Source organism: Mesorhizobium sp. M4B.F.Ca.ET.058.02.1.1, from assembly GCF_003952505.1.
GTDB lineage: Bacteria > Pseudomonadota > Alphaproteobacteria > Rhizobiales > Rhizobiaceae > Mesorhizobium.
Map to the genome: position 1 here is coordinate 5,302,636 of NZ_CP034450.1, position 55,415 is coordinate 5,358,050.

The 55,415-nt window shown below is 65.1% G+C and carries 56 protein-coding genes and 1 riboswitch (2 of these 57 only partly in view); of the genes, 24 read left to right on the forward strand and 32 right to left on the reverse strand.

Translation table 11 applies throughout. From position 1 onward, the window contains the following. Window positions 1-375 carry the 3' portion of a lysoplasmalogenase family protein gene (locus EJ073_RS25755; RefSeq protein ID WP_126058066.1) on the forward strand. Its footprint begins 297 nt before the window's first position, so the window shows 375 of its 672 coding nt (coding positions 298-672); its start codon lies off the left edge, out of view; it ends in the stop codon at window positions 373-375. On the opposite strand, the gene EJ073_RS25760 is transcribed toward EJ073_RS25755, so the two are convergent. Continuing rightward, entirely contained in the window at window positions 372-800 is a 429-nt protein-coding gene (locus tag EJ073_RS25760; RefSeq protein ID WP_126058067.1) for a cupin domain-containing protein, read from the reverse strand. The two genes, EJ073_RS25755 and EJ073_RS25760, sit on opposite strands and share 4 nt — an antisense overlap. Before the next feature lie 22 nt (window positions 801-822). Beyond that, complete coding sequence (gene gloB / locus EJ073_RS25765; protein WP_126058068.1) at window positions 823-1,590, reverse strand: hydroxyacylglutathione hydrolase; 768 nt, start codon at window positions 1,588-1,590, stop codon at window positions 823-825. 199 nt (window positions 1,591-1,789) lie between these two features. Between gloB and EJ073_RS25770 the strand changes: the two genes are divergently transcribed. From EJ073_RS25770 to EJ073_RS25780, 3 genes are all read left to right on the forward strand, one after another. Continuing rightward, on the forward strand, window positions 1,790-2,566 hold the full coding sequence (locus EJ073_RS25770; RefSeq protein ID WP_126058069.1) for a methyltransferase domain-containing protein: 777 nt from the start codon (window positions 1,790-1,792) through the stop codon (window positions 2,564-2,566). A 115-nt stretch (window positions 2,567-2,681) separates the two neighbouring features. Beyond that, window positions 2,682-4,505: an ABC transporter ATP-binding protein/permease gene (locus EJ073_RS25775; protein WP_126058070.1), complete on the forward strand. Its 1,824-nt coding sequence runs from the start codon at window positions 2,682-2,684 to the stop codon at window positions 4,503-4,505. Between the two features lie 166 nt (window positions 4,506-4,671). Next, window positions 4,672-5,472, forward strand: a complete 801-nt coding sequence (locus tag EJ073_RS25780) for a DUF1194 domain-containing protein (RefSeq protein ID WP_126058071.1) — start codon at window positions 4,672-4,674, stop codon at window positions 5,470-5,472. 128 nt (window positions 5,473-5,600) lie between these two features. On the opposite strand, the gene EJ073_RS25785 is transcribed toward EJ073_RS25780, so the two are convergent. The 5 genes from EJ073_RS25785 to EJ073_RS25805 all read right to left on the reverse strand — a co-directional run bounded on the left by EJ073_RS25785 (window position 5,601) and on the right by EJ073_RS25805 (window position 10,445). Continuing rightward, on the reverse strand, window positions 5,601-6,536 hold the full coding sequence (locus tag EJ073_RS25785; protein WP_126058072.1) for a glycosyltransferase family 2 protein: 936 nt from the start codon (window positions 6,534-6,536) through the stop codon (window positions 5,601-5,603). A 177-nt stretch (window positions 6,537-6,713) separates the two neighbouring features. Further along, entirely contained in the window at window positions 6,714-7,706 is a 993-nt protein-coding gene (locus EJ073_RS25790) for a glycosyltransferase family 2 protein (protein WP_126058073.1), read from the reverse strand. 123 nt (window positions 7,707-7,829) lie between these two features. Further along, a complete protein-coding gene (locus EJ073_RS25795; protein ID WP_126058074.1) occupies window positions 7,830-8,657 on the reverse strand; it encodes a Stf0 family sulfotransferase in 828 nt (275 codons plus the stop codon). Beyond that, a complete protein-coding gene (gene metW / locus EJ073_RS25800) occupies window positions 8,603-9,217 on the reverse strand; it encodes a methionine biosynthesis protein MetW (RefSeq protein WP_126058075.1) in 615 nt (204 codons plus the stop codon). The genes EJ073_RS25795 and metW overlap by 55 nt, the downstream gene beginning before the upstream one ends. Before the next feature lie 58 nt (window positions 9,218-9,275). Beyond that, window positions 9,276-10,445: a homoserine O-acetyltransferase gene (locus tag EJ073_RS25805; protein ID WP_126058076.1), complete on the reverse strand. Its 1,170-nt coding sequence runs from the start codon at window positions 10,443-10,445 to the stop codon at window positions 9,276-9,278. Between the two features lie 117 nt (window positions 10,446-10,562). Next, a riboswitch (SAM riboswitch) is annotated at window positions 10,563-10,640 on the reverse strand. Between the two features lie 138 nt (window positions 10,641-10,778). On the opposite strand from EJ073_RS25805, the gene hisC reads away from it, so the two are divergent. Then, window positions 10,779-11,888, forward strand: coding sequence for a histidinol-phosphate transaminase (gene hisC, locus EJ073_RS25810; protein WP_126058077.1), 1,110 nt, complete (start codon window positions 10,779-10,781; stop codon window positions 11,886-11,888). 5 nt (window positions 11,889-11,893) lie between these two features. Continuing rightward, on the forward strand, window positions 11,894-12,832 hold the full coding sequence (locus tag EJ073_RS25815) for a prephenate/arogenate dehydrogenase family protein (RefSeq protein WP_189347623.1): 939 nt from the start codon (window positions 11,894-11,896) through the stop codon (window positions 12,830-12,832). A 27-nt stretch (window positions 12,833-12,859) separates the two neighbouring features. Here the strand turns inward: EJ073_RS25815 and EJ073_RS25820 are convergent, their stop codons facing one another. Together EJ073_RS25820 and EJ073_RS25825 are read right to left on the reverse strand one after the other, a co-directional pair. After that, entirely contained in the window at window positions 12,860-13,771 is a 912-nt protein-coding gene (locus tag EJ073_RS25820) for a sugar kinase (protein ID WP_126058079.1), read from the reverse strand. A gap of 88 nt (window positions 13,772-13,859) precedes the next feature. Continuing rightward, window positions 13,860-14,858, reverse strand: coding sequence for a DUF2125 domain-containing protein (locus tag EJ073_RS25825; protein WP_126058080.1), 999 nt, complete (start codon window positions 14,856-14,858; stop codon window positions 13,860-13,862). A gap of 115 nt (window positions 14,859-14,973) precedes the next feature. Between EJ073_RS25825 and EJ073_RS25830 the strand changes: the two genes are divergently transcribed. From EJ073_RS25830 to EJ073_RS25840, 3 genes are all read left to right on the forward strand, one after another. Next, a complete protein-coding gene (locus tag EJ073_RS25830; RefSeq protein WP_126058081.1) occupies window positions 14,974-15,510 on the forward strand; it encodes a gamma-glutamylcyclotransferase in 537 nt (178 codons plus the stop codon). A 121-nt stretch (window positions 15,511-15,631) separates the two neighbouring features. Next, the gene (locus tag EJ073_RS25835; RefSeq protein ID WP_126058082.1) at window positions 15,632-16,579 is read left to right on the forward strand and encodes an aldo/keto reductase; all 948 of its coding nucleotides are present in this window, start codon (window positions 15,632-15,634) and stop codon (window positions 16,577-16,579) included. Between the two features lie 106 nt (window positions 16,580-16,685). Further along, on the forward strand, window positions 16,686-17,303 hold the full coding sequence (locus EJ073_RS25840; protein WP_126058083.1) for a LysE family translocator: 618 nt from the start codon (window positions 16,686-16,688) through the stop codon (window positions 17,301-17,303). 26 nt (window positions 17,304-17,329) lie between these two features. Here EJ073_RS25840 and EJ073_RS25845 read toward each other — a convergent pair whose 3' ends face one another. Both EJ073_RS25845 and EJ073_RS25850 read right to left on the reverse strand, forming a co-directional pair. Then, window positions 17,330-18,130 (reverse strand): 1-acyl-sn-glycerol-3-phosphate acyltransferase, encoded by an 801-nt coding sequence (locus EJ073_RS25845; protein WP_126058084.1) that lies wholly within the window; start codon window positions 18,128-18,130, stop codon window positions 17,330-17,332. A 94-nt stretch (window positions 18,131-18,224) separates the two neighbouring features. Further along, window positions 18,225-19,130, reverse strand: coding sequence for a LysR family transcriptional regulator (locus EJ073_RS25850; RefSeq protein ID WP_126058085.1), 906 nt, complete (start codon window positions 19,128-19,130; stop codon window positions 18,225-18,227). Between the two features lie 105 nt (window positions 19,131-19,235). On the opposite strand from EJ073_RS25850, the gene EJ073_RS25855 reads away from it, so the two are divergent. Then, window positions 19,236-19,859 (forward strand): pyridoxamine 5'-phosphate oxidase family protein, encoded by a 624-nt coding sequence (locus tag EJ073_RS25855; RefSeq protein ID WP_126058086.1) that lies wholly within the window; start codon window positions 19,236-19,238, stop codon window positions 19,857-19,859. Here EJ073_RS25855 and EJ073_RS25860 read toward each other — a convergent pair. The 3 genes from EJ073_RS25860 to ftsE form a co-directional block, all read right to left on the reverse strand. Then, window positions 19,849-20,601, reverse strand: coding sequence for a YdcF family protein (locus EJ073_RS25860; RefSeq protein WP_126058087.1), 753 nt, complete (start codon window positions 20,599-20,601; stop codon window positions 19,849-19,851). The genes EJ073_RS25855 and EJ073_RS25860 overlap by 11 nt on opposite strands. A 137-nt stretch (window positions 20,602-20,738) precedes the next feature. After that, window positions 20,739-21,728 (reverse strand): ABC transporter permease, encoded by a 990-nt coding sequence (locus EJ073_RS25865; RefSeq protein WP_126058088.1) that lies wholly within the window; start codon window positions 21,726-21,728, stop codon window positions 20,739-20,741. Further along, the gene (gene ftsE / locus EJ073_RS25870) at window positions 21,721-22,380 is read right to left on the reverse strand and encodes a cell division ATP-binding protein FtsE (RefSeq protein WP_023757234.1); all 660 of its coding nucleotides are present in this window, start codon (window positions 22,378-22,380) and stop codon (window positions 21,721-21,723) included. The genes EJ073_RS25865 and ftsE overlap by 8 nt, the downstream gene beginning before the upstream one ends. Before the next feature lie 195 nt (window positions 22,381-22,575). On the opposite strand from ftsE, the gene EJ073_RS25875 reads away from it, so the two are divergent. From EJ073_RS25875 to EJ073_RS25885, 3 genes are all read left to right on the forward strand, one after another. After that, a complete protein-coding gene (locus EJ073_RS25875) occupies window positions 22,576-23,217 on the forward strand; it encodes a hypothetical protein (RefSeq protein ID WP_126058089.1) in 642 nt (213 codons plus the stop codon). Window positions 23,218-23,321: 104 nt separating this feature from the next. Next, window positions 23,322-23,864 carry a hypoxanthine phosphoribosyltransferase gene (hpt, locus tag EJ073_RS25880; protein ID WP_126058090.1) on the forward strand — a complete coding sequence of 181 codons (543 nt, stop codon included), beginning with the start codon at window positions 23,322-23,324 and terminating at the stop codon, window positions 23,862-23,864. A 94-nt stretch (window positions 23,865-23,958) separates the two neighbouring features. Beyond that, entirely contained in the window at window positions 23,959-24,330 is a 372-nt protein-coding gene (locus EJ073_RS25885; protein WP_126058091.1) for a response regulator, read from the forward strand. 73 nt (window positions 24,331-24,403) lie between these two features. Here the strand turns inward: EJ073_RS25885 and EJ073_RS25890 are convergent, their stop codons facing one another. Further along, the gene (locus EJ073_RS25890; protein WP_126058092.1) at window positions 24,404-25,354 is read right to left on the reverse strand and encodes a DMT family transporter; all 951 of its coding nucleotides are present in this window, start codon (window positions 25,352-25,354) and stop codon (window positions 24,404-24,406) included. A gap of 220 nt (window positions 25,355-25,574) precedes the next feature. On the opposite strand from EJ073_RS25890, the gene EJ073_RS25895 reads away from it, so the two are divergent. Continuing rightward, entirely contained in the window at window positions 25,575-26,453 is an 879-nt protein-coding gene (locus EJ073_RS25895; RefSeq protein ID WP_126058093.1) for a LysR substrate-binding domain-containing protein, read from the forward strand. Between the two features lie 42 nt (window positions 26,454-26,495). On the opposite strand, the gene EJ073_RS25900 is transcribed toward EJ073_RS25895, so the two are convergent. The 6 genes from EJ073_RS25900 to argH all read right to left on the reverse strand — a co-directional run bounded on the left by EJ073_RS25900 (window position 26,496) and on the right by argH (window position 33,622). Beyond that, a complete protein-coding gene (locus EJ073_RS25900; RefSeq protein WP_126058094.1) occupies window positions 26,496-26,870 on the reverse strand; it encodes a glyoxalase superfamily protein in 375 nt (124 codons plus the stop codon). Window positions 26,871-26,898: 28 nt separating this feature from the next. Then, a complete protein-coding gene (locus tag EJ073_RS25905; protein WP_126058095.1) occupies window positions 26,899-29,484 on the reverse strand; it encodes a TIGR02302 family protein in 2,586 nt (861 codons plus the stop codon). Window positions 29,485-29,597: 113 nt separating this feature from the next. Next, window positions 29,598-30,539 carry a threonine/serine dehydratase gene (locus EJ073_RS25910; protein ID WP_126058096.1) on the reverse strand — a complete coding sequence of 314 codons (942 nt, stop codon included), beginning with the start codon at window positions 30,537-30,539 and terminating at the stop codon, window positions 29,598-29,600. A gap of 67 nt (window positions 30,540-30,606) precedes the next feature. After that, a complete protein-coding gene (lysA, locus tag EJ073_RS25915; RefSeq protein ID WP_126058097.1) occupies window positions 30,607-31,875 on the reverse strand; it encodes a diaminopimelate decarboxylase in 1,269 nt (422 codons plus the stop codon). Window positions 31,876-31,926: 51 nt separating this feature from the next. Then, complete coding sequence (locus EJ073_RS25920) at window positions 31,927-32,133, reverse strand: lipoprotein (protein WP_126058098.1); 207 nt, start codon at window positions 32,131-32,133, stop codon at window positions 31,927-31,929. 88 nt (window positions 32,134-32,221) lie between these two features. After that, window positions 32,222-33,622 (reverse strand): argininosuccinate lyase, encoded by a 1,401-nt coding sequence (gene argH / locus EJ073_RS25925; RefSeq protein ID WP_126058099.1) that lies wholly within the window; start codon window positions 33,620-33,622, stop codon window positions 32,222-32,224. Window positions 33,623-33,658: 36 nt separating this feature from the next. Here argH and EJ073_RS25930 point away from each other — a divergent pair, with 36 nt between their 5' ends. Beyond that, entirely contained in the window at window positions 33,659-34,345 is a 687-nt protein-coding gene (locus EJ073_RS25930; RefSeq protein ID WP_126058100.1) for a TlpA disulfide reductase family protein, read from the forward strand. On the opposite strand, the gene EJ073_RS25935 is transcribed toward EJ073_RS25930, so the two are convergent. Further along, window positions 34,337-36,784, reverse strand: coding sequence for an EAL domain-containing protein (locus tag EJ073_RS25935; protein WP_126058101.1), 2,448 nt, complete (start codon window positions 36,782-36,784; stop codon window positions 34,337-34,339). The two genes, EJ073_RS25930 and EJ073_RS25935, sit on opposite strands and share 9 nt — an antisense overlap. A gap of 342 nt (window positions 36,785-37,126) precedes the next feature. Here EJ073_RS25935 and EJ073_RS25940 point away from each other — a divergent pair, with 342 nt between their 5' ends. From EJ073_RS25940 to EJ073_RS25960, 5 genes are all read left to right on the forward strand, one after another. Beyond that, a complete protein-coding gene (locus EJ073_RS25940) occupies window positions 37,127-38,479 on the forward strand; it encodes an extracellular solute-binding protein (protein ID WP_126058102.1) in 1,353 nt (450 codons plus the stop codon). 87 nt (window positions 38,480-38,566) lie between these two features. Beyond that, entirely contained in the window at window positions 38,567-39,451 is an 885-nt protein-coding gene (locus EJ073_RS25945) for an ABC transporter permease subunit (RefSeq protein WP_126058103.1), read from the forward strand. Window positions 39,452-39,458: 7 nt separating this feature from the next. After that, window positions 39,459-40,373 carry an ABC transporter permease subunit gene (locus tag EJ073_RS25950; protein ID WP_126058104.1) on the forward strand — a complete coding sequence of 305 codons (915 nt, stop codon included), beginning with the start codon at window positions 39,459-39,461 and terminating at the stop codon, window positions 40,371-40,373. A 10-nt stretch (window positions 40,374-40,383) separates the two neighbouring features. Beyond that, window positions 40,384-41,484: a sn-glycerol-3-phosphate ABC transporter ATP-binding protein UgpC gene (gene ugpC, locus EJ073_RS25955; protein ID WP_126058105.1), complete on the forward strand. Its 1,101-nt coding sequence runs from the start codon at window positions 40,384-40,386 to the stop codon at window positions 41,482-41,484. Window positions 41,485-41,551: 67 nt separating this feature from the next. Then, window positions 41,552-42,349: a phosphodiesterase gene (locus EJ073_RS25960; RefSeq protein ID WP_126058106.1), complete on the forward strand. Its 798-nt coding sequence runs from the start codon at window positions 41,552-41,554 to the stop codon at window positions 42,347-42,349. Window positions 42,350-42,412: 63 nt separating this feature from the next. On the opposite strand, the gene EJ073_RS25965 is transcribed toward EJ073_RS25960, so the two are convergent. From EJ073_RS25965 to EJ073_RS25975, 3 genes are all read right to left on the reverse strand, one after another. Next, complete coding sequence (locus EJ073_RS25965; RefSeq protein ID WP_126058107.1) at window positions 42,413-43,495, reverse strand: ABC transporter ATP-binding protein; 1,083 nt, start codon at window positions 43,493-43,495, stop codon at window positions 42,413-42,415. Then, window positions 43,492-45,069 carry an iron ABC transporter permease gene (locus EJ073_RS25970; RefSeq protein WP_189347608.1) on the reverse strand — a complete coding sequence of 526 codons (1,578 nt, stop codon included), beginning with the start codon at window positions 45,067-45,069 and terminating at the stop codon, window positions 43,492-43,494. The genes EJ073_RS25965 and EJ073_RS25970 overlap by 4 nt, the downstream gene beginning before the upstream one ends. A 175-nt stretch (window positions 45,070-45,244) precedes the next feature. Further along, complete coding sequence (locus tag EJ073_RS25975) at window positions 45,245-46,252, reverse strand: iron ABC transporter substrate-binding protein (RefSeq protein WP_126058109.1); 1,008 nt, start codon at window positions 46,250-46,252, stop codon at window positions 45,245-45,247. A gap of 203 nt (window positions 46,253-46,455) precedes the next feature. Here EJ073_RS25975 and EJ073_RS25980 point away from each other — a divergent pair, with 203 nt between their 5' ends. The 3 genes from EJ073_RS25980 (at window position 46,456) to EJ073_RS25990 (ending at window position 49,763) form a co-directional block, all read left to right on the forward strand. Then, complete coding sequence (locus EJ073_RS25980; protein ID WP_126058110.1) at window positions 46,456-46,992, forward strand: sigma-70 family RNA polymerase sigma factor; 537 nt, start codon at window positions 46,456-46,458, stop codon at window positions 46,990-46,992. Between the two features lies 1 nt (window position 46,993). Next, window positions 46,994-47,632, forward strand: a complete 639-nt coding sequence (locus tag EJ073_RS25985; RefSeq protein ID WP_126058111.1) for an NrsF family protein — start codon at window positions 46,994-46,996, stop codon at window positions 47,630-47,632. A 142-nt stretch (window positions 47,633-47,774) separates the two neighbouring features. After that, window positions 47,775-49,763 carry a PAS domain S-box protein gene (locus tag EJ073_RS25990; RefSeq protein ID WP_245455366.1) on the forward strand — a complete coding sequence of 663 codons (1,989 nt, stop codon included), beginning with the start codon at window positions 47,775-47,777 and terminating at the stop codon, window positions 49,761-49,763. Between the two features lie 9 nt (window positions 49,764-49,772). Here EJ073_RS25990 and EJ073_RS25995 read toward each other — a convergent pair whose 3' ends face one another. The 7 genes from EJ073_RS25995 to EJ073_RS26025 all read right to left on the reverse strand — a co-directional run bounded on the left by EJ073_RS25995 (window position 49,773) and on the right by EJ073_RS26025 (window position 55,130). Then, complete coding sequence (locus tag EJ073_RS25995; RefSeq protein ID WP_126058112.1) at window positions 49,773-50,651, reverse strand: 3-hydroxybutyryl-CoA dehydrogenase; 879 nt, start codon at window positions 50,649-50,651, stop codon at window positions 49,773-49,775. Window positions 50,652-50,768: 117 nt separating this feature from the next. After that, window positions 50,769-51,698 (reverse strand): electron transfer flavoprotein subunit alpha/FixB family protein, encoded by a 930-nt coding sequence (locus EJ073_RS26000; RefSeq protein WP_126058113.1) that lies wholly within the window; start codon window positions 51,696-51,698, stop codon window positions 50,769-50,771. A gap of 23 nt (window positions 51,699-51,721) precedes the next feature. Then, complete coding sequence (locus EJ073_RS26005; protein ID WP_126058114.1) at window positions 51,722-52,471, reverse strand: electron transfer flavoprotein subunit beta/FixA family protein; 750 nt, start codon at window positions 52,469-52,471, stop codon at window positions 51,722-51,724. A gap of 172 nt (window positions 52,472-52,643) precedes the next feature. Further along, window positions 52,644-53,453, reverse strand: a complete 810-nt coding sequence (locus tag EJ073_RS26010; RefSeq protein WP_126058115.1) for a rhomboid family intramembrane serine protease — start codon at window positions 53,451-53,453, stop codon at window positions 52,644-52,646. A 31-nt stretch (window positions 53,454-53,484) separates the two neighbouring features. Further along, window positions 53,485-54,066 carry a cob(I)yrinic acid a,c-diamide adenosyltransferase gene (locus EJ073_RS26015; RefSeq protein ID WP_126058116.1) on the reverse strand — a complete coding sequence of 194 codons (582 nt, stop codon included), beginning with the start codon at window positions 54,064-54,066 and terminating at the stop codon, window positions 53,485-53,487. A gap of 15 nt (window positions 54,067-54,081) precedes the next feature. Beyond that, the gene (locus tag EJ073_RS26020) at window positions 54,082-54,273 is read right to left on the reverse strand and encodes a twin transmembrane helix small protein (RefSeq protein WP_126058117.1); all 192 of its coding nucleotides are present in this window, start codon (window positions 54,271-54,273) and stop codon (window positions 54,082-54,084) included. A 23-nt stretch (window positions 54,274-54,296) separates the two neighbouring features. Further along, a complete protein-coding gene (locus EJ073_RS26025) occupies window positions 54,297-55,130 on the reverse strand; it encodes an SDR family oxidoreductase (RefSeq protein WP_126058118.1) in 834 nt (277 codons plus the stop codon). 83 nt (window positions 55,131-55,213) lie between these two features. Here EJ073_RS26025 and EJ073_RS26030 point away from each other — a divergent pair, with 83 nt between their 5' ends. Further along, window positions 55,214-55,415: the start of a YihY/virulence factor BrkB family protein gene (locus EJ073_RS26030; protein ID WP_126058119.1), read on the forward strand. Its footprint extends 650 nt past the window's final position; the window shows 202 of its 852 coding nt (coding positions 1-202); it begins with the start codon at window positions 55,214-55,216; its stop codon lies beyond the right edge, outside the window.

A 55,415-nucleotide genomic window follows, 5' to 3' on the forward strand; every position in this document is an offset into this window, starting at 1 on the left:
CCGCTGTTCCTGCAAAGCGGCGGCGGGCTGGATGTGCTTGGCTCCGAATCCTGGCGCGGCGCGATCGCGCTCGCCATGGCGGCATTCGCGATCGTCATGCTGGCGGCACTCTGGCGCCGTGTCGGCCCCGCCTTGCGCCTGCCGATCGCCGTCTATGTCGCGGCGATCCTCGCCATGGGGATTTCGGCGCTCACCACCAGCAATACGCTGGTGATCGGCGGCGCCATCCTGTTCATGGCGTCGGATGGGTTGCTCGCCGCCGAAAAATTCCTGCTCGCCGCCATCTCCCCGCACCGCGCCTGGATGCGTTACGCGGTCTGGGCGCTCTACTACGCCGCGCAGGCGGCGATCAGCTTGGGTTTTCTACTCGGCTAAGGCTGTTTCGGCTGCCAGCCCGGCTCGGCCATCTCGAAGGCGGCGAAGTCGAAGCCCGGCGCCACGGTGCAGCCGACCAGCGACCATTCGCCGAGGCTGCGCGCCGACTGCCACCAGCCGGCCGGCACCACGATCTGCGGCCGCTCGCCGGCGGCAAGGGCGATGCCCAGCACCTGCTCGATCACGCCGCCGCCTTCCTCATGCATCGACAGCGCCAGCGGCGCGCCGGCATGGAAGTGCCAGACCTCGGCCGCGTCCCTCACCCGGTGCCAGGCCGACAGTTGGCCCTCTTCCAGAAGGAAGTAGATGGCGGTCGAATGGCCGCGCGCGCCTCCGGCACCATCGCGAAAGGTCTCGGCATACCAGCCACCCTCCGGGTGCGGCTGCAAGCCGAGCGTGGCGATGATTTCGGCGGCACTGGTCATCGGCCGGAAGCTAGCACGAGGCTCAGAAATTGTCCTTGCGCTTGCGGATCTCGGCGAACACCTCGGCGTCGGCGGCCGTCTCCATGCCGAGATGCTTGCGGATCGCCGGGTCGTGCCAGCGCAGGAACGGATTGGTCGACAATTCCTCGCCGATCGTCGTCGGCAGCGTCGGCTTGTCGTCGGCGCGCAGTGCCTCGATCCGGGCGGCGCGTTCCTTCAGGGCCGAATTGGTCGGGTCGACGGTCAGCGCGAAGCGGGCGTTGGACAGCGTGTATTCATGGCCGCAATAGACGACCGTGTCGGCCGGCAGCGCCGCCAGCTTCTTCAGCGAAGCGTACATCACCGGCGGCTTGCACTCGAACAGCCGGCCGCAGCCCAGCGCAAACAGCGTGTCGGCGGTGAAGGCGACTTTCGAGGCCGGCAGATGGTAGGAGACATGGCCGGCGGTGTGGCCTGGCGTGGCGATGACGTCGATCCGTTCCTCGCCGAGGTGGACGACGGAGCCTTCGCCGACCGTCTCGTCGATGCCGGGGATTTTCTCCTTTTCCGCTTCCGGCCCGATGATGCGCAGCTTGAAGCGTTCCTTCAGCGCCAGATTGGCCTCGACATGGTCGACATGGTGGTGAGTGGTCAGGATCAGCGTCGGCGTCCAGCCGGTGCGCTGGATGGCGGCCAGAATCGGCGCCTCCTCGGGTGCGTCGATGATGGCGGTCTGGCCGCTCGTGGGGTCACGCACCAGCACGCCGAAATTGTCGCTGCGGCACATGAACTGTTCGATTTCGACCGGCATCGCGTCTCTCCACCAAAGCGCCGTGCGTCCAATTCGACGCACAAAGGACGCTCTAAGCTGTTTATCTGCTGCATCGCGCTTTCCGAAATCGAAACCGATTTCGGGCCGATGCAGTTGTCGCCGCAGACATAGGGCGCTTGGGCGCCGATGTCATCCGCCTTTGTTGAACTTGCAATGCTTCGAAGCTACCGTCCCGGCCATGCATTCCGATATCGTCGACCTCCGTTCCTTCTATTCGACCACGCTGGGGCGCCTGGCCGAGCGCTCGATCACCATGGCGCTGTCGTCGATCTGGGCGGCCGTGCCAAACGAGCGGCTGGTCGGGCTCGGCTACACCTTGCCGTGGCTGGAGCGGTTCGGCGCCGACGCCGAGCGCGTCTTTGCCTTCATGCCGGCGACGCAGGGGGCCGTGGTCTGGCCGACGACGGGGCCGACGGCGACCGCGCTGGTCTTCGACGAGGAATTGCCGCTGGTCGATTCCTGCATCGACCGCGTGCTGCTGGTGCACTCGCTCGAACATGTCGAAAACCCGCGCGAGACGCTGAACGAGATCTGGCGGGTGCTATCGCCTGCCGGTCGCGTCGTCATCGTCGTGCCCAACCGGCGCGGCGTCTGGGCGCGTTTCGAGCACACGCCGTTCGGCAATGGCCGGCCGTTCTCGCGCGGCCAGCTCACGGAATTGCTGCGCGAGGCGAACTTCACGCCGGCGGCGTGGTCGGACGCGCTGTTCTTCCCGCCGTCGCCGCGGCGTTTCATGATGCGGTTCCACAATGTGCTGGAGCGCGCCGGCCGGCGCTTCTGGCCGATCTTTTCCGGCGTCATCGTGGTCGAGGCGCAAAAGCGGCTCTACCAGGGCGTGCCGGTCGTGCAGCGCGCCTCGCGCCGTGTCTTCGTGCCTGTGCTGACGCCGCAAGGCGCCACCAGGCTCGGGCGGCTGGCCGCGAACAAGGTGCAAGCCCGGGTGACGCGTTCGTGATCGCGGCAGCGCCTTGCCTCATCCTATCTGTCGGGGGCGGGTTCGCGGCCTGAAGGACATGCCGGTCGCGCTCGCGCCGGTTTCAGTACCTTTTCCGAAAGCAGGGACATCTGACATGGCTGATCAAGCGGATGACAAGGCCGGTCCGGCGCCCGCCGCCGTGTCTGTCGAAGCCAGCAGCCTCGGCGACCAGTTGGCGACGATCCGGCAGGCGCTGAAATCCTCGCCGGTGCGCAGGCAGTTCGTCTGGGCCTGTCTCGGCATCGTCGCCGTCATCGTCGCGACTGCGATCGGCCAAGTGCTGCTCAACCGTTGGAACCAGCCCTTCTACGATGCGCTGGCGCGGCGTGACCTGCCGGGTTTCCTGCACCAACTCATGGTCTTCGCTGCCATCGCCGGCGGGCTTCTGGTGCTCAATGTCGGCCAGACCTGGCTCAATCAGACCATCCGCCTGAAGCTGCGCGAGGCGCTGACGCTCGACCTGATCGAGGAGTGGATGCGGCCGGCGCGCGCCTTCCGGCTGGCGCATGCCGGCGCCATCGGCGTCAATCCGGACCAGCGCATGCAGCAGGACGCCGGCCATCTCTCCGACCTGTCGACCGATCTCGGCGTCGGCCTCCTGCAGGCCTTCATCCTGCTGGCGTCCTTCATCGGTGTGCTGTGGACACTGTCGTCGGGCTTCGTCTTCCACATCGGCGGTTATTCGCTGGCGATCCCTGGCTACATGGTGTGGGCGGCGATCCTCTATGCCGGCATCGCCTCATGGCTGAGCTGGCTGGTCGGACGGCCGCTGATCCGCTTCAACAGCGACCGCTACACGCGCGAGGCCGAACTCAGGTCCTCAATGGTCCGCGTCAACGAGAACATCGATGCCATCGCGCTTGCGCATGGCGAGGCCGACGCCAGGCGGCAACTCGAGCTCGACCTCGGCACGGTGCTCGGCGCCATGCGGCGCATCTACAGCGCCCAGATCAATCTCTCCTGGGTCACCGACACCTATGGCTGGATCACCGTGGTGGCGCCGATCCTGGTTGCCGCGCCGGTCTATTTCGCCGGCGACATCAGCTTCGGCGGCCTGATGATGGCGGTCGGCGCCTTCAACCAGGTCCATTCCTCGCTGCGCTGGTTCATCAACAACATAGGCGGCATCGCCGATTGGCGAGCGACGCTGATGCGCGTCGCCGATTTCCGCATCGCGCTCGGCGAAACCGATGTCTTCCACGACACCGAAAAGCGCATCATTTTTGCCGAAAACCCCGGCGGGACGCTGACCTTCGAGAAGCTTGAGGTCGCCTCGCCTGACGGCTGCACGAAGCTTGCCGAGCCGCATGTCGAGATTCGCCCCGGCGAGCGCGTCATGATCACCGGCGACCCGCGCGCCGGCAAGACGCTGTTCTTCCGCGCCATTGCCGGGCTGTGGCCGTGGGGCAGCGGCCGCATCGGCATGCCGACCGGAGCGGCGCCGATCTTCGTTCCGCGCACCCCCTATTTCCCGCTCGGCACGCTGCGTGAGGTGCTGAACCACACCGACGACATCACGGTCGAGGATGCCGAGATCGCGGCGGTGCTGACGGAAGTCGGCCTCGAACGGCTTGCCTCCTCGCTCGACCGTTCGGCGCGCTGGGAGCACGAACTGGCCGATGACGAGCAGCGCCTGCTTGCCGTCGCCAGGCTCGCGCTCAGGCGGCCAAAATGGGTGATCATCGACGAGGCGATGGACACGTTCGACGGCGCGACGCTGCGACGCGTGCTGGCGATGCTGGAGAAGCGCCTGCCGGATGCCGCCATCCTCAACATCGGCCGCGGCCAGCACAACAACCAGTTCTTTCCGCGCTCGCTGACGATCGTGAAGGATACAGCCGGGTCGGCGCTGAAGCCCGCGCGGGTCAGGGCCGGCGCGATCGAGCCGCCGCCGCACGCTGCGCGCAAGAAGAAGTGAGCGATAGAGCGGCGGTCTATCTCTTTGTTTTCGCGCAATTCCGGACGGAAGGCTACGGCGAAGTCGCCGAGCCTGACCGTTTCACGCTTTTGCTGGAATTGCTCCAGCTTTATTTCGCCGTGATCGGCGCGGAAGATGATGCGCGTCAAACCGGACGCACGCGACCATGTTCGACGTGCTCAGCCTGCTTGCCTGTCTCGGCTGCGCTCAGGCAACGCCCTTGCCGATGCCAGCCGCGCCAGCCGCTGTGGATGTCGAACTGGTGCTTGCGGTCGACATCTCGACGTCGATGGACGAGCGCGAGTTCGCGCTGCAGCGCGCCGGCTATGTCGAGGCGCTCAGGCATCCGGACTTCATCAAGGCGGTGCGAGCTGGCACCAACGGCCGCATCGCGATCGCCTATTTCGAGTGGGCGGGCACCATCCGCGACGACGCGGTGCTTGCCTGGCAGATCATTGATGGCAGCGACAGCGCCGATGCCTTCGCTGACGGGATCGCGGCGCGGCCCTTCCGCAGCTTCCGTGGCACTTCAATCTCCGGCGCGCTCGCCTTCGGCACCGGGCTCTTCGGGCAAAGCGCCTTCAAGACGCAGCGGCGCGTCATCGACATTTCCGGCGACGGCCCCAACAACACCGGTCCGCCAGTCACCACGGAGCGCGACGCGGCTTTGGCCAAGGGCATCATCGTCAACGGCCTGCCGATCCTGATCAGCCCATCGCCAACCTTCAGCCATCTCGACCGCTACTATGCCGAATGCGTCACCGGCGGGCCGGGCTCCTTCGTGCTGCCGATCTACGCGGCTTCCGAGTTCTCGACCGCCATCCGGCGCAAGCTGATCCTCGAGGTGAGCGGCATCGCCGACACGGCGGCGGTCCGGATCGATGCCGAGCCACCCATCGACTGCCTGCGGGGCGAGCGCGACCGCCGTTTCTATTCCGATCCCTATTTCCCGGAACTCGATCGCTAGAGCGGTTCAGCGTTTCAAGGAATCGCGGAACCGCTCTAACTTTTTGTTTCTACGCGATTCAGGACGGAAAACCGTTACACACTTTTCCTGGAATTGCTCTAAGCCGACAGGTTCGGGGCACGACAAGATCAGGCGGGCCGCGCGCCGTATTTCTCGCGGAACTCGTCATAGAGGTCACGCCGGCGGCGGCGACCGTCGACATAGCCGCGCAACAGCTGCGGCAGCGAGTAGCCGAGCGACTTGGACGAGCGGTTGGCCAGATAACCGGCGAATGCCTGCGAAATCCTGCCCTTCATCGTATCGGCGATGATCTGGCGCGCGATCATATAGGGCGGGATCTCGGGATAGCGGTCAGCGATGTAAGGGTGCTTGTCGATGAGGTTCGCATAGGCCTCGACATAGCCGTCACGGCGGCCGGAAATCGAATTCTCCGAATTGTATTTCTTCCAGTCGATTTCCTCGGTGAGCAGCGCGCCGCCGCGGCGGGCGAAGCGCAGCAGCAATTCGCGATCCTGCATGCGCGCGATGTCGCTGTCGTAGCCGCCGATCGCCAGCAGCGATTCATGCCGGGCGGTTATCGCGGAACCGGCGATGAATATGGTCTGGGAGACCAGGGCCCGTTCCAACGTGTTGCGGGTCAGGAAAGCCTCGCGGTTGACGCATCTGGTGGCCCGGTTGCCCTTCACGGACACGAAAGAGCTGATGAGGACTTCCAGCGACGGATTCTCATCGAAGCGCGCCAGCGTGCGTTCCAGCCGGTCCGGCAGATAGACGTCGTCCGAATCGAGAAATGTGACAATGGGCGCCCGCGCGCGTTCGATACCGGCATTGCGGGCGGCGTTGGCGCCACGCCATTTCGCGCCGACATAGATCAGCCGGGGATCGCGGATTTCGGCAAGCGCCGCCGCCGTGCCGTCGGTGGAGCCGTCATCGACGACAATGTGCTCGAAACGGACAAGGCTCTGGGCCAGCACGCTTTCCACGGCGCGCACGACCTGGCTGCGCCGGTTGTGGGTTGGCGTGATCACTGTGATGAGGGGCGCCGGCTCGGGAGCTTTCGGCATGCAACTAGGCCCCGGATTCTGGGATATTCGGATGGATCTGAGGCCGCCTTCCATGCCCGCCCAGGATTGCGTTCGGTGGAACGCTACAAAAAAGAGGCCTCCGTGTCATCTCGACCGCCCGGCGCTCAGGGCCTGCAACCGGCAAATTCCGCGACACCGCGCCTCAACTGCAACACTTTAGCTGTGGCCGATATAGTCCGGCACGAGCTCGACCCTGTCGCCGACGATGCCCGCGGCAAAGCTGAGCTGTCCCCAGAAGACCAAGGTATAGAACGCCAGGCCGACGATGACGGCGAACGGGATTTGCCAAAGCGGCATGCCTGCGGGGTGCGCATGGCCCACGATGCGCCGCGCCGTGCGCCACGACATGGTGAACCAGCGGCTGAACGACTTGACGATCCGCTGGCCCCGGCTGGGCGACCGGAGCGCGACGAATTTCCTGTCGGCATCCCTGCCGGTCACCAATGCGCGCCAGAAAAAGAACCGCCAGCCCCGCGGGGAATAGTGGTAGACGCGAGCGTTGACGTTGCGCAGATCGTGGCCTTCGCGGCGCAGTTGGTGCATCAGCAAGGTGCAGGAGACCTTGAAGCCATTGTTTTCAGGAAACGGGTGGCTGGAAATCCAGTCGCGCCGGAAGGCAGTATTGTTGGCGTTGAGGGCCCGTTTCGAGGCGAACCTCTTGTCGCCCTGGGCCATCGGGAAGAACCACATCAGGGCAAAGGTTCTCGAAAAGAAGTCATCGCACAAAAGATACGTGTAGCCGTTGACACAGACGATGCCAGGGTCCTGAAACGGGCCGAGCAGGGTTGCAAGCCAGTCGCGTTCCGGTACGGTGTCTGAGTCCAGGAAGACGACCAGTTCGCCCTCGGTTGCCTTGATGCCATTGTTCTTGAGGTCGTAGTAGCGGCCGCCAGGGCAAGCCACGAAGCCTATCTCCGCCACTTCTTCCAATCGCGGCGCTTCGGCACGGAAGTTGCGCCGAAGCGTGTCCGCGTCCTCGGCTTGCCCGCCATGCGAGATGATCAGTTTCGGTCTCGCAAAGCCGATCGCGGAAACCGCGGCGATTTCGCGCGCCAGGGCGTTCAGCCCAACGCCGATCTCGGCCCAGTCGATCGACTTGGCGTTCTCCATTTCCACGACGATTGAATAGTCGGGGTATTCGTCAGCCATCGGGGGCGCTACCGGTTCATCGGAGTGTATGTCGCTATAACCCTGGTGGCCTGCTGTCAAACGACCGAGACGCTACCCACATCTGCGAGTTCGCCGCCTCGATCAAGTGGGTTTTCGTTGTTTCTAGTTCTTCAGGAAACCACGGAAGTGGCGCGGGCGATGCCAGAAGCTCGAAGGATCGGCGTACTCGGACAGAAAGCGCTCCCTCCATTCGTCATTGATTGTGTCGCGCTGGATTTCGAGACCTGACTCGATGTTGGTTCCCCAGGTAAGTTCGGTATCCGCCAAGCGTGCAATTTGCTTGAGGCTTGCTCGCGGATCTTGCTGAATTTGCTCGTAAGTCAGAGAAAGGTAGGGCAGTCCGTTTTTTGCGAACCAGCCATCCCAAGCCAGATTTTCCATCAGAATTCTTTCAAGCGAATCGACGATCGCGCCACCGTCATAGCGCGGCGGTGTGTCATTGATTTCCGTGGAGCGGAATCTGCGGGTTTGACGGGCGCGGGCCCAAGAAATCGCCTGGCCCAGCCGATCACGGCGCGTCAAGCGGACGTAACGCGGATTCGGAAGGCTCGCGGGCAGGTTCAATTTCTTGGCAACTTGAGCAAATTGGCTTGCGAAAAGCTTGATCGCGTAGATTCCTGAAGAGGATCGCCCGTCCGTCACCGCACGCAGAAGCTGCGCGCGGGGGGCGCGAGGATAATCCGGCAGCTCCAGCAAACGGCGACCGCCAAACCACTCAAGTGGACGCCCCAGTTCGGCGGAGGCCATCAACCCAGCGAGATGATTGCTACCGCTGCGCGGTGAGGTGCAGACAAGAATTCCCGCCTTTATCCCGGACAGAATGTCGGGCGGGATTTCAACCGTGGCCGCACGCCGACGAAAGAGACGCATCGCAATCATCGCTTCAGCAGAAACACTGCCTGCTGGCCGAAGAAATTCCAGAACCACCACGGCATGGAGAGGCCGATCCTCTGACCATTGCCGTCGAGGGCGGTTGCCTTTTCCACCGTGGCGCCAAGCTCCTCGCACAGATTGACGAAGTCACGGATGGTGCAGAAATGGATGTTGGGCGTGTCGTACCAGGAATAGGGCAGATCCTTGGTCACCGGCATCCGCCCCTTGACGAACAGCGACAGGCGCACCCGCCAGTGGCCGAAATTGGGGAAAGAGACGATGGCGCGGTTGCCGATTCTGAGCAACTCGTCGAGCACCAGCTTCGGATTGCGGGTCGCCTGCAGGGTCTGCGACAGGACGACGAAATCGAAGCCCTTGTCGGGATAGAATTCGAGATCCTTGTCGGCGTCGCCCTGGATGACCGAGAGGCCGCGCGCCACGCATTCGTTAACGCCGCGCTGCGACAGTTCCAGCCCACGGCCGTCGACCTGCTTGGTTTCCTGTAGTAATTCGAGCAGCAGCCCATCGCCGGAGCCGACATCGAGCACCCGTGACTGCGGCGGGATGAGATCGGCGACGACTTCAAGGTCGACGCGCTGGGCGCGGTTGACGCTCACAGGCTGGCCTCCCTTTTGGCGCATGATCCTGACTCGGAAAGTCTGCAACTTTCCGGGGTCATGCGCTCAGCCCCCTTGCCCGCGCGGCCGAGCCGATGAAGCCGTTGATGGCGGCGAACAGTTCCGGCTCATCGAGCAGGAAGGCGTCATGGCCGCGATCGGTCTCGATCTCGACGAAGGAGACGGAGGCGCCGGCAGCGTTCAGCGCATGCACGATCGAACGGCTTTCCTCGGTCGGGAACAGCCAATCGGAGGTGAAGGAGACCAGGCAGAAGCGCGTCTTGGTGCCGGCGAAGGCATCGGCCAGGCGACCACCGTGATCGGCGACGAGGTCGAAATAGTCCATCGCGCGGGTCAAATAGAGGTAGGTGTTGGCGTCGAAGCGGTCGACGAAGGTCATGCCCTGATGGCGCAGGTAGCTTTCGATCTGGAAGTCGGCGTCGAAACCGAAGGTCAGCGCCTCGCGATCCTGCAGGTTGCGGCCGAACTTGCGGTGCAGCGCCGCCTCCGAAAGGTAGGTGATATGGGCGGCCATGCGCGCCACCGCCAGCCCCTTCTCCGGACGCTTGCCGTATTCGAAATACTTGCCGCCATGCCATTCCGGATCGGCCATGACGGCTTGCCGGCCCACTTCGTGGAAGGCGATGTTCTGCGAGGAATGACGTGCCCCGGTGGCGATCGGCAGCGCCGAGAAGACGCGCTCGGGATAGCTCGCCGCCCATTCCAGCACCTGCATGCCGCCCATCGAGCCGCCAAGCACGCAAAACAGCTTCTCGATGCCGAAATGGTCGACCAGCATCAGCTGCGCCCGCACCATGTCGCGGATGGTGATGACCGGCAGGTCGAGGCCGTAGGGCTTGCCGGTGGCCGGATTGGTCGAAGCCGGGCCGGTCGAGCCGAGGCAGCCGCCCAGCACGTTGGAGCAGATGACGAAGAAGCGGTTGGTGTCGATGATCTTGCCGGGACCGATCAACACCTGCCACCAGCCCGGCTTGCCGGTCACCGGATTGGTGCTGGCGACATGCTGGTCGCCAGTCAGCGCGTGGCAGACCAGGATGGCGTTGGAGCGGGCGTCGTTCAGCGTGCCATAGGTCTGGTAGGCGATCTGAAACGGCGACAGCAGCGCGCCGGCATCGAGCTTGAGCGGCTTGTCGGCGCCGAAGCGCAACACCGGGCTCGACGGATTGTCGGCCTCGTTGCTGGTTTTTGCGGCGCGCAGAACGGCCATAACATCCTCTTACATTAGGCACCGTGGTTTCCGGAAACCGATTCCGGTTTCCGGACCAGGCGACTGTCCGGCCGGCGGCGGGCAACAAAAAACCGGCAATGCCTTCGCAAAGCCGGTTACAGGATGCAAACGGCCCTTTAGCGAATTGTTTAACGTGGCTGCAAGCCGACCGGCCAAATCACCACGGAACTGTCGCTGCTCTTCTAGGGCCAGCGCGGCTCGGCGTCAACGGTCGGGCTTTTCGCGCCCTTGCCGCCCTCTCGACATTCGCGGCCACGGCTTGTATTTCCGCTGCGGCCTTCGGTTGGAGGCATCCTCGACGGACTTTTGGACATGAACCAGACACCTGACAAGGCACGTCCGACGCCCCGCGCGGGCATCATGGACATCGAAGCCTATGTGCCCGGCAAGAGCACAGCGCCTGCCGGTGTCGCCAAGGTCCATAAACTGTCGTCGAACGAGAACCCGCTCGGCCCCTCGCCGAAGGCGATCGAGGCGGCGCGGGAGGTTGCCGCAAGGCTCGACGTCTATCCCGACGGCACCGCCAGGCGGCTGCGCGAGGCGATCGCCGAGGCGCACGGCCTCAACCCTGCGAACATCATCTGCTCCAACGGCTCCGACGAGATTCTCGGCCTGTTGGCGCAGACCTATCTTGCGTCCGGCGATGAAGCCATCATCACCGAGCACGCCTTCATGGTCTACAAGATCTACATCCAGTCGGCCGGCGCCACGCCGGTCACGGTGAAGGAGACCCATGAGCGCGCCGACATCGACGCGATCCTGGCAGCGGTGACGCCGCGGACCCGCATCATCTTCCTCGCCAATCCCAACAATCCGACCGGTACATACGTGCCGTTCCAGGAAGTGCGCCGGCTGCATGCCGGCCTGCCGAAGAACGTGCTCTTGGTGCTGGATGGGGCCTACGCCGAATATGTGCGCCGCAACGACTACGAGGCCGGCATCGAACTGGCGGGAAGCGCGGAGAACGTGGTGATGACCCGCACCTTCTCCAAAATCGGCCTTGGCGGCGCGCGCATCGGCTGGATGTATGGCCCCATGCACATCGTCGACGCGATCAACCGCGTGCGCGGCCCCTTCAACGTCAACGCAACGGCGATCGAGGCCGGCATCGCGGCGATCCGCGACCGCGCCCATGTCGAGCGCAGCGTGGCGCATAACGAAACCTGGCTCGCCTGGCTGAGCGACGAACTGACCAAGCTCGGGCTGCGCGTGACGCCGAGCGTCGGCAATTTCGTGCTGATCCACTTCCCCGAGGACGGCAAGCATTCGGCGGCGGCGGCGGACGACTATCTCACGGCGCGCGGCTACATATTGCGGCGGGTTTCCGGCTACGGCTTCCCCAACGCGCTGCGCATGAGCGTCGGCATCGAAGAAGCCAATCGCGGCGTGATTGCCGCCCTCACGACCTTCCTGAAAAGTTGAGCGCCATGGCACCTGTGATGTTCGAAAAGATCGCGCTGGTCGGCATCGGCCTGATCGGCTCGTCGCTGGCCCGCGTCATCCGCCGCGAGGGCCTGGCCCGCCATGTCGCCATCGCCACCCGCAGCCCCGCCACGCTGGCGCGGGCCGAGGAGCTCGGCCTCGGCGATTCCTACGCAACCGACGCCAGGCAAGCGGTGCGCGATGCCGATCTGGTTATCGTCTCGGTGCCGGTCGGCTCCTCCGGCGAAGTGGCGGAGGAGATCGCGCCGGCGCTGAAGAAGGGCGCCATCCTCACCGATGTCGGCTCGACCAAGGCTTCGGTCATCGCGCAGATGCAGCCTTATGTACCTGACGGCGTTCACTTCATTCCTGGCCATCCTCTGGCCGGCACCGAGAAGTCCGGACCGGACGCTGGCTTCGCCGACCTCTTCGACAACCGCTGGTGCATCTTCACGCCGGTGCCCGGCACCGATCCCGCGGCATTGGAAAGGCTTTCAGAGTTCTGGCGGCGCTGCGGCTCAAACATAGACACAATGGATCCGCAGCATCACGACATGACGCTGGCCATCGTCTCGCACCTGCCGCACATCATCGCCTACAACATCGTCGGGACCGCGGACGACCTGGAATCGGTGACCAAGACCGAAGTCATCAAGTACTCCGCCTCCGGTTTCCGCGACTTCACTCGCCTTGCCGCGTCCGACCCGACCATGTGGCGCGACGTCTGCCTGCACAACAAGGACGCTATCCTGGAAATGCTGGCGCGGTTTTCGGAGGACCTTGCTTCGCTGCAGCGGGCGATCCGCTGGGGCGACGGCGAGAAACTGTTCGACCTGTTCACGCGCACGCGCGCGGTCCGCCGCTCGATCATCGCGGCCGGCCAGGACATCGATGTGCCGGACTTCGGCCGCCAGGTCGTCGAGCATCCCGGCGCCAAGGGATAGGCGCGTCTAGAGCTTCTAATCGCCGGGTCAGTGGGCCGCCATCATGGCCAGCGTCTCTGCCCGGTCCGGGGCGCCGAGCCGGCCGCCGAAGCGCTGGCATTTGAGCGCCGCCGCAGCACTGGCAAAGCGCAAGGCCTGCTCGGGCGGCATAGCTTCCGCGAGGCCGACGGCAAAGGCGCCGTGAAACACATCGCCGGCCGCCAACGTATCGACCGCCTTGATCCTCGGCGCCGCGACATGGCGGACCGAGCCGGTGGAACGGTCGTGCCACCAGCTTCCCGCCGCGCCGCCGGTGACCGCGACAAAGGCGTCGGTACGGCTGGCAAGATCGGCGCAGGCGGTTTCCGGATCGAGCGCATGGCCGCAGACGATACGCGCCGCGGGTTCGGAAGCGACGATGTGCGTGGCCAGCGGCAACAACTGCTCCAGCACCTCCAGCGGCGCGGTATCGGCATCGAGGATCGCAGGCCGGCCATTGGCGCGCGCCGCGTTCAGGGCGAGCGCCGCGGCGCCCGGCCAGCGGACGTCGACCAGCACGGCGTCGAAGGCGGAGAGATCGGCGGGCAATTCAGCGGGGTCGGCCTGCGCCTTGCGGTCGTAGAACGGAACGATGATGCGCTCGCCATGCGCGTCAACGAGGATCGCGGCCAGCGCCGAGCGCGCGCCGGCCACACGTCGGACCAGGCTGCAATCGACGCCCTCGGCCTCGATCTCGGCAATCAGCTGGTCGCCGACGGCATCATCGCCCGCACTTGCCCAGAGCGAGACTTCGGCGCCGAGACGGCGGGCGGCGCAAGCGGCGCTGGTTGCCATGCCCGAGGCGATCTGGACGCCATCGGAAGCGATGAACTTGCCCTGATGCACGGGCAGCGTGTCGAGGCGAAGGATCGTGTCGAGGGTGAACGCGCCAACACTCAGGAGCTTGACCGGTTTATCCATCTGCTCGCAATCTCTTGTTGAGCATGATCTTGTCCGAAGACCTGTTTCCACCTTTTGCTGACGCGGGCCCTCGGTTCGGAACCATGCTCTAGTTGACCGGCTTGATCTTGCCGAGCGGGATGAAGCCGAGCGAGGCCTTGCCCTTGACGATCCTGAGCGGCATGGACGGTTCGTTACCGAGCATCGCCAGGCCGGCAAAGCCTTGCTCGATCTCGCTCTTGCGCTCGGGAATGGCGCCGCCAAGGATCGCCGCCACCGCCTTGGGATTCCTGAGCTTGATCGTCAGGTCGGCGTCGATCAGGCCGTCGGCATCGACCGATAGCGGCCCGGACACCGTTATCCGTGCTTCGCCAGACGACAGATCGAGCTTTGCGATGTCGACCGACTGGCCGCGCAGGCTCTTCGGCTGCGTCCTGATCAGCACGACACCGTTCTTCAGCGTCGCCTCGCCACTACCGTCGAGCGGCGGCAGCACGCGTCCGCCGATAGCATCGGCGTCGATCTCGAGATCGTTGAAACTGCCGGCATAGCCGATGTCCTGGCCATTCGGCTGCAATTGCCCGGCAGCCTTTCCGGCATAGAACAGTTCGACAGGATCACTGTTGTCAGCCGGATCGGTCTGGCCGGACAGGCCCTCGGCCTTCAGCGCGACGCGCCGGGGCAGCGGCCAGGAGAGCTTCGCATCCGCCCGCAGCTTGTCCCAGTCGATCCATAGCGGCGTCATCCCGGGCATGGAGGTCCTGAGCGGCCCGCGTAGATCAGCAACAGGCGACAGGGGCTGGTTGATCGCAGCCACGGCATTGAAGCTGCCGGTCGAGGCGGCGAGGTTCCTGGCATCGTCCTCATAGGCGAGCGTGTCGCAGGAAATGGCGAAACTGAGCGGATAGCCGCTGACGGTCAGGTTGGCGCAGCCGGCCTCGATGCCCTTGGCGTTGAGCGCGGCCACCGCCTTGTCGGCCTCGGCCCTGACGCGATCGGCGAGGTAGAACCAGCCGGCGCTGTAGATGGCGAACAGCACTGCAATGAAAGCGGCGAGCCAGAACAGCCGGCGGCGAAAGTTCGGCGGGCGCTGGTCAGTTGACGTCATGCTGGAGCTCTCATTGCCCCTGATATTGCGGGCGGACGGTTGTTACGCAACAAGCGGAAGACGGAAACACTGATTCCGGCGTGCGGTCGGGACTCACGCGATCAGGCTTGGCGATATGGGCGATTTTTGGGTTTTTGGCTATGGGTCGCTGATCTGGCGCCCTGGATTCGCGCATGTCGAGACGCGCCGCGCGCGCCTTTTCGGCTATCGGCGGTCGCTTTGTGTCTATTCCTTCGTGCACCGAGGCACGCGGCAGCGGCCGGGCCTGGTGCTCGGCCTCGACCGTGGCGGCTCCTGCATCGGGCTGGCGTTCCGCGTGCCCGGCGACCTGCGGGGCGAGGTTCTCGCCTATCTGCGCGAGCGCGAACTGGTGACCAGCGTTTATGTCGAACGCACGCTGGACATCCGGCTCGACGGGAACGGGACGGAGGCACGCAAGACGATCAAGGCGGTCGCCTACATCGTCGACCGCGCGCATGAGCAGTATGCCGGCGCGCTCGATGCGGCCCATGCGGCCGGCATCGTTGGCGGCGCAGCCGGCCAGTCCGGCAGGAACGAGGACTATGTGCTGAGCACGCTGGAGCACCTCAAGGCGCTCGGCATCCGCGACCACTGGCTGGAAGAGGTGGCGCGGCGGGTCGCGCCTTTGTGAAGCGCTGGCCTGCCGGAAAAGAAGGGCCAGGCCTTTGACCTCGGCAATCCAAGACCTAGCTTAGCTGCTGCCCCCAAGCCGGGCTTGCCCCGCATCATCCCAATCATCACGGAGTTCAATCTTGCACAAACGCCGTCTCGGTCGCACCGAACTTTCCATCGCGCCGCTGGTCCTGGGCGGCAACGTCTTTGGCTGGACCGCCGACGAGAAGATCTCCTTCGACCTGCTCGACCGTTTTGCCGATGCCGGCCTCAACGCCATCGACACGGCGGACGTCTATTCGCGCTGGGCTCCCGGCAACAAGGGCGGCGAGTCCGAAACCATCATCGGCAAGTGGATGAAAAGCCGCGGCAACCGCGACAAGATCGTCGTCATCACCAAAGTCGGCTCGGACATGGGCCAGGGCAGGCGGGATTTGTCCGCCGTCTATATCGAAAAGGCGGTCGACGCATCACTGAAGCGGCTGCAAACCGATGTGATCGATCTCTATCTGTCGCATTGGCCGGACCCGGCGACACCCTACGAGGAGACGCTCGGCGCCTATCAGAGCCTGCTTGCCAAGGGTAAGGTCCGCCATGTCGGCTGCTCAAACCTCGATGCCGGCCAGCTACGGGCGGCGCTCGACGTGGCAAGCCTGCGCAGCCTGCCGCGCTATGAGGTTCTTCAGCCCGAATACAATTTGTACGATCGGTCGTCGCTCGACGGACCGCTGCTTGATCTCTGCGTGGCCGAGGATATCGGCGTTATCACCTATTTCGGTCTCGCCAAGGGATTCTTGAGCGGCAAATACCGCGGCAAGGCCGATCTCGGCCAGAGCGAGCGGGGCGAGGATGTCGCCAGCTACCTCAACGAGCGCGGCATGCGCGTCCTCGCCGCGCTCGATTCGGTATCGGCAAGGCATTCGGCCAGGCAAGCGGAGGTGGCTCTGGCCTGGGTGATGGCGCGGCCGGGCATCGCGGCGCCGATCGCCAGCGCCACGACGCTCGCCCAGATGGACGGCCTGGTGCGGGCGGCATCGCTGATGCTCGATGCCGACGACATCGCGGCGCTGGACCGGGCCAGCGCCTAGCGCCGCAGGGCCGGCGGTGTTTCGCCCGCTGTTGCACGATCGTTCAAGACGGGGATGCCGCTTGCGCATAGCGTTCCCGCATCGCGACAGGATGCGGGAAAGGCGTATGGCTGGGTTCTTGTCCCTCACGCAGCCATGGCAGCAGGTGCTGGCGCTGGTGTTTGCCGCCACCGTGGTGATGGGCAGTCCGGGGCCGGCGACCATCAGCGTCACCGCCATCGGCGCCGCCTTCGGCCTGCGCCATTCGCTGCGCTATACGTCGGGCATCATCCTCGGCACCACGATGGTGCTTCTGGTGGTGGCGTCCGGCGTGATGGCGATCTTTGCCTTGCTGCCGGGCATGGCGCCGGTGCTGGCGATCGCATCCGCCGCCTACATCCTCTATCTGGCCTACAGGATCGCGACGGCGCCGCCACTGGCGGCGCGCGAGAGCGGGATGGCGCCTCCGACATTCGCCGGTGGGTTCCTGCTCGCGGTCGCCAATCCGAAAGCCTATGTGGCGATCGCCGCGGTCTTCGCCGGCGCTTCGTCGGGCGTCGCCGATCTCGGAATTTCGACCAGGCTCGTGGTGCTCGCGCTGATGATCGTCGCCATCCACGTGCTGTGGCTTCTCGCCGGTGCGGCCTTCGCCCGCTTCCTGCGGCGGCCGCTGGCCTCGCGGATCATCAACCTGATTTTCGCGGCGACACTGGTGCTGACGACGGCACTGGCGGCCTGGCCATAGGCGGGCCGGCGTCAAGAGGCTGCGGTTCAGGCCTTCGCCTTTTCGGCGGCCGCAAGCTCGGCCAGCCGCTTCGCCGCCGTCGGCGGCATTGGCGGCGGGTTCGGCGCGCGCGAGGCCTCGACGAGGAGTTGGTCGCAGGCTGCCTCGGTCTCGCCGATCAGCCGCTGCATGAACTCGTCCTTGGCCAGTCCCGGCGGGATCGGCGGCAGGAAGCGGGCCTTGATGGTGCCGGGATAGCGCAGGAATTTGCGGCGCGGCCAGTAGAGGCCGGCGACGTGGGCGACGGGCACCACCGGGACGCCAAGCTGCGAATAGATCTCGACGATGCCGTATTTGTAGGCCGGCTCGTCGCCCGGAGCGCGGCGCGTGCCTTCGGGGTAGATGATGAGCTGGCGCGGATTGCGGTCCATTTCCGCTCTGGTGGCGGCGACGACCGCCTTCAGCGCCTTGGAGCGACTGCCGCGGTCAACCGGGATCATGCGCATCTTCATGATGTACCAGCCGAAGAAGGGGATCCAGGTCAGCTCCCGCTTCAGGATGTAAAGCGCGTCATCGAGATAAGGGAAAAAGGCGATCGCATCCCAGAAGGACTGATGCTTCGGCGCCAGGATGAAGGACCCTTCGGGCAAGTTCTCGACGCCTGTGATTTCGCTCTTCGTGCCGGCGATCTTGTCGTAGAGCCACATGCAGCTCCGCGACCAGAATTTCGGCACGAACCAGGCCCGGTGACGCGGCGACAGGAAATAGTACGGGGTCCAGAGGATCATCTGGACGACCAGGCTGACATAGAAGACGAAGTTGAACGCCAGCGAGCGGACATAGAGCATGCGGGAAGGGCCCGGTGAGAACGAGTGCGTTGGTTACACCAAGCGCGGGCAAAAAGGAAACGGGCCGAGGTCGGGACAATCCCGATTCCCGAGCCTACCACATTGCCTGCGTGAGACGCTCCTTCAGGCGGGGGGCGGCGAAATCGAGGAAGGCGCGCAGCTTGACCGGCAGCAGGCCCTGGCCGGCATGGACGAGGCTCACCGGCCATGGCGGCGGCTCGAACTCCCGCAGCACGGCCTGCAGCGCGCCGGAACGCACGGCAACCGCGACCTGGTAGGACAGAACCTTGGTCAATCCGACACCGCCGATCGCGGCGTCGATGGCGGCTTCCGCGGTGTTGACGCGAAGCCGGGAGCGGACCGGCACGGCTACCTCGCTCTTGCCGTCGGCGAAGGTCCAGGTGGCGGGGGCTGAGAGGTTCTCGAACGTAATGCAGCTGTGCGCGGCCAAGGCTCCCGGGGTCTGCGGTGTGCCATGCGCGGCAAGATAGGCAGGGCTTGCGCAGACGACACGGCGGATCGCGCCGACACGGATGGCGACAAGGCTGGAGTCGGGCAGGTCACCGATACGCACGGCAAGGTCGATATGCTCGTCGAGCAGATGGGTTATCTGGTCCGACAGCGTCAGCCGGATATCCACCTCGGGATAGGCGGCGAGGAAATCAGTTACCACCGTCAGCACGTGCAGGCGGCCGAAGACGATCGGCGCGGTGACGACCAGTTCGCCCCTGGGCGTGCTGTATTCGCCGGCGGCGGCGCGCTCGGCCTCGCCGACCTCGTCCAGGATGCGGCGGCAGGCAGCGAGGTAGGCCTGCCCGGCATCGGTCGGTGTCAGCCGCCGCGCCGAGCGGTTGAGAAGGCGCGTGTTGAGATGCCGCTCCAATTCCGAAACCTTGCGGCTGACCGTGGCCAGCGGCATGCCTAAATGGCGCGCCGCGGCAGAAAGGCTGCCGGCCTCCACTGCGGCGACGAAAAGCGACATGGCCTCGAGGCGATCCATGGATCTTCCAGGAAATGGAAGGTGCTATTCCAGATATGCCATCTGTATCCGAAATATGGAAGGCTTATGTTTGGGTGCATCACCAGTTTTGGAGGACAGCGCCATATGAACGCCCATGCTTTCGCCAGCGACGTCGCCTTCACGCCGAGCGTCAAGGCGATCCAGGCACGTAAAGGCTCGCGCGAAGCCTATTCCCGCGTCGAGGAGCGCGGCGGCTGGCGGGATGTCATCACGCCCGACCTTGCCGCTTTCATCGCGGCGCAGACCAGCGTCTTCCTGGCGACCGCCAATGGTGAGGGTCAGCCCTACATCCAGCATCGCGGCGGACCGGCCGGCTTCCTCAAGGTGCTCGACGAGAAGACGATCGGCTTCGCCGACTTCACGGGCAACAGGCAATTCATCACCCAGGGCAATCTCGCCGACAATGCGCAAGCTTTCCTGTTCCTGATCGACTATGCCCACCGTCAGCGCATCAAGGTCTGGGGCAGGGCGCGTGTCGTCGAGGGCGACGCCGAACTGACGGCGAGCCTGATGCCGCGAGGCTACAAGGCGCGTCCCGAGCAGGTCATCTTGTTCAACGTCTCGACCTGGGATGCCAATTGCCCGCAGCACATTCCGCAGCGCTTCGAGGCGGCCGACGTGGCAGCGGCGCTGGCCGAACGCGACCGGCGCATCGCGAGCCTCGAACAGGAGGTCGAGCGCCTGCGCGGGGTCGCCGCTACGGGGTAATGCGGGCCGGCGGCTTCTCGCTCTTGACCACGGAGGCTTCCGCCAGGGCGATGCCGTCGGCGGTCTGGCGCAGCGGGACGATGCCGCGCGCCAGCGCGAGCACATATTTGCTGTATTCGGTCAAAAGCACGCGCAACGCTTCCGGCTTGGTCAGCCAGCCGCCATTGCCGAGATTGGTGTTGACCACCGGATAGGGCTCCAGCTTGGCGCCGTGCAGTAGCCGCCCCATCTCCAGCAGGCTGCGCGGCATATGGTAATTGTTGGTGACAAGGATGACGCTGCCATAGGCGTGGCTCTCCACCCATTTGGCGCTCTCCTCGGCATTGCCGATCGTGTCGAGCGCGGCGCGGTCGATGTCGACGCAGCAGGAAAACAGCGCCTTGTCGCCGCCGGTCGCGGCCTGCAATTGACGGCGGCTGGCGGAAGGATGAACGCCGCTGATCAGCAGGCGCTCGCCCTTGCCGGAGGCGAGAAGGTCCATCGCCGCGTCGAGGCGCGACTGGCCACCGGTGAGCACGATAATGGCATCGGCCCTGGCGGGGTTAGCGGGCGTCGTCATGTGGCTGACGGTGCTGGCGAACCAGCCGAAGCCGCCGGCAAACAGAGCCGCTAGCGCCAGGACCGAGAAAGCACAGATCCGAAGGACCATGACAAGACGGGCCAGATTGCCGGGCCCATGCCCCCGGGTACCAGCAACTGGCCTCCGTCCAGCCGTCCCGGTCGTGTCCCGCGCGTCCATCATCCTATGGTTAATCCTGAAATGCGGCCTTTGATAGATGAAAAGGCGCACATTGCGTTACGGCAGTTTCTCTTGCGTGATCAGACCCTTGCTGAACATGACCGGTTCAGCATTCGCTCGCTCCCGGTTCCGGATCATGCTCAGCTCCCATCCGGCTGGCGCATGTCGATGTCGCTGAGATAGGCGACCACGGTGGCATGGGATGTCGCCGCCGTCAGCACACCGATCACCAGCACCATCAAGCCGACGCCGAGATAGCCAGCCGAGCCGATGGCGAAATTGCCGAACAGGGCTGTCGCCTGGTCCGCCTGGGGCGTGGCCATGTTGCGCGACGACCACCAGGAAAAGACGATGAAGACCAGGATCGCGGCAGCGCCTCCTGCGGCGGCGCCCTTCATGCCGGTGACCAGGAAATGCCAGCGAAATTCGCGCGCGATGAAGCGCGCCTCGGCACCGACGAAATGCAGCACCTCGATGATATGGCCGTTGCCAGCCATAGCGCCGCGCGTCGCGAACACCACTGTCAGCACCGTCGCCGACAGCATCAGCACCAGTACGGCGATGCCGATGGTCACCGTGGTGCGGGCCATGGCCACGAGCCGGTCGACCCAGGTGCGGTGGTCGTCGAGTGCCGCGCTCGGCAGTTTGGGCGCGATCGCGGCGCGCATCGCCGCAAAGTCGGGCGGGCTGTTCTCGTCAATGGTGACGATCACCAGGCGCGGCACCGGCAATTCGTCGATGTTGAGGCCTGTGCCCAGCCACGGCTCCAGCAAGCGGGCGGTAGCGTCCCGGTCGATGATTTTGGTGCCCTTGACGCCGGGAAATTCGCTGGCGATCTGTGAGGCCTGAGCCAGCGCGGCCTCCATGTCGAGGCCGTCGACCGGCTTGATCTGGATCGTCGCCTCGCGCGAGATCTGGTTTTCCCACACCGAGGCGGTGTCGCGCACCAGGGTCACGGCGCCGAAGGTCAGGCAGGACAGGAAGGTCATGATGGCGATGACCAGCACCAGCGCCCGTCCGGCGATGTTCTGAGCCGGCACGATCGGCGCCATCCTGCGCTGGGCGCGCTGCATCACGCCAGTCATCTCGGCCGGCTGGTCATGGAGATGTTCGGCGGAAAGCTCAGTCATAGATATCCAGCCTTCCGCCGGCGAGGATCATGCGTCGCGCGTCGACCTGCTCCATCAGGCCGAGGTCGTGAGTCGCGATGACCACGGCGGTGCCGAGACGGTTGAGCTCGATAAACAGCCGAAGCAGCCGGCGCGCCAGCGGCGGGTCGACATTGCCGGTCGGTTCGTCGGCGAGCAGGATCTCGGGCTGCTCAATCAGCGCGCGGGCGATCGCGGCGCGCTGCTTCTCGCCGCCGGAGAGCACCGGCGGCAGCACATGCATGCGCTCGCCAAGACCGACCCATTTCAGCAATTCGGTCACGTCGGTGCGGTAGCTCGCCTCCTCGCGCCCGCGCACGCGCAGGGGCAGGGCGACGTTCTCATAGGTGGTCATATGGTCGAGCAGGCGAAAATCCTGGAACACGACGCCGATGCGGCGCCGCAGATGCGGCAGCTCGCTGCGCGAGATGCGCGAGCGGTCCTTGCCGAAGATGGTGATCAGCCCGCGCGTCGGCTTCAGCGACATGAACAGAAGGCGCAGCAGCGTCGTCTTGCCGGCGCCGGAAGGCCCGCTCAGGAACTGGAAGGAGCGCTCCGGTATGTGCAGGGAAATGTCGCGGAGGATTTCCGGACCCATGCCATAGCGGAGGCCGACATTTTCGAAGCGGATCACGTTCGGCGACCTGGAACTTGCGGCGGCGAAACGCCAGCCCTTTCTCTCAAAAGACCATCGGCCCGCATGGTTAACCCTTGGTTAATTTTTGATGCTTTTCGATGCATCACCGGGGTTCCGGTGGGGAAGCGTTAACCATTTGCGTTTACCCAAAAGAAACGAACAGCGAACAGGTGCTTTCAGTACTGGAGCCATATGGCTAAGGATCGAACCGCGCGCCCGGTTTCCGGCGAAATCATGGCCGGGCTGGGGACAAGTGCCGCGCTGCAACCGCGCGGGCCGGTGATCGACATCGTCGATGCCGATTACGAGGTGCTGCCGCGTCTTTCCGCTATGCCGGAAGCGCCGGCGGCGTCGCCTTCCCGCGCGACCGCCACGCCTACCATCGAAGGTATGGACATGCTGCGCAAGCCGGAGGCTGCGACCGAGCGGCAGCCGGCATCGCGCGGCGGACCGCTTTTCTGGATTGCCGGCGTCAGTGCGGCGCTGGCCGCCTTCTGGGTCTCCGGCGGCCATGCGCTGGTTCGTCAATCGCCGTTCTGGAAGGCCGCGCAACCGGCGGCGGTGTTCAGCATATCGGACATCACGTCGCGCATCGACGCGTCGGGGCTGAAACCTGTGTTGTTCGTCGACGGCGAAGCCGCCAATGACGGGGCGCAGGCCGCGCAAATGCCGCCGCTGGAGATCCGCGTCACCGGCAATGACAGCCAGGTCACCCGCTATACGCTGGGGACATCCGGCCGCTCGCTGGCGCCCGGCGAAAGATTTGGCTTTTCCAGCCGCCTCGATGTGCCTAGAAACGGCGTGAAGGCCGTGGCGGTCAACTTCGCCGGCTAAGGCGGAACAGCATCGCGCGATCCGGCGCAAAATCAAGAAGTTCTACAGCGCGTTCGCTGGCCTGAAGGTCGCGGTCCTGTAGGCAAAACGCCTGGAGGGCGAAAATGCCAGTTGTGCGCGGCAAGGATATCGAGGTCCTGTTTTCGGCGTCGGCGATCGCCCGCCGCAATCTCGAGCTCGCCAAGGAGATCGCCGGGCGCGACTACCATGACCTCCTGGTGATCTCGGTGCTGAAGGGATCGTTCATCTTCGCCGCCGACCTGATCCGGGCCATGCACGATGTCGGCCTGTCGCCCGAGGTCGAGTTCATCTTCATTTCCAGCTACGGCGCCGGAACCACCAGCGGCGAGGTGAGGGTGCTACGCGACATCGACAACGAGGTCGCCGGCCGTGACGTGCTCCTGATCGACGACATCCTTGAATCCGGCAAGACGCTCTCCTTCACCCGCGACCTCATGCTGTCGCGCGGCGCCAGAAGCTGCGCTATCGCCGTGCTGCTCGACAAGCGCATGCGCCGCCAGACCGCACTCAACGCAGACTATGTCGGCTTCGACTGCCCTGACTATTTCGTCGTCGGCTACGGCATGGACGTCGCGCACGCCTTTCGCGAATTGCCCTTTGTCGGAATCGTCAAGGGCGACGCCTAGGCATTCTCGGGGCGCTGGAGCGAATTCTGAAAAGGCCTCATCGACGTTTCAAATTTTCAGAAAACGTCAACGTTTCACCGCCATGTATCTTGCCATGGCAAAGCTTCTGATCGTCGAGGACGATGAATCCGTCCGCACTCTCGCCGCCCGCGCGCTCGAACGCGACGGGCACAGCGTGGCAGTCGCCTGCGATGGCGCCCAGGGCCTTTCTCTCATCGAGGCGGCGCGGGGCGGCTATGACCTCGTCGTCTCCGATATCCGCATGCCGGAGATGGACGGCATCGAGATGGCCACCGCGGCGGCGGCGCTGTTCCCGTCGATGAAGATCATGCTGATGACCGGCTATGCCGACCAGCGCGAGCGCGCCGAGGAATTGAACGGCATTATCCTCGACGTCATGCAGAAGCCTTTTACCCTCGCCGAAATCCGCGCCCGCGTCGGACGCGCCCTGAACTGCTTCGCCTGAGGTTCCGCGCCGGAGGCCCGCCCGGCACGATAGTCCAGGAATCGCATTGCGTTCACGTCGCGGTGGTCGGCGATCACGCCGTGTCGCCTGTCGGCACGAGCAACGGCGGAGCTGCTCTTAGCCGCTCGGTGCGGAAGGCAAGCAGGCCGGCGCCAATGATAAGGGTGGCACCCAGCACGGTCGCCGAGTGTGGCACCTCGGCGAAGAACAGGAAGCCCCACAGCGGCGACCAGATGATGCCGGTATATTCAAAAGTGGCGACGCGGTTGGCCTGCGCAAGCCGGTAGGCCTGCGACAGCAGGATCATGCCGGCCGAGGCGACGAAGCCGCAGGCCGCCATCTTGAGAAGGTCGGGCAATGCCGGCCAGATCCAGGGCCGCACCAGGAATTCGAGGCTGGGGTGGACGGCGTGCTCTATCCCGGCAAGCCGGAACAGGCCGGCGACGAGCAGCGCACCGGTCAGGTAGGCGCCGTTCTGGTAGAACGCCATGACGGTGGAGGATTCGGTGTCGCTTATCTTGCGGGCCATCAGCTGCGAGAGGCCGTAGAGGAAGGCGGAGCCGAGCGACAGGAGCGCCGCCCAGTCGAACAGTCCGGCGCCCGGCCGCAGCATGACGAGGACGCCGAGCAGACCGATCAGGACAGTCGCCAGCGTCTGCCAGGAGACCCGTTCGCCAAGATAGGGCCCGGCAAGCGCCATGATGAACAGCGGCGCCATGAAATAGAGCGCCACCGCGTCGGCCAGCGGCAGGGCGGCGATCGCCAGATAATAGGACGTATAGGACGCGAACTGGATGAAGGCGCGCAGCGTCAGCGTGCCGAAGCGCTTCGAGAGCAGGGCTTTCAGCCCGACATCGGCGTGCACGATAACGATCAGGATCGGCAAGGCGACGATAGCGCGGATCGCCATGACCTCGGTAACCGGGTAGAGGCCCGACACCGCCTTGACGAGCGGATCCTGGAGCGAAAACACCAGCACGCCCAGACAAAGGCTCAGGATGCCAAGCACCATCCTGTTCTGCATAGGATTCGGCCCCCCGATTCGCGCGATCCCAAACCGACGCATGCGGTAAAAAAGAACCCGCCACCGTTCCAGGCAGCGGGTATGAGTGAGGACTCGATTGGTCCGCAGCCGGTTTCAAGGGCTGCATATCCAATGGGTGAGGCGACTATCCTCCGGCGTTTGACATGTTGCAAACGAATTGGAATGATGCCAGCAATCAAAATTGCTTATGGTGGATGCGATGAAGCCGACGCTCGACAGCGATCTCCTGCGCACCTTCGTTGCGGTGGCCGAAACCGGCAATTTCACCAAGGCGGCGGAGCAGGCGGGCCGTACCCAGTCGGCGGTGTCGATGCAGATGAAGAAGCTCGAGAGCATGGTTGGCGACAGCCTGTTCGAGCGCGGCTCGCGCGGCGTGGCGCTGACACGGCGCGGCGGCGAGCTGATCGGCAATGCCAGGCGCATCGTTTCGCTGCTCGACGAGACGGCAGCGTCGATGGCGGCGGCGCCGCTTGGCGGCCCGGTGCGCATCGGCATTCCCGAAGAGTATGGCCATGCCATACTGTCGCGCGCCCTTGGCGCGTTTTCGACGCGCCACCCGAAGGTCGAGGTGACGGTGCGCTACGCGCATTCGGGCGCGCAGACAGCGGCGGTTACCGCCGGCGAGCTCGACCTTGCGGTTGTCTTCGAATGGCAGGATCTCGCGGGCGGCGAGGTGCTGATGCACGACCCGACCGTCTGGGTGACGTCCGAGACGCACCACAGGCACGAGGAGCGGCCGGTGCCGATCGCGCTCTACAGCCGTGACGGCTGGTGCCGCGACTTCGCCATCAAGTCGCTGGAACAGCGCGGCCTTGCCTATCGCGTCGCCTACACCAGCGACACCAATGGCGGCCTCAAGCTCGCCGTCACCTCCGGCCTGGCGATCGCGCCGATCTCGCGCAGCAACATCCCGGCAGGCTGCCGCGAGCTGACCGCCGCCGACGGCTTCGGCGACATCGATTCCTCCAATGTCGTGCTGCACCGCAATCCGCTCGCCGCCGGCGAAGCGATCGACAGCATGGAGAATGCCATCCGCGAGGCGTTCACGCTGACGCCCGGCGCGCTCCTCGACGCCTGACTTGCGCTGCTTCAATCCGGTGGGGCGGTGGCGGCTCCGTTCCTACCCTGGCGGCGTGCTCTCGGAGAAGGTCAGACGGTTGCCGAACGGGTCGTCGACGGTGACCTCTCTCGTTCCCCAGGGCGTCTCTTCCAACCCCGGCCTGGCGTAGCGGTATTTCTTCACCGTCAGCTCCCGATGCAGCGCCGCTATGTCGGCCACTTCGACGCGGATATGGGAGCCCGGCGAACCGTCGCCATGATGCTCGCTCAGATGCAACTCGCAGCCGTCGCGGGCAATGCCGGTGTAAAGCGGCGCACTGTCGTCGAAACGGTGCTCGAACCGCACCTCGAAGCCGAGGAAGCCGAGATAGAATTCATGCGCCTTGGCGACGTCGAATATGCGCAATATCGGAGTGACGGCACCGAGCTTCGGCATGGCGTTGCGACCGTTGGGAAGGGGCGGGCTATTTCAGTTCCAGCAGCCGTTCGAGATAGCTGCGTTCGATGTCGGGGCTGAGCGCGTTGCCGAGCCGCTTCCGGATCGCTTCCAGGATCTGGCGCGCGCGCTGGACATCGATCTCGTCAGGCACCTTCACCGAATTGCCGTCGTCGGGCCCGCGCGTGGCGCGCGGTCGGCCGAGCGGGTCGCGGTCGGCATCCTGCTGGCGGCCGCCCTGCTCGCTGCCGCCCTGGTCGCCCTGCATGGCCTGCAGCTGCTTCATCATGTCCTTGGCGCCACGGCGCAGCGCCTCCAGCGCGCGGCCCTGATGGCCGACGGCCTGGTCGCCGTCGCCTTCGCCGAGCGCCTGCTCGGCATTGCCCATCGACTTGCCGGCATCGCCAAATCCCTCATTGGGCTGCATGCCCATGCCTTCCAGGCCCTTCTTCAACTGCTCGAGGTCGTTTTGCAGCTTGCCCTGGCCTTCCTGCAACTGCTTCAGGGCGTCGGCGAACTCCTGCGGCGTCATCTGCCTCGGACGCGCGAGCGGGTCGCGATCCTCGCCGGGGCCAGGCCTGTCCTCGTCCTGGCCGCCGCCGTTCTCGCCGAGCTGCTCGTCGCGGTTCTCGCCGCGCTGGCGCTGGCCGCGCTGCATCTGGTCCATGCGGAAGGTGTCGTTCATCATCTCCTGCTGGCGCCGCATGATCTCGCCCAGCTTGTCCATCTGCTGGCGCATCTCGCTGTCCTGCTCGCCGCCCTGCTGCTGGCGGCCGGCCTGCAGGTTGTTCATCATGTCCTGCAATTGCGACAGCAACTGCTGGGCGCGGTCGCGATCGCCGGATTTGGCCAGGTTCTCGATCTCGTCCATCATCCTCTCGATGTCGCTCTGGCGCAGTTCCTGGCCGTTCTGCTGCATCTGCGGCGCGTTCGGGTTCTGCTTGGCGCGCTCGGCGAACTCCTGCAGGAACTCGTTCATGGCCTCGCGCAGTTCCTTCATCGCCTTGTCGATCTCTTCGTCGCTGGCGCCCCTGTTGATGGCATCCTGCAGCGCCTGCTGCGCCTGGCGCAGCCGCCGCTCGGCGGCCGACAGATTGCCCTCCTCGATGCCGAGCGCGATTTCCCAGAGATAGGACACGACATTGCGCAGCTGGTCGTCATTGTCGGCCATCTTCAGCCGGCTGCGGGCGCTCATGATCGCGAGGTAGTGCGCCATGTTGTCGAACGTGTCCTCGGGGCGCAGCGTGATGGCATCCATCAGCTCGAGCACGCGCGGCTTCGAATTGGCGTCGAGCCCAAGCATGCGGCGCTGCTCGATCACTGCGCGCGCCAGCGGGTTGGCGAAGGGCCGCTCCGGCATCATCAGCGTCTTGGTCTCGCTGGTCGCGGTGTGGCCGGCGTCGTCGGTAGCGGTGAGCGTCAGCTTGATGCTGCCACCGGACCAGACGTGCTCGGTCAGGTCCTTGCTGGTCTTGGCGGCGTTGCCCTTGCCGCCACGCCGCGGCACCGCCAGCGGCATGTCGGGCGGGCCATAGAGAGGATGCGCGTTGGGTGCCTGCGGGTCGGCGAGCGCGAACTCCGCCTTGGCCGAGGCCGCGCCATAGTCGTCGTCGATCTGGTAGTTGAGCTCGAAGGCGCCGTTAACGGCGCGCTTGGGCTCGCCGGCAAAGCGGATCGCCGGCGGCTTGTCCGGAATTACGGCGAAGGCCCAGTGGCCGAGATCGTCCTCGCCTGATTTCAGCGTCAGCACGCCGTCGCCGGTCAGCTTGCCGGTGAACTGGCGCACTTTTGGCGCTGCTGTCGACACCGGCTTGGCGGCCTGCGGTCCGGCCGGGTCGATGGCGCGGGCATTGCCGTCCTTGTCGGCAAAGCTCAGCGTCTCCTCGCCCGAGCCACCGGTGACGCGCAGCGAGACATCGCTGCCCTGCGGCACGGTGAAGGTGGCGGCCGCCTGGTTGGCGTCGGCGGTGAGGAAGAGCGGCGGCTTGCCGGTATAGGCAGGTGGCGTCACCCAGGCGTCGATGCGCGGCGGAACGGCGTCGCGCGCGGCGCGGGCGACGAAGCCGTCGCTTATCCGGCCGCCTGACGGACCGAAGGAGAAGGCGAAGGCGGTGACCAGGAGCAGCGCCGCGACGGCGCGCAGGCCCCAGCGGTCGCGCTCCGGAACGCGTGCGCGCGGCCGGTCGGCGCCAAGACTGCCCAGCCGTTCAGCCATGCGCTTCTGGTGTTCGCGCCAAAGCGCCTGCGAGAAAATGCTTTCCTGACCGCTCGGGCGGTCGGTCTGCACCTGCACCGGGCTATGCAGCAGTTCATTGGCCGCTTCGATGCGCCGGTCGATCTCGGCTGCCGTCGGCAAGCGGAAGACGCTCAGCGGGTAGAGCGCTGCGAGGGCGGCTATGGCGAAGACAATCAGCACGCCGATGCGCGCGACGTCGGGCAGAAGCGGGAACAGGCCGAGCCAGGAGATGCTGAGGAACAGGCCGGCAAGGATGAGCAGCGGCAAAAGCAGCGGCCAGCCACGCTCGACCACCATGGAGGACCGCGTCGCCAGCCGGCTCAGGGCAAGACGCCCGGCCAGGCCACGATTGCCGCTGGAAGTGGGTCGTTGCGTCATCGGCCTTCCTGTCCGGGCGGGATGGCCCGAACCTCAGGACTAGAAGTGTACCAGCAAACACGGCAAAGGCGAGGCGGGTTCCAAAAACGTGAACCGTTCTTTCCGCTTTATGGTCAGAATTTTGCGGGGTCGGTGTTGGAGCCGCAGACCAGAACCGCGATGCGCTCGCCCGGCGAGGGCTGGTAGCGGCCGGAGAGCACCGCCGCGAAGGCCGCGGCACCGCCCGGCTCGGAAATGATTCGCACCCGGTCCCAGAGCGCCTTCTGCGCGGCGACGATGTCATCGTCGCTGATCAGGAGCGAACGCTCGACATAGGCCTCGGCGATCGGGAACATCATCTCTCCCACGCGCTTGGGTGCCAGAGAATCGGCGGCTATGCCTTCGGCTGGCGCATCGACTGGCCGGCCTGCCTCGAAGGCGCGATAAAGCGTCGGCGCGCCCTCCGGCTCGACGGCGATGATCCTGATGCGACCGGCGAACCAGGCGGCGATGCCGCCGATCAGGCCGCCGCCGCCGACGGCGACCAGCAGCGTGTCTATTTCCGGCAGATCGGCCTCGATCTCGAGGCCGAGTGTGCCTTGCCCGACCAGCGTTTCCTCCTGGTTGAAGGCATGGATCTGCAGTGCGCCGGTGCTTGCGGCAAAGTCCTCGCTGGCGGCCAGCGCCTCGGCATAGCGCGCGCCGCCGACGACCAGTTCGGCGCCATAGCCGCGAATGCGCGCAAGCTTGGCCGGCGGGCTTACCTCGGGAACGAAGATGGTGGCCTTGTGACCGAGCCGCATGGCGGCATAGGCGACCGCCGCGCCGTGATTGCCGCCAGACGCGGCGACCACGCCGGCCGCGGGCACTGAACGCTCCAGCAGGTTGGTAAAGGCGCCGCGCGCCTTGAACGAACCCGAATGCTGCAGGCATTCGAGCTTGAGGCCGACGGCGAGAGGCGCCTTGCCGAAATCGGCCATGTCGACGCGCAGCACCGGCGTGTGGCGGACGTATGGCCGGATGCGCGGCTCCGTCGCGGCGATGCGTTCGCGGGTGATGGTGCTGGGGTTGCTCATAATTCGCTTCCTAACCGTGCCGGCTGTTGTGCACACCAGCCAGGATGAAACTCGTGGCGCCGCCTGTCTACCTCAGCCACTCCGGGATCGAATCCAGTCCGATCAATTCGTCATAGGTCTGGCGCGGGCGCACGACATGAAAACGGTCGCCGTCGACCAGCACTTCCGGCACAAGCAGCCGGGTGTTGTAGGTGCCGGCCTGCACCGCGCCATAGGCGCCGGCAGTGGCGACGGCGATGAGATCGCCGGCCTTCAGCCGCGGCAGGTCTCGATCGAGGCCCAGGAAGTCGCCGGTCTCGCAGACCTGGCCGACCACGTCGACCGTCATGCGCGGCGCTGCCGCCGGCTGCTGCAGTACGGGGCGGATGTCGTGGAAGGCATCGTAAAGCGTCGGCCGGATCAGGTCGTTCATGGCGGCGTCGACGACGAGGAAGTTCTTGGCGTCGCCTTCCTTCACGAAGATGACCTCGGAGACCAGGATGCCGGCATTGCCGACGATCAGCCGGCCCGGCTCGAACATCACCTTCAGGCCGAGCTTGGTGACGTGCTTCCTGACGATCTCGGCATAGGCGTCGGGCAGCGGCGGCGGACTGTTGTCGACGCGGTAGGGGATGCCGAGACCGCCGCCGAGATCGACATGCTCGATGGAATGGCCGTCGGCGCGCAGCGCGCCGACCAGTTCGACGAGCAGCGCGAAGGCGTCGTCGAAAGGCTGCAGCTCGGTGATCTGGCTGCCGATATGGGTGTCGATGCCGGTGACCCTGATGCCGGGCAGTTCCGCGGCGCGGGCATAGACTTGTCGCGCCCTTTGCCATGCAATGCCGAACTTGTTTTCGGCCTTGCCGGTGGAGATCTTCTTGTGCGTCCTGGCGTCGACGTCCGGATTGATGCGCAGCGAGACCGGCGCGACCTTTCCGAGCGCAGTGGCGCGGGCCGAGAGCAGTTCAAGCTCCGGCTCGGATTCGACGTTGAAGCAGAGGATGCCGGCCGAAAGCGCGAAATCCATCTCACGCGCGGTCTTGCCGACGCCCGAAAACAGAATCTTGCCGGCCGGGATGCCGGCGGCAAGCGCCCGGCGCAATTCGCCTTCCGACACCACGTCGGCGCCGGCGCCTTGCCTCGCCAGGGTCTTCAGCACCGCCTGGTTGGAGTTCGCCTTCATGGCGTAGCAGACCAGCGTGTCGAGCCCGGCGAAAGCCTCCTTGAAGACACGGAAATGCCTGGTCAGCGTCGCCGTCGAATAGCAGTAGAAGGGCGTGCCGACCTGTGCCGCGATGTCAGGTATGGCGACGTCCTCGGCATGCAGCACGCCGTCGCGATAGTCGAAATGGTTCACGAGAGTGGTTCCGGAAGTTGAAGCACGATGAGATCGGTGATCTCACCGACTCTAGAGCAGTGGGTCGAGGATGAACTTCTTGTCCTCGACCGGTTTTTCCGGCTCCGGCGGCACGGGCTGATGCGCCTTCTCGGCATCCTTGCGCGCCTGCACGGCCGCCTCGTAAGGCGTGTCGAGGCCGGTCCTTCGGCCGCAGGCCGTGACGGTAGCCACCGCCGCGAGCAGCGCGAGCGTCACCAAAATCCTGCTTGCGGTCATCGATCCCATCCGTCGGAGAAAATTCGTCGCCTGCTTCTAGCGAAAATTTATGGCCTTTGCACCCCGGCAAATCGGGCGGTCGCCCGGCTCACGCTTTGGCAAGCCGCTTTTTCCAATAGCGGATCTGCTTGCGCACCTCCGATGGCGCCGTGCCGCCGAAGCTTGTGCGGCTCTTCACCGAGTTCTGCACGGCAAGCACGGAGAAGAGGCCCTCGGTGATACCGGGATGGATCGACTGCAGATCCTCGAGTGAAAGCTTCTCCAGCCCGACCTTCTTGTCCTCGGCCAGCGCCACGGCGCGGCCGGTGACGTGATGCGCCTCGCGGAAGGGCAGGCCGAGCGTGCGCACCAGCCAATCAGCAAGATCGGTCGCGGTCGCGTGGCCCGAGCCGGCGGCCTTCTTCATGGCGGCGGCATTGACGGTCATGTCGCGCACCATGCCGGTCATCGCCGCCAGCATCAGGTCGAGCGTCTCGGCGGCGTCGAAGACCGATTCCTTGTCTTCCTGCATGTCCTTGCCATAGGTCAGTGGCATGCCCTTCATCACCGTCAAAAGGCCGACGAGATGGCCGTTGACGCGCCCGGTCTTGCCGCGCACCAGCTCGGCGGCGTCGGGGTTCTTCTTCTGCGGCATGATCGAGGAGCCGGTGGAGAATGAGTCCGACAGCCGGACGAAGCCGAATTGTGGCGTCGACCAGATGATGATCTCCTCGGCGAGCCGCGACAGGTGGGTGGCGCAGATCGCCGCAACAGCAAGGAACTCCAGCGCGAAATCGCGGTCGGAAACGCTGTCGAGCGAATTGCGCATCGGCTCGCGGAAGCCGAGTGCCTTCGCCGTCTGGTGGCGGTCGATGGCGAAGCTGGTGCCGGCAAGGGCCGCCGCGCCGAGCGGGCTCTCGTCCATCCGCTCGATGGCGTCGCGGACGCGCGACAGGTCGCGCGAGAACATCTCGACATAGGCCATGCAGTGGTGGCCGAAGGTCACCGGCTGCGCCGCCTGCATGTGGGTGAAGCCCGGCATCACCGTCGCCGCATGCTCCTCGGCGCGCTCGAGGAAGGCCGCGATCAGCCCTTTCAGCGCCTCGGCGACGCGGAAGCACTCGTCCTTGACCCAGAGCCTCAAATCCACCGCTACCTGGTCGTTGCGCGAACGGGCGGTGTGCAGGCGGCCGGCGGCGGGGCCGATGAGGTCGGCAAGACGCGCCTCGACATTCATGTGGATGTCTTCCAGCCTGGTCGAGAATTCGAATGTGCCGGCCTCGATCTCTTTCAGGATCGTGTTCAGCCCGTGAGCGATTTTATCTTGATCGGCCGCCGAAATAATGCCCGTTTCAGCCAACATCTCGCTGTGGGCGATCGAACCTCTTATGTCCTGCGCATAGAGTTTGCGGTCGAACGAGATCGACGCGTTGATCGCTTCCATGATCGCGGCCGGACCCGAGGCAAAACGTCCGCCCCACATCTGGTTGCTGGCCTTCTTGTCGCTCATAGCTATAACCCGTGCTCCGGAGCAGTTTTGAAGAAAATGGCAGACCGCAAACAATTATTCCCGGCCCCACGCCTCATCCTCGCCGCCTTGGTGGCAGGCGTGCTGGCGGGCGCGGTCGCGGTATATGTCAGCGAGAGCGGTTCTGGCAACAATGCTGCCGCCGATGTCGCCGCAACCAGCGGCAAGGACGATGCCGCCTGCGCGGCCAAAGCCGAGCGCGCCAAAAAGGTCGCAGCGAAGGCGACAGGCCAGGTCGCGGCGCTATTGCCGGCCGATCCGCCGCAGTCGTTGAAAAGCCTCGCCTTCAACGGTCCGGACGGCAAGCCGATGACGCTCGCCGACCATGCCGGCAGGACGCTGCTGCTCAACCTGTGGGCGACATGGTGCGCGCCGTGCCGCGCCGAGATGCCGGCACTCGACGCGCTGCAGAAGGAGATGGGCAGCGACCGCTTCCAGGTCGTCGCGGTCAATGTCGACACCGGCGACGACACCAAGCCGAAGAAGTTCCTCAGCGACATCGGCGTCGCAACGCTCGGCTACTACCGGGATCCGACGCTGGCGTTGTTCAACGACGTCAAGACGCGCGGCCTGGCGCTCGGTCTGCCGGTCACCATGCTGATCGACGGCGAGGGCTGCCTGATCGCGCATATGAACGGCCCGGCCGAATGGTCGGGAGCGGATGCCAGGCGGCTGGTCGAAGCCGCGCTCGGCCCCTCAAGCTGAGCGCAGGGCGGCCGCCGGTTCCAGCATCAGGATGCTGCCGCCGCCGCGTGAGACGGGGGCGTCGTCATCTGCCGCAGGCGCCCTCGCGCCGGTCAGTTCGCCGAACGCCTCGATCGGACCAGGCCTGCCGAGGTAGAAACCCTGCCCGATCTCGCAGTCCTCGGCGTCGAGGAACCTGAGTTCGCCCAGCGTCTCGACGCCTTCGGCGAGCACCGGCAAGCCAAGGCCACGGCCAAGTCCCAGCACGGCGCGCACGATGGCCGCCACCTGACCGTTCCTGTCGACCGACTTGATGAAGGAGCCATCGATCTTGATCTTGTCGAAGGGGAAGGCGCGCAGGTTGGAGAGCGAGGAATAGCCGGTGCCGAAGTCGTCCATGGCGACGCGGACGCCGAGCGCCTTGACCTGCCGCAAGGTGGCCAGCGCTCGCGGCATGTCCTTGACCAGCGCCGTCTCGGTGATCTCGAGTTCGAGCCTGCCGGGCGCCAGGCCGGACCGCAACAGCACCTCATGCACCTTGCGGCTGAAGTTCGGATTGTGCAGCTGCACGGCCGAGACATTGACGGCGACCATCAGCGGGTTCTTCCAGCGGGCGGCTTCCTCGCAGGCGGCCGAAAGCACCCATTCGCCGATCTGGATGATGGCGCCGCTGTCCTCGGCCACCGGGATGAAGACGGCAGGCGAGATGTCGCCATGTTCGGGATGGTGCCAGCGGATCAGCGCCTCGAAGCCGATCATCCTGCCGGTGCTGATCTCCTTCTGCGGCTGGTAGACGAGCCGGAATTCGCCGCGCGCCACCGCCTGGCGCAGATCGTGCTCCATCACTCGCCGGTCGCGCGCCTCGGCGCCCATCGAGGCCTCGAAGTAACGATAGGTGTCCTTGCCCTCCGCCTTGGCGCGGTAGAGCGCGGTGTCGGCGTGGCTGACGAGGGCCGCCTGCTCATCGGCGTCCAGCGGGTAGAGGGCGATGCCGATGCTGGCCGACACAAGGCCGCCGCCCGGCGACAGCCGGTTCTCCTCGCGTATGGCGGCCAGGACCGCCTCGGCGATACGGCCGGCCGCCTGTGGGTCGGGGAGGTTGGGCGCGATGATGGCGAATTCATCGCCGCCGAGGCGGGCCAGCATCTGCCCGTGGCGAAGTTTGCTCGAGGCGCATTGCGCCACCTTCTGCAGCATCGCGTCGCCGGCGGCATGGCCGAACAGATCGTTGACTTCCTTGAACCGGTCGAGGTCGAGCAGCATGAGCGCGAGCTGACCGTCCTTGCCGCCGCGGCCCGCCGCGGCGATCTCGGCTTCCAGCCGGCTGTTGAAGCTGCGGCGGTTGGCAAGCCCGGTCAGCGGGTCGTAGTGGGCGAGGCGGATGATCTCCTGCTCCGCCTTCTTGCGCTCGCGGATGTCGCGCACGGCGACCACGCTGTGCGGCTTGCCGCAATAGTCGATGGGCCTGGCGATCAGCTCGACGGGGATCATGGTGCCGTCATGGCTCTTGAGGTCGGTTTCCCGTGCCTGCCCGTCCGCTTGGGCCATGGCGGTGGCGGAACGCTCGCCGAAGAGGTCGCTGAGCACCATGGTGTTCAGTGTCGTTGAGGCGATGCCGGACAATGCCGCGATGCTGTCATTGGCGCTGACGATGCGGGTGCCGTCGCAGACGATGAGGCCTTCGACCGCTGCATTGGCCAGGCCATGCATGCGCTCGGCCTCCGCCTGGTGGCGGCGGAAGCGCAGGTCGATCCACAGGGCCGCCGCCGAAAGCACGAGGATGACCAGGCTGGCGGCGGCCGCCGCGAAGGCCTGCGACATTGGCTCGATCGTGTATTGCGAGATCTCGATCGAGCTATCCGGATAGATCGACACGGCCCCCATCGCGATGAAGTGCAAGGTGCAGATCGCCAGCGTCAAAAGCACGGCGGCGCTGACCGTTCTCAGCGTCGAGGGGCGGTGCAGCGCAACAAAAAGCGACATCGCGGCAAGCGTGATGCCGGCGACCAGCGAGATCCCGACAAGCAGCTGATCCCAGACGACCCGGCCCTGCACCTCGAACGCCGCCATGCCGGTATAGTGCATCGTGCCGATGCCGACACCGAGCACGGCGCCGCCGACAAGGTAGTGCTCGATGCCGCCGCGCAAGGTGGCGATCCACATGCCGGCGGCGGTAAGCAGGACGGCCGCGGCAAGCGAAAGCACCGACAACTCGGTGTTGTAGGCGTTCGGTATTCCCGGCGAGAAGGCGATCATGGCGATAAAATGCGTCGCCCAGATGCCGAAACCGGTCGAGGTGGCGGCAATCATCAGCCAGGCATAGCGGTTTCTATTGGTCGAGCGGTGGACGTGGCGAAGCAGATTGACCGCCGAGAAGGAAGAAATGCCGCAGATGAGTGCCGCCAGTGCGACCAATCTCAGATCATGCTCGTGCACGATACAATTATAGACCGTCAACATCTCGCGTCACCTGATCTTCCCGCAATAATCAAGCAATGAAATTGATTAGGGCTGGACGCTTGAAGAATCAGTTATTGCCCGTGCAACTACGGCGTGCGCGTTCGGTTGCAGAGGCGCCCGAGACGATCTCATGCGGGGGCGGCAATATCGCCTGCCGCACCTGTCCGACGCCGATGTCAAAAACACTCGCGAGGCTTTGAAACGCGGTCCTGTCCGCGTGCCAATCGGCTTTTCCACAGACCCGCAGGCCACAGCAGAACTGTCACATACCTTCTCTATGAGAGCGGGCAAGGACTTGCGCACAGCCTGATGTCACCAGCCACTCAAAAGGGAATCAAATCCATGTCGATCATCAAGCAGGGCCTTGCCGCCCTTGCCGCCGGCGCTCTTGGCCTGACGCTGGCGCAGCCTGCCGCCGCCGCGCCCGTCAAATTCGATTTCTGGTTCGGCCTTTCGGGCGACCTCGCGCGCGTCGTCGACACGCTGTGCAAGAACTTCAATGCCTCGCAGTCCGACTATGAGGCGGTCTGCACCAGCCAGGGCAATTATGACGCGACGCTGCAGAACACCATCGCCGCCTTCCGCGCAGGCAAGCAGCCGACAGTCGTTCAGGTCTACGATGTCGGCACCGCCACCATGATGCTGTCGGGCGCCTACTATCCGGCCGACAAGCTGATGGAAGAGAACGGCTACAAGATCGACTACAGCGACTATTTCCCCGGCATCGCGCGCTATTACGCGACGTCGAAGGGCGAGATGCTGTCGTTCCCGTTCAACTCCTCGACGGCGCTGATGTACTGGAACAAGGACGCCTTCGCCAAGATCGGCAAGACCGAGGCGCCGAAGACCTGGGAAGATGTCGGCGCCGACCTCAAGGCGCTGAAGGACGCCGGCTATGACTGCCCGATGGCGATCAACATTTCCGGCAACGAGAGCTGGCAATTGATGGAGCAGTTCTCGGCCATCCACAACCAGCCGATCGCCACCGAGAACAACGGCTATGACGGTCTCAACGCCCGCCTCGAGATGAACAAGACCAAGTTCGTCCAGTATGTCGGCGACCTCAAGAAGTGGTACGACGCCGGCCTGATCAAGATCAAGTCGAAGGACCTCGGCCAGGACATGGTGCAGGCCTTCGCCTCCGGCACCTGCCAGCTCATCATGACCTCGGTCGGCGACCACGGCACGGTCGGCAAGACGCAAAAGGAAGGCATGAGCTGGGACGTGGCCGAGCTGCCCGTCTATGCCGGCACCGAGCGCAAGAATTCGCTGGTCGGCGGCGCCTCGCTCTGGGTGCTGTCCGGCAAGTCGCCCGAGGAATACAAAGGCGCCGCCGCCTTCCTCAACTTCATCCATGATCCCAAGACGGCGCTCTTCTGGTCGACCAACACCGGCTACATCCCGGTGGCGAAGTCCGGCTTCGAGTACATGAAGGCCAACGGCTTCTACGACAAGGCGCCCTACAAGGGCCGCGAGGTCGCCATCGCCAGCCTGACCGCGTCGGAGCCGACCGAGATCACCCGCGGCATCCGTCTCGGTAATTTCACCCAGATCCGCGCCGAGTTCGGCACCCAGATGCAGGCGATCTTCGCCAACAAGGTCAGCGTTCAGGAAGGCATCGACACGCTGGTCAAGAATGGAGACGCCATCCTCGACCGCTTCCAGCAGACCTACGCGAACAAGACGCTGCCCTGAGCGTCGGCTTTTCGTGGCCGCCCGCCGACAACAGGCGGGCGGCCGTTTCATATCAGGGCTTGGCCGCCCGGCGGCTTTGGCGGATCGATGGAAAAACGCGTCACTTTCTCAAGATGGTCGATCGGCATCCTGTTCGCGGTGCCGCAGTTGCTCCTGATCTTCACCTTCTTCTATTGGCCCGCCGGCCAGGCGGTTTACTGGTCGCTGACGCTGCAGCAACCCTGGGGCGGCGGCAACATCTGGGTCGGGCTCGACAATTTCCGTTCGATCCTCGCCAACACCGACTATTGGAACTCGATCACCGCCAGCCTGATCTTTGCCGGCATCAGCACCGGCCTTGCCATGGTCATCGCGTTGGTGCTTGCCACCCTGACCGACCGCCAGCTTGCCGGCTCACGCCTCTACCGCGTCGTGCTGATCTGGCCTTACGGCATCGCAGCACCTGCGCTGGCGATGGCTTTCCGCTTCATCCTGGCGCCCGAAGCCGGCTTCATGGCCGCCGTCAACAAGGTCTGGCCAGGCTTCTGGGACCCCGGCCTCAATGGTGCCGACGCCATGGCTTCTGTCATCATCGCGTTCTCCTGGAAATATGTCGGCTACAACTTCATCTTTTTCCTCGCAGCCCTGCAGGCAATCCCGCGCTCACTGGTCGAGGCGGCGGCGATGGACGGCTCCGGCGTTCTCAGACGTTTCCGGGATATCCAGTTCCCGTTGATCACGCCGACAATCTTTTTCCTCCTGGTCATCAACATCACCGAGAGCTTTCAGGATTCCTTCGGCATCGTCGACATCATGACGGCGGGCGGTCCGGCGAACGCGACCAATCTGATGGTCTACAAGATCTATTCCGACGGCTTCAAAGGCCTCGATTATTCCGGCGCCGCCGCGCAAAGCATCATACTGATGCTGCTTATCATCGTGCTCACCATCTTCCAGTTCCGCTTCATCGAGCGGCGTGTGCATTACAAGTGAGGCGGGCATGGTCGAGCGCACCCCGATCCTCAACTTGTTCACCCATCTAATCCTGTTCGTCGGCTTCGCATTTTGCGTGGCGCCGTTCATCATCGTCGCGATCGCGGCCTCGCATAATCTGAAGGATGTCAACGACGTGCCGATGTCGCTGCTGCCGGGCAGCGACTTCTGGGTCAACATCAAGGCAGCGTGGACGACGGCCGATCTCGGGCCGAAGCTGTTCAACAGCTTTATCATGGCCGCAGGCGTGGCGGCCGGCAAAGTCATCATCTCGGCGCTCACCGCCTTCTCGATCGTCTACTTCCGTTATCCCGGCCGCATGCTGATCTTCTGGCTAATATTCGTCACGCTGATGCTGCCGCTGGAAGTGCGCATCGTGCCGACCTACGCGGTCGTCGCCAACGTCATGTCGCCATATCAGGCGATCCTCGACGTGACTGGCCTGAGCTGGCTGATCGAGAAGGTCTCGGGGGTGCAGGTCGCACTCAGCCTCGGGCTGCTCAATTCCTATACCGGCCTTATCATGCCGCTGATCGCCACCGCCACCGGCACGTTCCTCTACCGGCAGTTCTTCCTGACTGTGCCGGACGAACTGACCGAGGCCGCGCGCATGGATGGTGCAGGAGCCTTGCGCTTCTTCATCGACATCCTGCTGCCCTCGTCGCGCAACAACATGGCGGCGCTCGGCACAATCATGTTCCTGTGGGCGTGGAACCAGTATCTGTGGCCGTTGCTCATCACCACCGATGCCAGCCACGCCACGGCGGTGACCGAGCTCAAGCAACTCATCCCCAATGTCGGCGGCATTCCCGAATGGAACATCGCCATGGCCGGCACGCTGATCGTCATGCTGCCGCCGCTCGTCGTCGTCGTGGCCATGCAGCGCTGGTTCGTGCGCGGCCTCATCGCCACAGAAAAGTAGGGACCAGCCGATGGCCTCGATCACCATTCGCGACGTCTACAAAAGCTACGCCAAGATGCAGGTCGTGCACGGCGTCCACCTCGACATCGCGTCGGGCGAATTCGTCGTCATCCTCGGGCCGTCGGGCTGCGGCAAGTCCACGCTGCTTCGGATGATCGCCGGGTTGGAGGAGATATCAGGCGGCACGATCGCCATCGACGGCAAGGTGGTCAACAAGCTCGAGCCGCGCGAGCGCGGCTGCGCCATGGTGTTCCAGAACTACGCGCTCTATCCGCATATGAGCGTTTCGCAGAACATCGGCTATTCGCTGAAGGTGGCGGGCGTTCCAGCCGCCGAACGCGCTCAGCGCATCCAGGCGGTCGCGCGCATCCTGGAACTGGAGCACTTGCTCGACCGGAAGCCGATGGCCTTGTCCGGCGGCCAGCGCCAGCGCGTCGCCATGGGCCGCGCCATGATTCGCGAGCCGAAGGTTTTCCTCTTCGACGAACCGCTCTCCAATCTCGACGCCAAGCTGCGCGTGCAGATGCGCTCGGAAATCCGCAAGCTGCACCGGCGGCTGAGCGCCACCTCGGTCTTCGTCACCCATGACCAGGTCGAGGCGATGACGCTGGCAGACCGGCTGGTGGTGATGAATGGCGGCCGTGTCGAACAGGTCGGCACGCCGGCGGAAGTCTACAGCCGCCCGGCGAGCCGCTTCGTCGCCACCTTCGTCGGCGCGCCGGCGATGAACATGCTGGTAGGCGAGGTCACGCTCGATGGCCTGTCGCTGCTCGGTGGCAGCCGCAAGCTCAACGTCTCGCGCGCGGGCCTGCCGGTCGGCAGCAAGATCGCGGTGGGCATCCGGCCGGAGGCCGTGCGCATCGTCGCCCCCGGCACGCCGGGCGCGCTCGACGCGACCGTCGACCTGGTCGAAGAGCTCGGTGCCGGGCGGGTCATCTATGTCGATCTCGACGGTGCGGCGTTTTCGGTAGTGACGTCGGAAACCGTCCATCCCGCGCCGGGCAGCGCCGTCGGCCTGCAGTTCTCCGAGGCCGACCTGCACTTCTTCTCGTCCGAGACGGGAAGCCGCCTTGACGTCTTCAAGGCGTCGATGCCGGTGCCGGCGCTCTGATCAAGCGCTCGGCCGGCTGCGATGGACGGCAAGGCAACTCCCTGTCCGATCGAAGAAGGGTCGCGCAATGAAAGTCATCCAGGTCACCGACGTCCATCTCGGCCGGCGCGGCGAGATCCGCTTTGGCGCTGACCTGCACGAGCGGCTCGACCGCTGCATCGACCATATCAATGCCCGCCACGGCGATGCGGCACTTTGCGTCTTCACCGGTGACCTGACCGAATCCGGCGAGGCGCAGAGCTATGCCGACCTCCAATCAGCCCTGGCGCGGCTTTCAGTCCCATATCGGCTGCTGCCCGGCAATCACGACAGGCGCGCCAACCTGGTCGCGGCTTTTGCCGGAAATCCAACCGACGAGAATGGCTTCGTGCAGTCGGTCTTCGACACGCAGGAAGCATCGCTGCTGTTCCTCGACAGCCTGGCCGAGGGCCGCGTCACCGGCGAATTATGCGACAGGCGGCTGGCCTGGCTGGATGCCAGGCTCGGCGAGGCGGCGGGCCGCCGGGCCTATATCTTCCTGCATCATCCGCCGATCGAGCTTGGCCTCGAGCTGCTCGATCCGCTCGGGCTCGAACAGCCGCATCGGCTGCTCGAGGTCCTGACGCGGCACGGCAATGTCCGCTACATCTTCTTCGGCCATGTCCATCGCGACATAGCCGGCACAGTCGCCGGCATTCCGTTTGCCGCGCAGCGCGGATTGCACGCCCGCTTCGTGCTCGACTTGGTGGGCGGCGAAGTTGTCGAGCAGGCGCCGCCCGCCTATTCGATTATCCACATCGATGGGCAGCGCGTCGTCGTGCACAGCCACGATTTTCTGGAGACCTGGCCACTCTGGTCGCCGGCGACGGGCGAGCGGGTACGTTAAGGCGTGTCGATATTCAGGCGGTGCCGGCCTGATCTGAATCTCAACACGCCTTGGCTTGGAAGCTCAGGCAAAAACATGCGCTTTGCCGGAGACGGTCAGCCGCACGATCTCGCCAAGCGCCGGCGCGTCGATGCCGGGCTTGCGCAGGATCAGCGGCGTGTTGCCGATCGCCGCCGCGTCCGGCGGGTCGGGGCTGTTCAGGAGCCGCACGGCGATCGTGCACATCGAGCCGGCGAATTCGGATTCCGTCACCTCGCCGAACAGCATGTCCGGGGTTCCCGACATGCCTTCACGCGAGGTCCGTTTCAACAGCACCTGTTCCGGCCTCAGCATGATTCGGGCGACATCGCGGCGTTCGGCTGTGTCGACGGCGATGCGGCCGAGCGGCGAGATAGCGAAACCGTCGGCGATCTTCGCCGGCAGAATGATGGCATCGCCAAGGAACTCTGCGACCATCCTGTCCTTCGGCCGGAAATAGAGTTCGCGCGGCGTGCCGACCTGCGAGAAAAGCCCGTCGCGCATCACCGCGACCTGGCTGGCGAAGGACAGCGCCTCGGCCTGGTCGTGGGTGACGAGGATGGTGGTGATCCCGGCGGCTTCCAGCAACTCGGCCACTGCCTTGCGCATGGAGGCGCGCAAGCCGGTATCGAGGGCCGAGAACGGCTCGTCAAGCAGCATCAGGCGCGGCTTCATGGCCATGGCGCGGGCGAGCGCCACGCGCTGCTGCTGGCCGCCGGAGAGCTCGTGCGGGCGGCGCTTCAGGATCGCCTTGTCGAGCCCGACGATATAGGCGAGCTCGACGATGTGCTCGGCACGCTTCTCGGCGTTTCGCGCCAGGCCGAAGCCGATATTGTCGGCGATGGTGAGATGCGGGAACAACGCCCCGTCCTGCGCGACCACGCCGATGCCGCGCCGGTGCGCCGGCACGGCAGCGCCGCCATTGGCCAGCACCTCGCCATCGAGCACGATCTTGCCCCGGTCCGGCGCCTCGAAGCCGGCGATCAGCCTGAGCAAGGTGGTCTTGCCGCATCCGGATGGCCCGACGATCGCCGTGCGGCTGCCGCTCTCGACGCTGAGGTCAACGCCGGCCAGCGCCGCCACCGGGCCGTAGTGCTTGGCCACGCCAGACAGTTCCAGGAAGCTCATCGTCCGGCCATCCTCTTCGACTGGACATAGAGCAGCCAGGTCAGCGGCAGCGACATCGCCACCATGATGAAGGCATAGGGGGCGGCCGAGGCATAATCGATCTCGCCGCTGTAGGACCAGAAGGCCATGGCCAGCGTGCGGGTGCCGTTCGGCGCCAGCATCTGGGTGGCGGTGAGTTCGTTCATGATGCCGAGCGCCACAAGCGCCATGCCGGCGGCGGCACCCGGCGCTGAAAGCCGGATGGTCGTCGACCACAGTGCCTTGAGCGGCGCCCTGCCGAGGCTCGAGGCGGCGCGTTCGAGCTCGACCGGCGCCTGCGCGATCGAAGCCCTGAGGCTGACCAAAGCGCGCGGCAGGAACATCAGCGCGTAGGCGAAGAGGATGGTGAAGAGCGTCTGGTAGAGCGGCATGGCGACGCGCACGGTTATGGTAACCAGCGCCAACGCGATGACGACGCCGGGCAGCGAGCCGACGATATAATTGCAGCCCTCGAGCAGGCGCTGCAGCGGCCCTGGCGCGCGGATCGAAATCCAGGCCATCGGCATGGCGGCGATGGTGGCGAGCAGCGCGCCGGCCATCGCCAGGAACAGCGTCTGGCCGAGTGCCAGGCTGATTTCGTCGAGGCGCCAGACCTCGGCGCCGCCGGCCACGAGCCAGCGGCCGATGGTGATGAAGGGCACGCCCAGCGAAAGCAGCGAGGCGATGGCCGGCAGCGCCAGGCAAGGCAGCGTGGCGCGGCCGAGGCTGGCGCGCCGCTGCTGGCGGGCCGCCCCAGAGCCGACGCGGGCATAGCGCTCCTCGCCGCGCACCAGCACCTCCAGGGCGAGCAGCACGAAGCAGCATGTCACCAGCACGGCGGCGAGCATGTTGGCGGCCGGCCCGTTGAAGGTCGACTGGAACTGGTCGACGATCGCCGTGGTGAAGGTGTCGAACCGGATGAAGACATAGAGGCCGTATTCGGCCAACAGATGCAGGCCGACCAGCAACGAACCGCCGCAAATGGCCAATCTGAGCTGCGGCAGCACGACGCGCGCGAAGACCCGCCACGGACCGAGCCCAAGGGCGGCGGCCGCGTCCTCCAGTGCGGGGTCGAGCCGGCGCAGCGCTGCGGAGATGGGCAGATAGAGGAATGGAAAATAGGCGATGACGGAGACGAGAACGCCGGCCCACAGGCCGTGCAGTCCCGGCACCAGGCTGATCCAGGCATAGGAATGTACGAAGGCCGGAATGGCGAGCGGCGCCACCGACAGCCAGGCCCACAGGCGGGCGCCGGGCAGGTCGCTGCGCTCGGTCAGCCAGGCCAGCGCCACCGAAAGGACGATGGAGATCGGAACCGCCAGCGCCACCAGCAGGATCGTGTTGATCAGGAGGTCGCCGACGCGCGGACGGAAGATCAGCGCCGAGACCGTCTCCCAGCCGGTCTGGACCGCGATCCAGATGATGAAGGCCAGCGGCAGCAGCGCAAGCAGCGAGACCAAAGCGGCGGCAAGCAGGATCCAGGACGTCGATCGCCGGCGTCGCGGGCGCCCCGCCGCCGGCAGGCCCGAATGGATGAGGTCGACCGCCGCTTGCATCAGACCGGACGCCGCGCCGCATCGGCCCGCGGACGAAGGTGGCCGAAGGCGCGCTGATCGCAGCCAGGAACGCAGCTTGTCGTCATCGACGATGCCATCTCTAAAACAGAGCGCTCCCGCGGAAAGCGAAGTCCCGCAGGAGCGCAGTCGGTTGCCCTTTTAGGACGAACGCGAACTAAAGCAAGCCGGCTGCCGTCATCAGATCGGTCACTTTCTTGGAGTTCAGCGTCGTCGGATCGACTTTCGGCGCCTGCAGGTCGGCCAGCGGCACCAGCTTTGGGTTGGAGTCAGCGCCCTTGCCGACCGCGTATTCGAAGGAGGTGCCGTTCTTCAGCACGTCCTGGCCACCTTTGCCGGTCACCCATTTCAGGAACGCCTGGGCTTCCTTCGGGTACTTGCTCGAAGCCAGCACGCCGCCGCCGGAGATCGAAACGAAGGCGCCCGGATCCTGGTTCTTGAAATAGTGGAGCGCGACGTTCTTGCTGTTCTCGCCGGTCTTGGCCTGATCGCCGAAATAGTAATAGTGGTAGATCACGCCGCCTTCGATCTCGCCAGCATTGACCGCCTTCATCACGGTGTTGTTGCCCTTGTAGGCGGTGAAGTTCTCCTTCATCGCCTTCAGCCAGTCGGTCGTGGCGGGCTCGCCCTTCAGCTGTAGCAGCGCGCTGACGATGGCCTGGAAATCGGCGCCCGATGGAGAGGCGGCCCAGCGGCCCTTCCAGCTCGGATCGGCGAGGTCGATCAGTGACTTGGGCAACTGGTCTTCCTTGAGCTTGGTCTTGTCATAGGCAAAGACGGTGCTGCGGGCGGCAACGCCGACCCATTTGCCGGTGGCCGGCTGGTACTCCTGCGGCACCTGCGCCAGCGTGTCGGCGTCGACCGGCGCGAACAGGCCGGCAGCCTCAACGAGCGCCATGGCGGGCGAATTCTCGGTCAGGAACACATCGGCTGGCGAGGCCGCGCCCTCGGCGACGATCTGGTTGGAGAAATCGCTGTCGCCGCCATTGCGCAGCGTGACCTTGATGCCGGTTTCCTTGGTGAAGCCAGCTGCCCATTCCTTGGCCAGGCTCTCGTGCTGGGCGTTGTAGACGACGATGCCGGCATCCTCGGCAATGGCCGGGGCGGCAAACAGGCCGAGCGCCAGCACCGTGGCGCCGGCAAGCGTGGAAAGGGCTATTCTCATGGGCGTCGTCCTCGATCTGATGGTCTTGGTTGGCACGGCTGCACCTACCAATACCTGATTAAGCTAGTCAACATTTCAGGCCTGCTTCATTCGGTCGCCGGGCGCAACCTTTCGTGATTTTGCGGCACTTTGGCTTGGACATTATTTCGCCGGCCACGTAACAAATCAGCGCCGAGGCGCGAACATCGGGGGAGAAAACTCTTGTGACCGGCAACAACGAGGCCGAGCTTTCCCGGTTGCTCAAGGCCGCGATCGCGGGAGACGAAACGGCTTACGCCGGCTTTCTAACGCGGACGGCCGCTCTCGTGCGCGGCTTTGCCCGGCGCAAGATCGTTCAGGGCGGGGTCGACCCCGAGGATGTCGTGCAGGAAACCTTGCTGGCCATTCACGTCAAACGGCATACCTGGCGCCAGGACGCGCCGGTGCTGCCATGGATCTACGCCATTGCGCGCTTCAAGCTGATCGACGCCTTCCGGCGGCGCGGGCGGCGCATCGAGGTCGAGATCGACGAGATCGCCGAGACCTTCGCCGAGCCGGAAACCGAGACGGTGAGCGAACGCGACATCAACCGCGTGCTGGAGAGCTTGCCGCCGGCGCAGCGCTCGGTGGTCTCGGCGGTGTCGGTCGAGGGCCGCTCGATCGGCGAGACGGCGGCGAAATTCGGTATCAGCGAGACGGCGGTCAGGGTGTCGCTGCATCGCGGCCTTGCCGCCATAGCCAAACGGTTCGGACGACAGTGACATGAGGACCGAGGATCTCATCAAGGCGCTCGACGCCGATGTCCGCGGCAAGGCGATGCCGCTCGGCTCCGCCTGGTGGATGGCCATCGCGGCGGCGGGGGCAATCGCGGCGGCGGTGTTCTGGCTAACCATCGGTCCGCGTCCCGATCTCATGTCGGCCATGCACACCATGCGGTTCCTGTCCAAATTCGTCTTCACCATCGCGCTCGCCGTCAGCGCCTTCGTGTTGATCCGGGCCCTGTCGAGCCCCGGTGCGCCGACCTCCCGGGCGATGGCGTGGATGGCCGTCGCGCCCGTGTTGGTGGCCGTGGCGGTGATCCTCGAACTTTTCGTGGTGCCCCGGGTCGAATGGGGCACGCGGCTGGTCGGCTCCAACATGATGATCTGCATGACCTTCATCCCGCTGATCGGCCTCGGGCCGCTCGCCGTCTTCCTGAGGATGCTGCGCCATGGCGCTCCGACGCGGCCGGTGCTGGCGGGCGCGGTCGCCGGCCTGCTCGCCGGCGGAGTATCGGCGACCTTCTATGCCGTGCACTGCTTCGACGACTCTCCGCTTTTCGTCGCCACCTGGTACACGATCGCGGTTATCATCCTCACCGGCCTCGGAGCGCTCGGCGGGCGGTTCTTCGTACGCTGGTAGCGCCGCGCACACCGATCCTTAATCATGCCGGCAATTGTTTGCCGGTTAGCATCGTCGCTTGCGTCCCCGATGCAACCTTTCCTTAAAATCGATCCGCCAGGGTTGCATCGGCGTGCGATTGCGCATTGGGGTGGAACACTTTGTGACGTGGTGGAATTGGAAAGGCCCGCGGGCCGGCAGATACGCAGCGCTGATCCTGATGGCGGTCGGCCTTGTCGCCGCCGCGGCCTCGATCCTGTCGTCGCGCCTTGATCTCGGCGCCGAGACCCTCAAGCTCAGCCTGCAGGTGTCAGACGCCATGATCGCGGCGTCCCTGTTCCTCGCCGCCTTCTTCATCCGCCAGATCGTCGACGACCGCCGCCAGATCGCCGAAAGCGAGCAGCGCTTCCGCCGCGCCATGGAGGACTCGGCAATCGGCGTCGCCATCGTCGGGCTCGATGGCCGCATCGTGCAGACCAACCCGGCCTTCGCCGCCATGCTCGATTACAGTCGCGAGGAGATCGAGGCGAAAACCTTTTTCCAGATCACACATCCCGACGACCTGCAGATCGGCCGGGACACGATGGTGAGCCTGAAGGAAGGCAAGATCGATTCCTTCCATTTCGAGAAGCGATATCTCAGGAAGGATGGGACGCCGGTCTGGGCGCAGCTTGCCGGGTCGGTGATCCGCGACGAGGAGAGCGGCCGGCCGCTCTATCTGGTGTCGCAGATCGAGGACATCGACGCCCGCAAGAAGTCCGAGGCGCGCATCGCGGAGGCCGAAACGCGCTGGAATTTCGCGCTGGCCAGCGCCGGCCAGGGCGTCTGGGATTTCAATCTGCGCAAGGGCGGCACCACCTATTCCGCCACCTGGGTGAAGATGCTGGGCTATGCCGATGGCGAGCTGGACGGCGACCCCGATCGCTGGCTGGCGATGATCCATCCGGACGACCGAGCGATTGTCGACGAGGCCGATCGCGCCCATCTCGCCGGCGAGACGCCGTTCTTCGAGGCCGAGTACCGCATGCGCCACAAGTATGGCCATTGGATCTGGATCCTCGACCGCGGCAAGGCTCTCGAGCGTGACGGCGATGGGCGGCTGACCCGGGCCATTGGCAGCCTTACCGATATCACCCAGCGCAAGGAGGCCGAAGCGCGGCTCATCGTCTCGGCGGCGATGCTGGCCGACGAAAAGGAACGGCTGAGGGTGACGCTGCAGTCGATCGGCGACGCCGTCATCTGCACGGATGCCGCCAACCGCGTCACCTTCATGAATCCCATCGCCGAAAAGCTGACCGGCGTCGCGGCGGGCGACGGTCTCGGCAAGACGCTCGGTCATGTCTACTGGGCCGTCGACGAGGAAACGGGACAGCGGATCGGCGTGGCGCGACCCCCGGCCGGCAGCCCTGGCCCGGCGGACCACAACAGCCGCGCGGTGCTGATCCGGCGCGACGACACTCGCTGCAGCATCCGGCAGGTCGTGTCGCCGATCATCAACGAGCGAGCCGAGTTCTGCGGGCTGGTCATCGTGTTCCAGGATTTCACCGATGCGCGCGCCCTGCAGCGCCAACTCGCCCATGCTGCCGCGCATGACGCACTCACCGGCCTTGCCAACCGGTCGAGTTTCATCCACGCCATGGAGGACCTTGCCGATCAAAGCGGCAAGACCGGGGCGACGGCGTCCGCCGGAGACGGCGAGCATCAGTTCATGTTCATCGACCTCGACCATTTCAAGCAGGTCAACGACACGGGCGGCCACGCCGCCGGCGATGCCCTGCTGAAGCAAGTCGCCAATGCCATCCGTGGCGTGCTCGGCCCGGGAGACCTTGTCGCCCGCCTCGGCGGCGACGAATTCGCGGTCATCCTGAAATCGGGCTCCGCGGCTGGCGCCAGAATCGCGGCGTGTTCCATCATCGACGCGATCCGCGGCCTGAATTTCACCTGGGACGGCCGGGCGCATTCGATCGGCGCCAGCATCGGGCTGGCCCCGATCCGCGCCGGCTGCGGCGAGGTTGACGAGATCATCGCACGGGCCGACGCGGCCTGCTATGCGGCCAAGGCGGCCGGACGAGGCTGTGTTTCCACGGCGCCGGACGAGGACGCCGAAGGCGAACAGGCGCAAGCGGCCAAGCCGCTGGCGGCGGCGTCCTGAAAGCCGGGATCAGCGCGTCGGAACCGGATGCTCGCCGCGGTAGTCGTAGAAGCCGCGGCCGGTCTTGCGGCCGAGCCAGCCGGCCTCGACATATTTCACCAGCAGTGGGCAAGGGCGGTATTTCGAATCCGACAGGCCCTCATGCAGCACCTGCATGATCGACAGGCACGTATCCAGGCCGATGAAGTCCGCCAGCTGCAGCGGTCCCATCGGGTGGTTGGCGCCGAGCTTCATGGCGGTGTCGATCGCATCGACCGTGCCGACGCCCTCATAGAGCGTGTAGATTGCCTCGTTGATCATCGGCAACAGGATGCGATTGACGATGAAGGCGGGGAAATCCTCGGAGACGGTGATCGTCTTGTCGAGGTGCCTCACATAGGTCTTGGCGGCCTCGAAGGTTTGGTCCTCGGTGGCGATGCCGCGCACCAGCTCGACCAGCTTCATCACCGGAACCGGGTTCATGAAATGTATGCCGATGAACCGCTCTGGCCGATCGGTCTGCGCCGCAAGCCGTGTGATCGAGATCGACGAGGTGTTGGTTGCCAGGATCGCCTCGGGGTTTAACTGCGGGCAGAGCTGGGCATAAATCTTGCGCTTGACCGTCTCGTCCTCGGTGGCCGCCTCGATCACCAGATCGGCGCCGGCGAGATCGGCCATCGCGGACGCAGCCGAAATGCGTCCCATCGCCTCGTTGCGGGCCTTCTCCTCCAGTTTGCCGGAGCCCACCTGGCGCGCCATGTTGCCGCTGATCGTGGCGATGCCCTTCTCGATGCGCTCGGGCGAAATGTCGTAGATGAGCACCTTGTAGCCGGAAAGCGCAGAGACATGGGCGATGCCGCCGCCCATCTGGCCCGCGCCCACGATGCCGATCGTCTCGATCTTGCTCATTACACCGATCCCGTCGAAAAGGCCTTGGTGGCCGCTTTTTGTGCGGTGCAAACTAAAAGGGCGGGGCGACTTCGTCTACCCCGCCCTTCACAATTTAATACGCTTCGGCAGAGAGCGTCAAAGCGCCTTTTGCAGTTCCGGCAGGATGACGAAGAGATCGCCGACGAGGCCGTAGTCGGCGACCTGGAAGATCGGCGCCTCCTCGTCCTTGTTGATGGCGACGATGACTTTGGAATCCTTCATGCCGGCGAGGTGCTGGATGGCACCGGAAATACCGACGGCGATGTAGAGATCAGGGGCGACCACCTTGCCGGTCTGGCCGACCTGCCAGTCGTTCGGCGCATAGCCGGCATCGACCGCGGCGCGTGAAGCGCCGACGGCGGCGCCGAGCTTGTCGGCGACGGGCAGGATGACCTCCTGGAACTTCTCCGAGGAGCCGAGCGCGCGGCCGCCGGAAATGATGATCTTGGCCGAGGTCAGCTCCGGACGGTCGGTCTCGGAGAGCTTGTTCTCGACGAAGGAGGAGAGACCGGGATTAGCCGCGGCGCTAACCGTCTCGACGGCGGCCGAGCCGCCCTCGGGTGCTCCTTGGAAGGAAGCGGTGCGCACCGTGATCACCTTCTTGGCGTCGGTAGCCTGCACGGTCTGGATGGCGTTGCCGGCATAGATCGGACGCTTGAAGGTGTCGGGCGAGACCACCTCGATGATCTCGGACACCTGCGCGACGTCGAGCAGGGCAGCCACGCGAGGCGCGACGTTCTTGCCCGTCGAGGTGGCCGGAGCGATAATGGTATCGTAGGCGCCAGCCAGCGACACAACCAGTGCCGCGGTCGGCTCGGCGAGGCGCTCAGCAAGCTCGTCGGCCTCGGCGAGCAGCACCTTGTTCACGCCCTTCAGCTTCGAAGCGGCGTCCGCCGCGCCCTTGGCGCCCTTGCCGGCCACCAGCACATGCACGTCCGAACCGATCTGAAGCGCCGCCGACAGCGCCTTGGCGGTCTGGTCGGAAAGGGTTGCGTTGTCGTGTTCGGCGATGAGGAGAATAGCCATTTTCGTGTTCCTTTCCCGATCGCTTACAGCACGCCGGCTTCGTTCTTGAGCTTCTCGACCAGCTCGGCGACGCTCTTGACCTTTACGCCCGCCTTGCGGCCGCCCGGCTCCTCGGTCTTGATCACCTTGAGGCGCGGCTTGACGTCGGCGCCGTAGTCGGCTGGGCTTTTCTCGTCCAGCGGCTTCTTCTTGGCCTTCATGATGTTGGGCAGCGAGGCGTAGCGCGGCTGGTTGAGGCGAAGGTCGGCGGTGACGATCGCCGGCATCTTCAGCTCCACCGTCTGCAGGCCGCCATCGACCTCGCGCGTCACCTTGGCATGATCGCCGGCGAGTTCCACCTTGGAGGCGAAGGTGCCCTGAGCCCAGCCCAGCAGCGCCGCCAGCATCTGGCCGGTCTGGTTGCTGTCATCGTCGATCGCCTGCTTGCCGAGGATGACAAGGCCGGGCTGCTCGGCCTCGACCACGCCCTTCAGCACCTTGGCGACGCCGAGCGGCTCGGTCTGCTCGTCGGTCTTGACCAGGATAGCGCGGTCGGCACCCATGGCGAGCGCGGTGCGCAGCGTTTCCTGCGCCTGCTGCGGGCCGATCGAGACGACGATGATCTCTTCCGCCTTGCCGGCTTCCTTCAGCCGGATCGCTTCCTCCACCGCGATCTCGTCGAACGGGTTCATTGCCATCTTGACGTTGGCGAGCTCGACCGCCGAACCGTCCGACTTGACCCGCACCTTAACATTGGCATCCACAACCCGCTTCACGGGCACAAGGATCTTCATTTTCCTGTCACCTCTTTCAAGATTTTGGGCGCGCTATAGCAGCGCGCGCCGGGTCAGAGTTGTCGAAAGCCGACATTCCAGACGGAATTCTGGACTTCATCCGCCGTTGCGGTGGCGTTTCCGTAGTGGCGGGAATCGGGCTCGTCAATATCCGCGACGCACTCAAATCGGTTCAGTCCTGGCTTGAAGCGGCTCCTCGACCCCACTGTGGCGCGGGCTGCGCTGCAGCTGGAGCGCTGGCGGCTGGTTCGGCCGGGACGCGCGCCTGCTCGACGTCTGGCGCAGGTTCGGGTTCCCCGTCCGCGCCGGCCAGCAGCGGCACGCCGCGGTTGCGCAGGACGAGCACCAGGACGGAGCCGGCGATGATGCCGCCGATGTGGCAGGCCCAGGAGACCTGGTCCTCGCCGCCGGCGGCGAACATGACGATCTGGAAGACGATCCACAGGATCAGCGGGATGAAGGCGGGGATGCGCAAGGGAATGCGGGCGAAGGCGAGCACCCAGACCTTCACCCTTGGGTAGAGGATCAGATAGGCGGCGACGACGCCGGCAATGGCGCCGGAGGCGCCGATCAGCGGCACCTGCGAATCCCAGGCCACCAACCCCTGGAAGAAGGCGCCGGCAATGGCGCAGGCGAGGTAGAAGATCAAATAGCGGATATGACCGAGGGCATCCTCGACATTGTCGCCGAACACCCACAGGAACAGCATGTTGCCGCCGAGGTGGAAAATGTCGGCGTGCAGGAAGGAATAGGTCAGGTAGCTCAGGCTCTCCGGGATGACGACGAATTCGGGCGAAAGCTCGACCTTGTCGTGGACGACGGAGGGGATGAAGCCGAGGCCGAGCACCGCCGCGTTGGTGAAATCCTCGCCGCCGAGCGTGGTGGCGAAATAGACGAGGACGTTGGCGACGATCAGGCCGATCGTCACATATTGCAGGTGGATGTGACGCAGTCTGTTGGTGTCGTATAGCGGGATGAACATGAGACCCTGGCCCTTCCGCTTCCACGTGGAGTCAGCGGTTCTTGCCGGGAACCCATAACACGTCGGCCTTTCCATTGTCATTGACCGCACGGGCGGCGACGAACAGAAAGTCGGAGACGCGGTTGATGTACTTGATCGCCTCGCGGTTGACCGGCTCGCCGGGGTCCTGCGCCAGCGCCACCATGATCCGCTCGGCCCGCCGCGCCACCGTGCGGGCAAGGTGAAGTGCGGCCGCCGCCGGCGTGCCGCCGTTCAGCACGAAGGATTTGAGCGGCTGCAGTTCCTTGTTGAGGAGGTCGATATCCTTCTCGACGCGATCGGTCTGCGAGGCGACGATACGCAACGGCTCATAGCTGAGCGGCTTGCCGTCATCCGGCACGGCGAGATCGGCGCCGAGATCGAAAAGGTCGTTCTGGATGCGGGACAGCATGGCGTCGATCGAGGGATGGCTGTCAACGGTGTGGATGCGGGCCATGCCGATGCAGGCATTGGCCTCGTCGACCGTGCCGTAGGCGTCGATGCGCAGGTCGGATTTCAGCCGCCGCTCGCCGGTGCCGAGGCCGGTGGTGCCGTCGTCGCCGGTGCGGGTATAAATCTTGTTGAGCTTGACCACGCGCCGCCTCTCCGGTCACTTGCGGGTGAAATACACCGCCAGCATGATCAGCACCAAGGCGATGAACTGCAACAGCACGCGCGCCTGCATCAGCTTGTTGGAGGTCATGCTGGAGCCGCCGCGCAGCATGTTGATCAGACCACGGATCAGGACGAACACCACGGCGAGCATGACGAGGACGGCGAGGATATTGAAGACGGTTGCCATAGTCTTTTTCCAATCAGTTCCGTTCAGGCGCGTTTGGAGAGCAGGCGGTAGAGCAACGATGCCGGCAGGATGCGTTTGAGGATCACGCCGATCCTGGCCGGCACTGTTACCACATAGTGTGGGCGTGGGCGCCGCGACAGAAGCGCATGGCGCAACGCGGTGTGGACCACCTCCGGTCCGGGCTTCAGCCGCGAGGTGCTGCCGCCGGCTCGCAGCCGCGCCAGTTGCGCCTCGTAGTCAGCGCGGTGGACGGAATGCTCATGATCGATGTTCTTCAGGAACCAGAACAGCCCGTTCGAGGCGATCTTCGACGTCACCGGCCCCGGCTCGATCAGCGAGACATGGATGCCGCTGCCCAGAAGCTCCTGATGCAGGCACAGCATCAGCCCTTCCAGCGCGTGCTTGGAGGCCGAGTAGGCGCCGCGAAAGCGGACCGGCGTCAGCCCGAGGATGGAGGAACAGTGGACGAGCCGGCCATGGCCCTGGCGGCGCATCACCGGCACGATGCGGCGGGTGAGATCGTGCCAGCCGAAGAGATTGACCTCGAACTGCTCTTTGAGCGCCGAAACCGGCAGGTCCTCGACGGCCCCGGGCTGCGCATGGGCGCCGTTGTTGAACAGCGCGTCGAGCCGTCCGCCTGTGCGCTCCAGCACCGAGGCGACCAGCGCCTCGATCGAGGCGGGCTCGCGATAGTCGAGATAGAAGGTCTCGATGCCGTCGGCCTCGAGCGCCGCGATGTCGGCCGGCTTGCGCGCCGTCGCGAACACCCGCCAGCCTTCCGCCTTCAGCGCCCGGGCGCAATGGGCGCCAATCCCGGAAGAGGCACCGGTAACGATGATGGTGCGCGGCGCGTTCACGGCGGAGTTTGACCTAGGGTTGCCATTTGCCGCATTCCCTTCCCATATTCGCGGCGTCGAGACAATCGAAGGGAACGCGGTACGTGTTGCGGAAGATCGTCGCCCTGCGCCGCGTGCTCTATGACGCGATCGGTCACTTCAACACCGATGACGGCTGGGCGATGGCCAGCCATCTGGCGATCACCTCGCTGATGGCGCTGTTCCCGTTCCTGATCTTCGCGACGACGCTGGCGAGCTTCCTCGGCGCGCAGGCCTTCGCCGACACCGCCGTGCATCTGGTCTTCG

Bases quoted from the DNA above. Each gene is read 5' to 3' on its own strand.
- EJ073_RS25845 (WP_126058084.1), bottom strand. From the start codon at position 18,130: ATGCTCTATGTCCGCTCGCTGGCGTTCAACTTCGTCTTCTATGTCAGC.
- EJ073_RS25855 (WP_126058086.1), top strand. From the start codon at position 19,236: ATGAACGCCCATGCTTTCGCCAGCGACGTCGCCTTCACGCCGAGCGTC.
- EJ073_RS25865 (WP_126058088.1), bottom strand. From the start codon at position 21,728: ATGACTGAGCTTTCCGCCGAACATCTCCATGACCAGCCGGCCGAGATG.
- hpt (WP_126058090.1), top strand. From the start codon at position 23,322: ATGCCAGTTGTGCGCGGCAAGGATATCGAGGTCCTGTTTTCGGCGTCG.
- EJ073_RS25820 (WP_126058079.1), bottom strand. From the start codon at position 13,771: ATGGATAAACCGGTCAAGCTCCTGAGTGTTGGCGCGTTCACCCTCGAC.
- EJ073_RS25985 (WP_126058111.1), top strand. From the start codon at position 46,994: ATGAGGACCGAGGATCTCATCAAGGCGCTCGACGCCGATGTCCGCGGC.
- EJ073_RS25995 (WP_126058112.1), bottom strand. From the start codon at position 50,651: ATGAGCAAGATCGAGACGATCGGCATCGTGGGCGCGGGCCAGATGGGC.
- EJ073_RS25860 (WP_126058087.1), bottom strand. From the start codon at position 20,601: ATGATGGACGCGCGGGACACGACCGGGACGGCTGGACGGAGGCCAGTT.
- EJ073_RS25760 (WP_126058067.1), bottom strand. From the start codon at position 800: ATGACCAGTGCCGCCGAAATCATCGCCACGCTCGGCTTGCAGCCGCAC.
- argH (WP_126058099.1), bottom strand. From the start codon at position 33,622: ATGAGCGACAAGAAGGCCAGCAACCAGATGTGGGGCGGACGTTTTGCC.
- EJ073_RS25850 (WP_126058085.1), bottom strand. From the start codon at position 19,130: ATGGATCGCCTCGAGGCCATGTCGCTTTTCGTCGCCGCAGTGGAGGCC.
- EJ073_RS25830 (WP_126058081.1), top strand. From the start codon at position 14,974: ATGGGCGATTTTTGGGTTTTTGGCTATGGGTCGCTGATCTGGCGCCCT.
- EJ073_RS25950 (WP_126058104.1), top strand. From the start codon at position 39,459: ATGGTCGAGCGCACCCCGATCCTCAACTTGTTCACCCATCTAATCCTG.
- EJ073_RS25875 (WP_126058089.1), top strand. From the start codon at position 22,576: ATGGCTAAGGATCGAACCGCGCGCCCGGTTTCCGGCGAAATCATGGCC.
- EJ073_RS25930 (WP_126058100.1), top strand. From the start codon at position 33,659: ATGGCAGACCGCAAACAATTATTCCCGGCCCCACGCCTCATCCTCGCC.
- hisC (WP_126058077.1), top strand. From the start codon at position 10,779: ATGAACCAGACACCTGACAAGGCACGTCCGACGCCCCGCGCGGGCATC.
- EJ073_RS25890 (WP_126058092.1), bottom strand. From the start codon at position 25,354: ATGCAGAACAGGATGGTGCTTGGCATCCTGAGCCTTTGTCTGGGCGTG.
- EJ073_RS25885 (WP_126058091.1), top strand. From the start codon at position 23,959: ATGGCAAAGCTTCTGATCGTCGAGGACGATGAATCCGTCCGCACTCTC.
- EJ073_RS25970 (WP_189347608.1), bottom strand. From the start codon at position 45,069: ATGCAAGCGGCGGTCGACCTCATCCATTCGGGCCTGCCGGCGGCGGGG.
- ugpC (WP_126058105.1), top strand. From the start codon at position 40,384: ATGGCCTCGATCACCATTCGCGACGTCTACAAAAGCTACGCCAAGATG.
- EJ073_RS25900 (WP_126058094.1), bottom strand. From the start codon at position 26,870: ATGCCGAAGCTCGGTGCCGTCACTCCGATATTGCGCATATTCGACGTC.
- EJ073_RS25895 (WP_126058093.1), top strand. From the start codon at position 25,575: ATGAAGCCGACGCTCGACAGCGATCTCCTGCGCACCTTCGTTGCGGTG.
- EJ073_RS25935 (WP_126058101.1), bottom strand. From the start codon at position 36,784: ATGTTGACGGTCTATAATTGTATCGTGCACGAGCATGATCTGAGATTG.
- EJ073_RS25825 (WP_126058080.1), bottom strand. From the start codon at position 14,858: ATGACGTCAACTGACCAGCGCCCGCCGAACTTTCGCCGCCGGCTGTTC.
- EJ073_RS26005 (WP_126058114.1), bottom strand. From the start codon at position 52,471: ATGAAGATCCTTGTGCCCGTGAAGCGGGTTGTGGATGCCAATGTTAAG.
- EJ073_RS25905 (WP_126058095.1), bottom strand. From the start codon at position 29,484: ATGACGCAACGACCCACTTCCAGCGGCAATCGTGGCCTGGCCGGGCGT.
- EJ073_RS25785 (WP_126058072.1), bottom strand. From the start codon at position 6,536: ATGCCGAAAGCTCCCGAGCCGGCGCCCCTCATCACAGTGATCACGCCA.
- gloB (WP_126058068.1), bottom strand. From the start codon at position 1,590: ATGCCGGTCGAAATCGAACAGTTCATGTGCCGCAGCGACAATTTCGGC.
- EJ073_RS26000 (WP_126058113.1), bottom strand. From the start codon at position 51,698: ATGGCTATTCTCCTCATCGCCGAACACGACAACGCAACCCTTTCCGAC.
- EJ073_RS25805 (WP_126058076.1), bottom strand. From the start codon at position 10,445: ATGGCCGTTCTGCGCGCCGCAAAAACCAGCAACGAGGCCGACAATCCG.
- EJ073_RS25775 (WP_126058070.1), top strand. From the start codon at position 2,682: ATGGCTGATCAAGCGGATGACAAGGCCGGTCCGGCGCCCGCCGCCGTG.
- EJ073_RS25920 (WP_126058098.1), bottom strand. From the start codon at position 32,133: ATGACCGCAAGCAGGATTTTGGTGACGCTCGCGCTGCTCGCGGCGGTG.
- EJ073_RS25945 (WP_126058103.1), top strand. From the start codon at position 38,567: ATGGAAAAACGCGTCACTTTCTCAAGATGGTCGATCGGCATCCTGTTC.
- EJ073_RS25975 (WP_126058109.1), bottom strand. From the start codon at position 46,252: ATGAGAATAGCCCTTTCCACGCTTGCCGGCGCCACGGTGCTGGCGCTC.
- EJ073_RS25790 (WP_126058073.1), bottom strand. From the start codon at position 7,706: ATGGCTGACGAATACCCCGACTATTCAATCGTCGTGGAAATGGAGAAC.
- EJ073_RS25960 (WP_126058106.1), top strand. From the start codon at position 41,552: ATGAAAGTCATCCAGGTCACCGACGTCCATCTCGGCCGGCGCGGCGAG.
- EJ073_RS26010 (WP_126058115.1), bottom strand. From the start codon at position 53,453: ATGTTCATCCCGCTATACGACACCAACAGACTGCGTCACATCCACCTG.
- EJ073_RS25770 (WP_126058069.1), top strand. From the start codon at position 1,790: ATGCATTCCGATATCGTCGACCTCCGTTCCTTCTATTCGACCACGCTG.
- EJ073_RS26020 (WP_126058117.1), bottom strand. From the start codon at position 54,273: ATGGCAACCGTCTTCAATATCCTCGCCGTCCTCGTCATGCTCGCCGTG.
- EJ073_RS25840 (WP_126058083.1), top strand. From the start codon at position 16,686: ATGGCTGGGTTCTTGTCCCTCACGCAGCCATGGCAGCAGGTGCTGGCG.
- EJ073_RS25940 (WP_126058102.1), top strand. From the start codon at position 37,127: ATGTCGATCATCAAGCAGGGCCTTGCCGCCCTTGCCGCCGGCGCTCTT.
- EJ073_RS25965 (WP_126058107.1), bottom strand. From the start codon at position 43,495: ATGAGCTTCCTGGAACTGTCTGGCGTGGCCAAGCACTACGGCCCGGTG.
- EJ073_RS25910 (WP_126058096.1), bottom strand. From the start codon at position 30,539: ATGAGCAACCCCAGCACCATCACCCGCGAACGCATCGCCGCGACGGAG.
- EJ073_RS25780 (WP_126058071.1), top strand. From the start codon at position 4,672: ATGTTCGACGTGCTCAGCCTGCTTGCCTGTCTCGGCTGCGCTCAGGCA.
- EJ073_RS25815 (WP_189347623.1), top strand. From the start codon at position 11,894: ATGGCACCTGTGATGTTCGAAAAGATCGCGCTGGTCGGCATCGGCCTG.